Annotated in this window: 49 protein-coding genes and 1 pseudogene; 32 read left to right on the forward strand and 18 right to left on the reverse strand. The window is 73.1% G+C overall.

The features are described 5' to 3' along the window. Positions 1–472 (forward strand): MarR family winged helix-turn-helix transcriptional regulator (locus Dsi01nite_RS32350; protein ID WP_203850114.1); only part of this gene is annotated, 472 nt, incomplete at its 5' end. 6 nt (positions 473–478) lie between these two features. Here the strand turns inward: Dsi01nite_RS32350 and Dsi01nite_RS32355 are convergent. Then, on the reverse strand, positions 479–1,036 hold the full coding sequence (locus Dsi01nite_RS32355) for an alpha-ketoglutarate-dependent dioxygenase AlkB (RefSeq protein ID WP_203850115.1): 558 nt from the start codon (positions 1,034–1,036) through the stop codon (positions 479–481). Positions 1,037–1,235: 199 nt separating this feature from the next. Between Dsi01nite_RS32355 and Dsi01nite_RS32360 the strand changes: the two genes are divergently transcribed. From Dsi01nite_RS32360 to Dsi01nite_RS32380, 5 genes are all read left to right on the forward strand, one after another. Further along, a complete protein-coding gene (locus Dsi01nite_RS32360; protein WP_203850116.1) occupies positions 1,236–2,213 on the forward strand; it encodes a glycoside hydrolase family 5 protein in 978 nt (325 codons plus the stop codon). 63 nt (positions 2,214–2,276) lie between these two features. Beyond that, a complete protein-coding gene (locus Dsi01nite_RS32365) occupies positions 2,277–3,557 on the forward strand; it encodes an ABC transporter substrate-binding protein (RefSeq protein WP_239136336.1) in 1,281 nt (426 codons plus the stop codon). A gap of 55 nt (positions 3,558–3,612) precedes the next feature. Then, positions 3,613–4,542 (forward strand): carbohydrate ABC transporter permease, encoded by a 930-nt coding sequence (locus tag Dsi01nite_RS32370; protein WP_203850118.1) that lies wholly within the window; start codon positions 3,613–3,615, stop codon positions 4,540–4,542. Next, entirely contained in the window at positions 4,539–5,354 is an 816-nt protein-coding gene (locus Dsi01nite_RS32375; RefSeq protein WP_239136332.1) for a carbohydrate ABC transporter permease, read from the forward strand. The genes Dsi01nite_RS32370 and Dsi01nite_RS32375 overlap by 4 nt, the downstream gene beginning before the upstream one ends. After that, entirely contained in the window at positions 5,351–6,259 is a 909-nt protein-coding gene (locus tag Dsi01nite_RS32380) for an ROK family protein (protein ID WP_203850119.1), read from the forward strand. Before Dsi01nite_RS32375 ends, Dsi01nite_RS32380 begins: the two co-directional genes overlap by 4 nt. Here the strand turns inward: Dsi01nite_RS32380 and Dsi01nite_RS32385 are convergent. After that, positions 6,251–7,261, reverse strand: a complete 1,011-nt coding sequence (locus Dsi01nite_RS32385) for a LacI family DNA-binding transcriptional regulator (protein WP_203850120.1) — start codon at positions 7,259–7,261, stop codon at positions 6,251–6,253. The two genes, Dsi01nite_RS32380 and Dsi01nite_RS32385, sit on opposite strands and share 9 nt — an antisense overlap. A 138-nt stretch (positions 7,262–7,399) precedes the next feature. On the opposite strand from Dsi01nite_RS32385, the gene Dsi01nite_RS32390 reads away from it, so the two are divergent. After that, the gene (locus tag Dsi01nite_RS32390) at positions 7,400–9,364 is read left to right on the forward strand and encodes a cellulase family glycosylhydrolase (RefSeq protein ID WP_203850121.1); all 1,965 of its coding nucleotides are present in this window, start codon (positions 7,400–7,402) and stop codon (positions 9,362–9,364) included. Between the two features lie 19 nt (positions 9,365–9,383). Here Dsi01nite_RS32390 and Dsi01nite_RS32395 read toward each other — a convergent pair whose 3' ends face one another. Then, positions 9,384–10,391, reverse strand: coding sequence for a cellulase family glycosylhydrolase (locus Dsi01nite_RS32395; protein WP_203850122.1), 1,008 nt, complete (start codon positions 10,389–10,391; stop codon positions 9,384–9,386). Between the two features lie 119 nt (positions 10,392–10,510). Between Dsi01nite_RS32395 and Dsi01nite_RS32400 the strand changes: the two genes are divergently transcribed. After that, positions 10,511–10,966, forward strand: coding sequence for a hypothetical protein (locus Dsi01nite_RS32400; RefSeq protein ID WP_203850123.1), 456 nt, complete (start codon positions 10,511–10,513; stop codon positions 10,964–10,966). A 3-nt stretch (positions 10,967–10,969) separates the two neighbouring features. On the opposite strand, the gene Dsi01nite_RS32405 is transcribed toward Dsi01nite_RS32400, so the two are convergent. Continuing rightward, complete coding sequence (locus tag Dsi01nite_RS32405) at positions 10,970–11,797, reverse strand: poly(ethylene terephthalate) hydrolase family protein (RefSeq protein WP_203850124.1); 828 nt, start codon at positions 11,795–11,797, stop codon at positions 10,970–10,972. 100 nt (positions 11,798–11,897) lie between these two features. On the opposite strand from Dsi01nite_RS32405, the gene Dsi01nite_RS32410 reads away from it, so the two are divergent. After that, positions 11,898–12,284, forward strand: coding sequence for a RidA family protein (locus tag Dsi01nite_RS32410; RefSeq protein WP_203850125.1), 387 nt, complete (start codon positions 11,898–11,900; stop codon positions 12,282–12,284). Continuing rightward, complete coding sequence (locus Dsi01nite_RS32415; protein ID WP_203850126.1) at positions 12,281–12,631, forward strand: hypothetical protein; 351 nt, start codon at positions 12,281–12,283, stop codon at positions 12,629–12,631. The genes Dsi01nite_RS32410 and Dsi01nite_RS32415 overlap by 4 nt, the downstream gene beginning before the upstream one ends. A gap of 49 nt (positions 12,632–12,680) precedes the next feature. Here the strand turns inward: Dsi01nite_RS32415 and Dsi01nite_RS32420 are convergent, their stop codons facing one another. Continuing rightward, on the reverse strand, positions 12,681–13,046 hold the full coding sequence (locus tag Dsi01nite_RS32420) for a nuclear transport factor 2 family protein (protein ID WP_203850127.1): 366 nt from the start codon (positions 13,044–13,046) through the stop codon (positions 12,681–12,683). Positions 13,047–13,100: 54 nt separating this feature from the next. Here Dsi01nite_RS32420 and Dsi01nite_RS32425 point away from each other — a divergent pair, with 54 nt between their 5' ends. Both Dsi01nite_RS32425 and Dsi01nite_RS32430 read left to right on the forward strand, forming a co-directional pair. Further along, positions 13,101–13,733, forward strand: a complete 633-nt coding sequence (locus Dsi01nite_RS32425) for a CGNR zinc finger domain-containing protein (protein WP_203850128.1) — start codon at positions 13,101–13,103, stop codon at positions 13,731–13,733. 2 nt (positions 13,734–13,735) lie between these two features. Then, positions 13,736–14,260 (forward strand): DinB family protein, encoded by a 525-nt coding sequence (locus tag Dsi01nite_RS32430; protein ID WP_203850159.1) that lies wholly within the window; start codon positions 13,736–13,738, stop codon positions 14,258–14,260. 65 nt (positions 14,261–14,325) lie between these two features. On the opposite strand, the gene Dsi01nite_RS32435 is transcribed toward Dsi01nite_RS32430, so the two are convergent. Next, positions 14,326–15,441: a winged helix DNA-binding domain-containing protein gene (locus Dsi01nite_RS32435; protein WP_203850129.1), complete on the reverse strand. Its 1,116-nt coding sequence runs from the start codon at positions 15,439–15,441 to the stop codon at positions 14,326–14,328. An 87-nt stretch (positions 15,442–15,528) separates the two neighbouring features. Here Dsi01nite_RS32435 and Dsi01nite_RS32440 point away from each other — a divergent pair, with 87 nt between their 5' ends. The 6 genes from Dsi01nite_RS32440 (at position 15,529) to Dsi01nite_RS32465 (ending at position 22,145) form a co-directional block, all read left to right on the forward strand. After that, positions 15,529–16,110 (forward strand): TetR/AcrR family transcriptional regulator, encoded by a 582-nt coding sequence (locus Dsi01nite_RS32440; RefSeq protein ID WP_203850130.1) that lies wholly within the window; start codon positions 15,529–15,531, stop codon positions 16,108–16,110. A gap of 124 nt (positions 16,111–16,234) precedes the next feature. Then, the gene (locus Dsi01nite_RS32445; RefSeq protein ID WP_203850131.1) at positions 16,235–17,092 is read left to right on the forward strand and encodes an alpha/beta fold hydrolase; all 858 of its coding nucleotides are present in this window, start codon (positions 16,235–16,237) and stop codon (positions 17,090–17,092) included. A 217-nt stretch (positions 17,093–17,309) separates the two neighbouring features. Next, entirely contained in the window at positions 17,310–18,575 is a 1,266-nt protein-coding gene (locus tag Dsi01nite_RS32450) for a YqgE/AlgH family protein (protein ID WP_203850132.1), read from the forward strand. 75 nt (positions 18,576–18,650) lie between these two features. After that, positions 18,651–20,705 carry a hypothetical protein gene (locus Dsi01nite_RS32455; protein WP_203850133.1) on the forward strand — a complete coding sequence of 685 codons (2,055 nt, stop codon included), beginning with the start codon at positions 18,651–18,653 and terminating at the stop codon, positions 20,703–20,705. 60 nt (positions 20,706–20,765) lie between these two features. After that, a complete protein-coding gene (locus Dsi01nite_RS32460) occupies positions 20,766–21,137 on the forward strand; it encodes a hypothetical protein (RefSeq protein ID WP_203850134.1) in 372 nt (123 codons plus the stop codon). A gap of 45 nt (positions 21,138–21,182) precedes the next feature. Beyond that, positions 21,183–22,145 carry a radical SAM protein gene (locus Dsi01nite_RS32465; protein WP_203850135.1) on the forward strand — a complete coding sequence of 321 codons (963 nt, stop codon included), beginning with the start codon at positions 21,183–21,185 and terminating at the stop codon, positions 22,143–22,145. 66 nt (positions 22,146–22,211) lie between these two features. Here Dsi01nite_RS32465 and Dsi01nite_RS32470 read toward each other — a convergent pair whose 3' ends face one another. Next, complete coding sequence (locus Dsi01nite_RS32470) at positions 22,212–22,769, reverse strand: class IV adenylate cyclase (protein WP_203850136.1); 558 nt, start codon at positions 22,767–22,769, stop codon at positions 22,212–22,214. A 237-nt stretch (positions 22,770–23,006) separates the two neighbouring features. Between Dsi01nite_RS32470 and Dsi01nite_RS32475 the strand changes: the two genes are divergently transcribed. Continuing rightward, positions 23,007–23,147 carry a helix-turn-helix transcriptional regulator gene (locus tag Dsi01nite_RS32475; RefSeq protein ID WP_203850137.1) on the forward strand — a complete coding sequence of 47 codons (141 nt, stop codon included), beginning with the start codon at positions 23,007–23,009 and terminating at the stop codon, positions 23,145–23,147. Here Dsi01nite_RS32475 and Dsi01nite_RS32480 read toward each other — a convergent pair. Both Dsi01nite_RS32480 and Dsi01nite_RS32485 read right to left on the reverse strand, forming a co-directional pair. Then, a complete protein-coding gene (locus Dsi01nite_RS32480) occupies positions 23,144–24,055 on the reverse strand; it encodes a helix-turn-helix domain-containing protein (protein WP_203850138.1) in 912 nt (303 codons plus the stop codon). The genes Dsi01nite_RS32475 and Dsi01nite_RS32480 overlap by 4 nt on opposite strands. 59 nt (positions 24,056–24,114) lie before the next feature. Further along, positions 24,115–24,804 carry a helix-turn-helix domain-containing protein gene (locus tag Dsi01nite_RS32485; RefSeq protein WP_203850139.1) on the reverse strand — a complete coding sequence of 230 codons (690 nt, stop codon included), beginning with the start codon at positions 24,802–24,804 and terminating at the stop codon, positions 24,115–24,117. A 54-nt stretch (positions 24,805–24,858) separates the two neighbouring features. On the opposite strand from Dsi01nite_RS32485, the gene Dsi01nite_RS32490 reads away from it, so the two are divergent. Continuing rightward, positions 24,859–25,023, forward strand: coding sequence for a hypothetical protein (locus tag Dsi01nite_RS32490; RefSeq protein WP_203850140.1), 165 nt, complete (start codon positions 24,859–24,861; stop codon positions 25,021–25,023). A gap of 13 nt (positions 25,024–25,036) precedes the next feature. On the opposite strand, the gene Dsi01nite_RS32495 is transcribed toward Dsi01nite_RS32490, so the two are convergent. Both Dsi01nite_RS32495 and Dsi01nite_RS32500 read right to left on the reverse strand, forming a co-directional pair. Continuing rightward, complete coding sequence (locus tag Dsi01nite_RS32495; RefSeq protein WP_239136333.1) at positions 25,037–25,750, reverse strand: hypothetical protein; 714 nt, start codon at positions 25,748–25,750, stop codon at positions 25,037–25,039. A gap of 10 nt (positions 25,751–25,760) precedes the next feature. Next, on the reverse strand, positions 25,761–26,789 hold the full coding sequence (locus tag Dsi01nite_RS32500) for a glycoside hydrolase family 113 protein (protein ID WP_203850141.1): 1,029 nt from the start codon (positions 26,787–26,789) through the stop codon (positions 25,761–25,763). Between the two features lie 81 nt (positions 26,790–26,870). Here Dsi01nite_RS32500 and Dsi01nite_RS32505 point away from each other — a divergent pair, with 81 nt between their 5' ends. Further along, entirely contained in the window at positions 26,871–27,476 is a 606-nt protein-coding gene (locus Dsi01nite_RS32505) for a TetR/AcrR family transcriptional regulator (protein WP_239136334.1), read from the forward strand. 129 nt (positions 27,477–27,605) lie between these two features. Here Dsi01nite_RS32505 and Dsi01nite_RS32510 read toward each other — a convergent pair whose 3' ends face one another. Then, entirely contained in the window at positions 27,606–28,535 is a 930-nt protein-coding gene (locus tag Dsi01nite_RS32510) for a TetR/AcrR family transcriptional regulator C-terminal domain-containing protein (RefSeq protein WP_239136335.1), read from the reverse strand. A 133-nt stretch (positions 28,536–28,668) separates the two neighbouring features. Here Dsi01nite_RS32510 and Dsi01nite_RS32515 point away from each other — a divergent pair, with 133 nt between their 5' ends. Then, positions 28,669–29,874 carry an FAD-dependent monooxygenase gene (locus tag Dsi01nite_RS32515; protein ID WP_203850143.1) on the forward strand — a complete coding sequence of 402 codons (1,206 nt, stop codon included), beginning with the start codon at positions 28,669–28,671 and terminating at the stop codon, positions 29,872–29,874. A 137-nt stretch (positions 29,875–30,011) separates the two neighbouring features. Then, positions 30,012–30,902 (forward strand): SDR family oxidoreductase, encoded by an 891-nt coding sequence (locus tag Dsi01nite_RS32520; RefSeq protein WP_203850144.1) that lies wholly within the window; start codon positions 30,012–30,014, stop codon positions 30,900–30,902. On the opposite strand, the gene Dsi01nite_RS32525 is transcribed toward Dsi01nite_RS32520, so the two are convergent. Further along, complete coding sequence (locus Dsi01nite_RS32525; protein ID WP_203850145.1) at positions 30,868–31,848, reverse strand: DUF1152 domain-containing protein; 981 nt, start codon at positions 31,846–31,848, stop codon at positions 30,868–30,870. The two genes, Dsi01nite_RS32520 and Dsi01nite_RS32525, sit on opposite strands and share 35 nt — an antisense overlap. Before the next feature lie 107 nt (positions 31,849–31,955). Beyond that, positions 31,956–33,170, reverse strand: coding sequence for a serine hydrolase domain-containing protein (locus Dsi01nite_RS32530; RefSeq protein ID WP_203850146.1), 1,215 nt, complete (start codon positions 33,168–33,170; stop codon positions 31,956–31,958). Positions 33,171–33,292: 122 nt separating this feature from the next. Here Dsi01nite_RS32530 and Dsi01nite_RS32535 point away from each other — a divergent pair, with 122 nt between their 5' ends. The 3 genes from Dsi01nite_RS32535 to Dsi01nite_RS32545 are packed head-to-tail and all read left to right on the forward strand — an operon-like array spanning position 33,293 to position 36,061. Continuing rightward, a complete protein-coding gene (locus tag Dsi01nite_RS32535; RefSeq protein WP_203850147.1) occupies positions 33,293–34,525 on the forward strand; it encodes a sensor histidine kinase in 1,233 nt (410 codons plus the stop codon). After that, a complete protein-coding gene (locus Dsi01nite_RS32540; protein WP_275423434.1) occupies positions 34,522–35,172 on the forward strand; it encodes a response regulator in 651 nt (216 codons plus the stop codon). Before Dsi01nite_RS32535 ends, Dsi01nite_RS32540 begins: the two co-directional genes overlap by 4 nt. A 22-nt stretch (positions 35,173–35,194) precedes the next feature. Next, the gene (locus Dsi01nite_RS32545) at positions 35,195–36,061 is read left to right on the forward strand and encodes a hypothetical protein (protein ID WP_203850148.1); all 867 of its coding nucleotides are present in this window, start codon (positions 35,195–35,197) and stop codon (positions 36,059–36,061) included. A gap of 7 nt (positions 36,062–36,068) precedes the next feature. On the opposite strand, the gene Dsi01nite_RS32550 is transcribed toward Dsi01nite_RS32545, so the two are convergent. After that, complete coding sequence (locus tag Dsi01nite_RS32550) at positions 36,069–37,775, reverse strand: helix-turn-helix domain-containing protein (RefSeq protein ID WP_203850149.1); 1,707 nt, start codon at positions 37,773–37,775, stop codon at positions 36,069–36,071. A 310-nt stretch (positions 37,776–38,085) separates the two neighbouring features. After that, positions 38,086–39,264, reverse strand: coding sequence for an MFS transporter (locus Dsi01nite_RS32555; protein ID WP_203850150.1), 1,179 nt, complete (start codon positions 39,262–39,264; stop codon positions 38,086–38,088). Positions 39,265–39,442: 178 nt separating this feature from the next. Between Dsi01nite_RS32555 and Dsi01nite_RS32560 the strand changes: the two genes are divergently transcribed. Together Dsi01nite_RS32560 and Dsi01nite_RS32565 are read left to right on the forward strand one after the other, a co-directional pair. After that, entirely contained in the window at positions 39,443–39,622 is a 180-nt protein-coding gene (locus Dsi01nite_RS32560; protein ID WP_203850151.1) for a hypothetical protein, read from the forward strand. Positions 39,623–39,625: 3 nt separating this feature from the next. Then, positions 39,626–40,705 carry a tetratricopeptide repeat protein gene (locus Dsi01nite_RS32565; protein ID WP_203850152.1) on the forward strand — a complete coding sequence of 360 codons (1,080 nt, stop codon included), beginning with the start codon at positions 39,626–39,628 and terminating at the stop codon, positions 40,703–40,705. On the opposite strand, the gene Dsi01nite_RS32570 is transcribed toward Dsi01nite_RS32565, so the two are convergent. Then, the gene (locus Dsi01nite_RS32570; protein WP_203850153.1) at positions 40,690–41,364 is read right to left on the reverse strand and encodes a DUF4253 domain-containing protein; all 675 of its coding nucleotides are present in this window, start codon (positions 41,362–41,364) and stop codon (positions 40,690–40,692) included. The genes Dsi01nite_RS32565 and Dsi01nite_RS32570 overlap by 16 nt on opposite strands. 62 nt (positions 41,365–41,426) lie before the next feature. Here Dsi01nite_RS32570 and Dsi01nite_RS32575 point away from each other — a divergent pair, with 62 nt between their 5' ends. From Dsi01nite_RS32575 to Dsi01nite_RS32590, 4 genes are all read left to right on the forward strand, one after another. Then, the gene (locus tag Dsi01nite_RS32575) at positions 41,427–42,431 is read left to right on the forward strand and encodes an aldo/keto reductase (RefSeq protein WP_203850154.1); all 1,005 of its coding nucleotides are present in this window, start codon (positions 41,427–41,429) and stop codon (positions 42,429–42,431) included. Positions 42,432–42,563: 132 nt separating this feature from the next. Beyond that, positions 42,564–43,955, forward strand: coding sequence for an amino acid adenylation domain-containing protein (locus Dsi01nite_RS32580; protein WP_203850155.1), 1,392 nt, complete (start codon positions 42,564–42,566; stop codon positions 43,953–43,955). Positions 43,956–44,008: 53 nt separating this feature from the next. Next, a complete protein-coding gene (locus Dsi01nite_RS32585; protein ID WP_203850156.1) occupies positions 44,009–45,223 on the forward strand; it encodes an AAA family ATPase in 1,215 nt (404 codons plus the stop codon). Further along, positions 45,223–46,572: a vWA domain-containing protein gene (locus tag Dsi01nite_RS32590; protein WP_203850157.1), complete on the forward strand. Its 1,350-nt coding sequence runs from the start codon at positions 45,223–45,225 to the stop codon at positions 46,570–46,572. Before Dsi01nite_RS32585 ends, Dsi01nite_RS32590 begins: the two co-directional genes overlap by 1 nt. Positions 46,573–46,581: 9 nt before the next feature. Here the strand turns inward: Dsi01nite_RS32590 and Dsi01nite_RS32595 are convergent. Then, positions 46,582–47,410: pseudogene (locus Dsi01nite_RS32595) on the reverse strand (hypothetical protein); the annotation flags it as partial.

The raw sequence follows: 47,410 nt of genomic DNA on the forward strand, positions 1-47,410 counted from the left end.
GTCCGTGCCGGTGCCGCCGGTGCCGTTGGCGCGGCTGTTCGCGATGGCCGGCCGGTACCTCGTCGAGCGGCTGCACCAGCGTCTCGCCGACCGCGGCTGGCCCGACATCCCTCCGGCCACCGGCTACGTCCTGCTGGCCGCCCGGACCGGACCGACCACGGGCGGCGAGATCGCCCAGCTGATGCGCACCTCGAAGCAGGCGGCCTCGAAACTGCTGGAGGCCATGGAGCGGCGCGGGTTCGTCGAGCGCGGCGCCGCGGGTGCGGACGGCGCGGACGGCCGGATGAAGTCGGTCGTCCTCACCGACCAGGGGCGCGAGTTGCTCACCGCCGTCGAGGACATCTACGTGGAGCTCGAGTCCGACTGGGCCGCGCTCATGGGCCGCGACACCCTCGAACTGATCCGCACCTCGCTGACCGGAGCGCTCATCGACGCGTACGGCGGCGCCCTGCCCGCGATCGGCCCCAGCTGACACCGCTCAGGTGATCAGTACGGTCCGGAAGGTCAGCGACACGCGCCGCCCGCGGGGGATGACGCAGTCCTGCCACCGGTCGGACTTCCGCGCGGCGATGCCGTGGCGCCAGTCGTACCGTGCCGGACCGCGCATCACCAGCAGGCTGCCGGGATCCATCAGCACGTCGACCCGCCGCTGCGCCTTCGGCAGGCTGAACGTCATCACGCACGCGGAGCCGAGGCTCACCGACAGCACGGTGTCCGCGAAGCACGGCACGCAGTCGACGTGCGCGGCGATGCCCTGACCCGGCTGGTACTCGTTGACGATGACCTGGTCGAGCGGGCGGGGTGCGTGACCGTCGCGGTGCAGCCGCTCGGCGAGCCCGCCGGCCCACGCCGGCAGCGGCCCGAGGAACTCGTCCGCGTCGACCTTCTTGCGGCTGTAGTCGTAGCGGTAACCGTAGTGCTGGACGCGTCGGCGCAGGTCCTCGCGCCACGGCAGCGCGTCGACGGTGGCGAGCAGGTCCCGCTGGCCGTCCGCGTCGAGATAGCCGGGCAGGTTGGTGAGCCCGTCGATGTCCACGAGCGTGAACCTTACCGCCGCGGCGGGTGTTGTTATGCGCTTCAGTCGGGCTGCACGAGGTGGCAGCGTGGGCGGAGCGCCACCCGGGCCCGGTGCTGAAACTGTTGTGAAACGTGGGATTGACAGCTTCAGAGAGCGGGCCTAGGTTGATGGAACTTATCCGGTTCAGTCCCCGCCGCGCCGCCTGAAGGGTCCCGCGATGTCCCACCACGGGTTCAACGTCCAGTGGATGTTCAACGCCAACGCCGGCGCCTCGGGCCCCGACGAGCGCGTCCTGGACGCCGTCGCGGCGTGGGGGTTCAACTTCATCCGGCTGCCGACGGACTACCGGCTGTGGAGCATCGGCGGCGACCCCTACCGGGCGGACGAGTCGGTGCTCGCCCTGGTGGACAAGACCCTCGCCGCCTGCCGGCAGCGGGGGCTGCATCTTTCACTGAACCTGCACCGCGCGCCGGGCTACATCATCACCGGCTGGGAGACCGAGCCCTACAACCTGTGGGCGGACCGGCCCGCCCGCGACGCGTTCGTCGCCACCTGGGAACGGTTCGCGGCGCGCTACGCGGACGTCCCGCCGCAGGACCTGAGCTTCGACCTCGTCAACGAACCGCCGGCGCTGGGCCTGCGCGGCTTCACCCGGGCCGCCCACGAGGCCGTCATCCGGCACGCGGTCGGCGCCGTGCGGGCCATCTCGCCGGACCGGCCGCTGGTCGTCGACGGGCTCGACGGTGGCAACCTCGCCATGCCGGAGCTCGCGGACCTGGGCCTCACCCAGAGCGTCCGCGGCTACCAGCCGATGAGCGTGTCGCACTACCGGGCCGAGTGGTGGCCGGAGCACCGCGGGCTGCCGGCACCCGGTTACCCGTGCGACTACGCCGGCCGGTGGTGGGACGGCGCGGCCCTGCGCGAGTTCTACGCGCCGTGGCGCGACCTGGAAGCCGCGGGCGTGCCCGTGCACGTCGGCGAGTTCGGCTGTTACGAGCACACCCCCGACGAGGTCGCCCGCGCCTGGTTCGCCGACCTGTTCGACGTGTTCGGCCAGTTCGGCTGGGGCTATGCCCTGTGGGAGTTCGAAGGCCCGTTCGGCATCGTCGGGCACCACCGGCCCGGCGCGGTCTTCGAGCGGCGCGACGGCTTCGACGTCGACGTCCATCTCCTGGATCTCATGCGTTCGTTCTGACCATGGCACCTGTGCAGCACAACCGATAACACCCCCTCACATCGGAAGGTGGTACCCGTGCATATGAAGCAACGCCTCATCGCCGTGCTCGCCGCGACCTCCCTCGTCCTCACCGCCTGCGGGGACGACGCCGGCAGTGGCAGCGACGGCAAGATCGCCGGTGACATCACGGTCCTGACGCAGCGGACCGACCTCGTCGACACCGTGCTGCCGGAGTACAAGAAGAAGTTCGAGGCCAAGTATCCCGGCACGAACGTCAAGTTCGAGGCGATCACCGACTACGAGGGGGAGGTGCGCGTCCGGATGAACACGAAGAACTACGGCGACGTGTTGCCGATCCCCAACTCGGTCACCGCCGACCAGCTGCCGTCGTTCTTCGAGCCGCTGGGCACCGTGGACGAGCTCAAGGACAAGTATCGCTTCGTACGCTCGGAGCAGACGTTCGGCGGCAAGGTGTACGGCCTGGCCATCACCGGCAACGCCCAGGGCTACGTGTTCAACAAGAAGGTGTGGACCGCCGCCGGCATCACCACGCCGCCGACGACGCCGGAGGAGTTCCTGTCGGCGCTGAAGGCCATCAAGGACAAGACCGGCGTGGTCCCGCTGTACACCAACTACAAGGACGGCTGGCCGCTCGGGCAGTGGGAGGGCGTGCGCGGCGCGGTCAGCGGCGACCCGGAGGCGGTGACGAAGCTGGCCAAGGACGACGCGCCGTGGAGCCCGGGCAAGGAGCAGTACATCATCGACTCGCTGCTGTTCGACGCGGTGAAGGGCGGCTACACCGAGGCCGACCCGACGACCACGAACTGGGAGCAGTCGAAGGGCATGCTCGGCACCGGGAAGATCGCCACGATGGTCCTCGGTTCGTGGTCGGTGGTGCAGATGCAGGCGGCCGCCACGAGCAAGGACGACATCGGCTACTGGCCGTTCCCGAACCAGGTCAACGGCAAGTTCCACACGGTCGTCGGCGGCGACTACAAGAACGGCATCAACGTCAACTCCAAGAACAAGGCGACCGCCCGGGCCTGGGTCGACTGGTTCGCCGACGAGTCGAACTACGCCATCGACCAGGGCGGCGTCTCGGTGGTGACCAGCGCGCAGCTGCCGGCGTCCCTGGCGGACCTGCAGGCGGCCAAGACGGAGTTCATCGAGATCAACCCGGCGCCCAAGGGCGAGGAGGGGCTCGCGGACAAGATCGGCAACACGGCCGAGATCGCGCTGTTCGACGGCAAGTACCGCCAGCGGCTCGTCGACGCGGCCCGCGGCGCGAAGAAGGAGACGAAGGAGCAGATCTTCGCCGACCTGAACAAGAAGTGGGCCGACACCCGGGCCAAGCTCAAGTAACGCTGTTCGGCGTGCGGCCCGAACGGCCGCACGCCGCTCCCTGAAGGTGAGCCCGATGGCCATTGACACCAAACCGGCGTCCGAGCTGCGCCGGGCGGGCCGGCCGGCCCGCCCGCACAACGTCGCCCGCACGCTGACGCCGTACCTGTTCCTCGCCGCGCCGCTGGCGTTCCTGATCGTGTTCACCTACATCCCGGTGGTGAACATGTTCGGCTACAGCGTCACGTCCTGGGACGGGCTGAGCCCGAGCCGCGAGTTCGTCGGGCTCGACAACTACGTCGAGATCGCCACCCGGCCGGAGCTGTTCGGGGTGCTGAAGGTCAGCCTGTACTACATCGGCGCCTCGGTGGTGCAGATCGGGCTCGCGCTGTACTTCGCCACGATCCTGAGTTTCAACACCCGCTTCCGGAACCTGTTCAAGGGCGTGCTGTTCTTCCCGTACCTCATCAACGGCGTCGCCATCGGCATGATCTTCCTGTTCTTCTTCCAGCCCGGTGGCACCCTGGACTCGGCGATGTCGGCGCTCGGCCTCGGCGGCGCGACCCAGCAGTGGCTCGGCGACCCGTCAGTGGTCAACTGGTCCCTCGCGGGCACGTCGATCTGGCGGTACCTCGGACTGAACTTCGTGTTGTTCCTCGGTGCGATCCAGTCGATCCCGGCGCACCTCTACGAGGCGGCGGAGATCGACGGCGCGAGCCGCTGGGACCAGTTCCGGCACATCATCCTGCCGGGCATCCGGCCGATCGTCGGGCTGTCGTTCATCCTCGCGATCTCCGGCTCGCTGTCGGTCTTCGAGATCCCGTTCATCATGACCGGCGGCGCGAACGACAGCGAGACCTTCGTCATCCAGACCGTCAACATGGCCTTCAAGTACTACAAGCTCGGCCTCGCTTCGGCGATGGCGGTGGTACTGCTGCTGATCATCCTGCTGGTCACGTGGCTGCAGCGGCGCGTCGCGCCCGACGAGAAGGTGGACCTGTCGTGATCGCCCGCGTGCTCAAGTACCTCTCGCTGACCGGCGCGAGCCTGGTGGTGCTGCTGCCGCCCGTCGTGCTGGTGCTCGCGTCGCTGAAGACCAACAACGAGTACCTCAACAGCGGCCCGTTCGACCCGCCCGGCGACTGGCTCAACTTCGACAACTACGTCACGGCGTTCACCAAGGGGCACATGCTCCGCGGCTTCATCAACACGTCGGTCATCATGGCCGTCTCCCTCACCGGCACCGTCCTCATCGGCTCGATGGCCGCCTACGCCATCGACCGCTTCCGGTTCCGCCTCCGCAAGCTGGTCGTGGCGCTCTTCATGCTCGCCACGCTGGTGCCGGGCGTCACCACGCAGGTCGCCACGTTCAAGGTCGTCGACGCCCTCGACCTCTACGACAGCCGCTGGTCGGCGATCGCGCTCTTCCTCGGCACCGACATCATCTCCATCTACATCTTCCGGCAGTTCCTGCGCGGCGTGCCCCGCGAGCTCGACGAGGCCGCCGCGATGGAGGGCGCCGGCCCGTTCGGCATCTTCTGGAGAATCATCCTGCCGCTGCTGAAACCCGCGATCGCGACGGTCGTCATCATCAAGGGCATCGCCATGTACAACGAGTTCTACATCCCGTTCCTGTACATGCCGTCGCAGGAGCTGGGCGTCATCTCCACGTCGCTGTATCGCTTCAAGGGCCCGTTCGGGGCGCAGTGGGAGGTCATCTCCGCCGGCGTCATCCTCGTCATCATCCCCACCCTGATCGCGTTCCTCGCCCTGCAACGGTTCATCTACAACGGTTTCACCGCCGGAGCGGGCAAATGAGCGTCGGCCTGAACGGGCCTGTCTTCGGGGGTGTCGAGGCCGGCGGGACGAAGGTCGTGTGCGCGGTCGGGGTCGGGCCCGACGCGGTCCTGGACCGCACGACGATCCCGACCACCTCGCCGGCGGAGACCCTTGAGCGGATCATCGCCTACTTCCGGGCGCAGCGCGCCGCCGGCCACGACATCGCCGCGCTCGGGGTCGCCTCGTTCGGCCCACTCGACCTCGTCTCCGGCCACATCACCACCACGCCGAAGCCCGGCTGGGGCGGCACCGACCTGGTGGGTGCGCTGCGCCGTGGGCTCGGCGTGCCGGTGGCGCTGGACACCGACGTCAACGGCGCCGCCTACGGCGAGCACCGCTGGGGCGCGGGCCGCGGGCAGGGCACCGTCGTCTACGTGACGGTCGGCACCGGCATCGGCGGCGGTGCCATCGTCAACGGGCAGCCCCTGCACGGCCTGCTGCACCCCGAGATGGGCCACCTGCACGTGCGGCGGCACCCGGCCGACGACTTCGCCGGCACCTGCCCGTTTCACGGTGACTGCATCGAGGGCCTCGCCAGCGGGCCCGCCATCGAACGCCGGGCCGGCCGGTCCGCCCGCGACCTCGGCCCGCTGCGCGCGCGGACGGTGGAACTCGAGGCGCACTACCTCGCCCAGCTGATGACGTCGATCATCTACCTGCTGATGCCGCACCGCATCGTCGTCGGCGGCGGGGTGCTGAACATCCCCGGCCTCCTCGACGCGGTCCGGTCGGCGACCGCGGACCGCCTCGGCAAGGCCCTTGACGCGGTGCCGGCGACGGCCCGGATGGACGAGTACATCGTGCCGCCGGACCTCGGCACCTTCTCCGGCGTCCTGGGCGCGCTCGGCCTCGCCGAACACGAGTATCAGCGATCTTTACGTTGACTGCCGCACGTGCAGCGTCCCGGGCGGCACCGTGGCGTGGGTGACCTCGCCGGTGTGGAGGGTCCTCAGCAGTGCCTGGGCCGTCAGCTCCGCCTGGTGCGCGGGGGCCTGCTCCACCGCGGTGATCGTCGGCACGGTGAGCTGGCACAGGTCCGAGTCGTCCCAGGCGACCACCGAGACGTCGCCGGGCACCGCCATCCCCATGTCGTGCACCACTTTCAGCGCGGCGGCCGCCATCACGTCGTTGTCGAAGACCACGGCGGTCGGCGGTTCGCTGCCGCTCATCAGCCGCAGCATGGCGCTCATGCCGTCCATGGCGCTGTAGTTGGTGTACAGCACCAGATAGCGGTCGATCCCGGCCCGCTCCAGCGCGTCGAGGTAGGCCAGGTCGCGCTGCCGGGTGTGCAGCAGCTCGGCGGTGCCGGCGACCCGGGCGACGGACCGGTGCCCCCGCGCCCGCAGGTGCTCCACGACCCGGCCGGCCGTGCCGGCGGCGTCGCCGTCGACGGTGCTGATCGGGTCGAGGCCGCCGTGCCCGCCGATGACCGCGGCGGGCAGGCCGAGCTCGACGAGCGCGTCGATGCGCGGGTCGTCCTCGCGCACGTCGGTGACGATCACGCCGTCGACGTGCCGGCCGGCCCACCACCTGCGGTACACCTCGACGGTGTCGTCGACCTCGGCGACGAGGTGCAGCAGGAGGCTCATGCCGTCGCGGTTGAGCGCGGCCTCGACCCCGCTGAGCATCTGGGTGAGGTACGAGTCGACGATCAGCTCCCGCGGCGGCCGCACGAGCACCAGCCCGATCGCGTTGGCACGGGACAGCCCGAGCGATCGCGCGGCGATGTTCGGTGCCCAGCCGAGCTCCCCGGCGGCCGCGAGGACCTTCGCGCGGGTCTGCTCGGACACGCCGGGCCGGCCGTTGAGCGCATACGACACCGCCGCCTCGGAAACCCCGGCGTGGGTGGCGACCTGTCGGATCGTGACCCGAGAGCTGAAGCGCATAAGAGCGACCGTATTGCGATCATCCCCAGGTGTCAAAGACATCGTTGACATCCATTGATGGACACTCGTACGCTCCGACCTGAGTCGGTTAAGTCACCTCGCAGCCACGTGCTGCCTCCACCGCCAGGAAGGCGACCGATGATCAGACGCCTCCTCGCCGGGTTCGCCGGCCTCGCCCTCGCGGCGAGCGCCGGCGTGGCCTCCGCGAGCCCCAGCCACGACGGCTTCGTCGTGCGCCACGGCGACGACCTGCAGCTCAACGGGAAGGACTTCCGGTTCGCCGGGTCCAACAACTACTACCTGATGTACCGGTCACCGGCCATGGTCGACGACGTCTTCGCCGACGCGGCCGCGGCCGGCTTCACCGTGCTGCGCACCTGGGGGTTCCTGGACATCGGCGCCCAGGACGACACCGGATCCGTGCACCACAAGGAGAACGGCGTCTACTTCCAGTACTGGGACGGGACGCGACCCGCCTACAACGACGGGCCCGACGGCCTGCAGCACCTCGACCAGGTCGTCAAGTCGGCCCGGGACAAGGGCATCAAGCTGGTCATCCCGCTGACGAACAACTGGAGCGCGTTCGGCGGCATGGACCAGTACGTGCGCTGGCGCGGCGGCACCCACCACGACCAGTTCTACACCGACCCCGTCATCCGCGGCTGGTACAAGGACTGGATCAGCCACGTGCTCAACCGCACGAACAGCCTCACCGGCGTCAAGTACAAGGACGACCCCACCATCATGGCGTGGGAGCTGGCCAACGAGCCCCGCTGCGGCGGGTCCGGGGTCTACCCGCGCTCGGCGACCTGCACCGACGCCACGGTCACCGCCTGGGCCGCCGACATCAGCGGGCACATCGACGGCGTCGACGGCAGGCACCTCATCGGCTCCGGCGACGAGGGATTCCTGTGCACGGACCGGGCCGGCACCGACTTCACCACCAACTGCGCCGACGGGGTGAACTCCGCGGCCCTGGCCGCCCTGCCGGCGGTCGACCTGCTGTCCTTCCACCTCTACCCCGACCACTGGAACAAGGATCCGGCCTGGGGCACGGGCTGGATCACCAGCCATGTCCGCCTCGCCGACCGGCTGCGCAAACCCGTGCTGCTGGGCGAGTTCGGGCTGTTGGACAAGGCGACCCGCAACGTCGTGTACAAGGAGTGGACCGACGCCGCCGTGCGCGCGGGCATCGACGGGTTCCTCTACTGGATCCTGTCCGGCGTCCAGGACGACGGCACCGACTACCCGGACTACGACGGCTTCACCGTCTACTGCCCGAGCCCCGTCTGCACCACCGTCGCCAACGCCGGCGACGAGCTGCGCCGCGGCCAGCGGTCCCGCCCGCCGGTCGCCGACCACGACACCGCCCAGACCCTGCGGGAGGAGCCGGTGACGGTGGCGCCCGCGGCCAACGACATCGCCTACCGCACCAAGGTGCAGCCGTCCACCATCGACCTGGACCCCGCCGCCGCGGGCCAGCAGGCGACGGTGACGGTGCCCGGCGGCGGGTTCCGTCTGGACCGGGGCCTTGTCACCTTCACGCCGGCCGCCGGGTTCACCGGCCGGGTCGTCGCCCCGTACACCATCCGCGACCAGGCCGGCCGCACGTCCAACGTGGCGGAGCTGCGCATCACGGTGAAGAACCGCCCCGGCGACCCGCTCGTGCTGGCGTCGTTCGAGTCCGGCACCGAGGGCTGGGCGCCGGCGAGCTGGCAGTCCAACGCCGGCACCGTGGCGCAGACGACCGAGTTCCACCCCGAGGGAGCGGCCGGGCTGCGGGTCACCACCGCGGACGGCGGCTGGTTCGGCGTCGCCGGCCTGCCCGAGCGCGTCGACCTGTCCGGCAGGGCGGTGCTGCGCTACGAGCTGCGCACCGGCGCGACCGGCACCTCCTACAGCATCGCGCTGCAGACCGGCGACGCGTACACCTGGTGCCAGTCGACCTGGGGCTACGCGGGCGCGGGCGGCACCACCACGGTCGAGGCCGACCTGGGCACCGCGATGTCCTGCGACGCGGCGGCCCTGGCCGACGTGCGCGCCGTCTACGTCTGGTTCGACGGAAACGGCGTGCACGACATCGACCACCTGCGCGCCCAGTAGCGCGGAGCGGGCCACCGTCTCAGCTGTAGACGGTGGCCTGCTTCGAGGTCTGCTTCCAGCCGTTGGTGCCCCAGATGATGCGGTCGCCCCACCAGGCGCGGTTGTTGACGTTGAAGCCGTAGACCATGTCGAGGTACTCCACGCCGCCGCCGTTGCCGGACCACGACCAGGCGAGCCAGCCGATGCCGCGGTAGTTGGCGTGGTTGATGATGGCGTCCTCGTCCACCGGGCCGTCGGAGTGCCAGTGCCCGAACTCGCCGACGATGAGCGGCAGCCCGGCGTTGAAGTACGAGTCGAGGTATGTGTAGACCTCCTGCGCGGTGTCGTACACGCCGTACATGTGCACCGAGAACACGGTGTTGTGCAACGGGTCTGCCGCCAGTACCCCGGCCGCGTTGTTCCGCATGATCCACTGGTGGTCCTGGCCCCAGTTGGGCGCGTCCACGATGAGCGTGTGCTGCAGGCCGCCGTTGCGCAGCTTCTGCACCGCGTTCTTCGTGGCGCCCGCCCACTGCCCGGCGCTGTTGTTGCCGAGCGGCTCGTTGCCGATGTTGATGATCGCGTATGCCTCCTGGCCCTGCAGCGCGCTCTTCACGGCGAGCCAGTAGTCGGCGGCGGCGTCGAGGGCGTACGCGCCGCCCTGGTCGCCGTAGCCGGTGGTGTCGTGGTTCTCCAGGACGCAGACGAGCTTGGCGGACCGGCACCGGGAGATGACGGCGGAGACGTCGGCGGCGCTGCTGTAGCCGTAGCGCCCGCCGGTGAGCACGACGCGGATGGTGTTGGCGCCGGAGTTCTTCATGTCGGCCCAGACCTGGGTCTGGCCGGTGTACCAGGCGTGGCCGTGGTTCGCGCCACGCATGATGAACTGGTTGCCCTTGGCGTCGAGCAGCCGGGTGCCGGACACCCGGAAGCCGGTCGCGGCGGAGGCCGGTGCCGGCGTCCCGGCGACGACGAGTCCGGTGGCGGCTCCGGCGGCGGCGAGGAGCCCGGCGGCGAGGCCGGCGAGCCTGCGGCGGGGATGGGTCATGGGAGCTCCGATCTGCACGATGCGGCCCGGATGGCGGTCAGGGCCGCTTCGACACTCGTCGATTGCCTCAGTACAGCACTTAACGGGTTAAGTAGCAAGGCGGCACTACAGTGAGCACAATGGACGGTCAGCTCGTCACCGCGATCACTTCCCTGGGCGGCGTCGTGCTCGGCGGCGGGCTCTCCTACCTGGTGCAGCACCACGCGCAACGCATGAGCGCGCACGCCGAGCAGCGGCGGCAGGACGATGCCCGGCGGGCCGAGCGCCTCGTCCATCTCGAGCGGTTCGTCACCGTCGCCGCCGAGGCGGAGCGGGTCGCCATCGACCGCCCTGACAGCTGGAGCGCCGGCGAGCCCTGGCACACCACCGCCCGGGAGACGATGCGGCGGTTCTGGGTCGCCCAGCACATGCTCCGGGTGCTGTTCCCCAACAGCGTGAACGCCGTGGCCCGCGCCTACTTCCGCCGCCTCAACCGGGCGGTGTGGGACGGCGTGCCGTCGCTGGACGACCTCTACACCGAGCTCGACGACCTGCGCGACGCATTCCTCGCCGCCGCCCGCACCACCCTGGACTGACGGTTACAGCCGGTCCTCCAGCCTGCCGCGGGTGCCCGCGGTCATCCGGGTGCGGGCCGCCTGGTCGCCCCGCAGCGACCAGTGCAGGAACTCGACCGTCACGGCGGCGACGGTGTCGAAGTCGGTGCCGGGGCCGAGGTACGGGTCGAGATGATCGCCGTTCGCCAGGTCCAGCAGGGCCTTGGGCCAGGGGAGCGGGTCGTACGCCTCGGTGCAGCCCTCGAACCTGACCACGGTGTCCTGGCGGCCGTGGACGAACAGGATCGGAGCCGGATCGCCGCTGTAGCCCACCCCGAACGGCCACTGACCACCGGCGAGGACGATGCCTGCCGTGAGCCGGTCGTCGCGGTGCTTCGTGAACATGCCGACGGTCGTCATGCCGCCCAGTGAGTGCCCCGCGGCGGCGACGGCGGCCCGGTCGACGCGCCGGGCGAGGGGGTCGCCGGCGGTGCCGTCGAGCGCTAGCACCGCGGTCAGGACGGCGGCGGCGTCGCCGGGCTGGTTGACGATGTCCTTGTCGTCGAGGCGCCGCGACCCGCGGGCCGAGTGCGGGAAGGTGGGCGCCGCGACGATGAACCCGGCCGCCGCCCAGATCCGCAACAGGCGCCGGTAGTCCTCCGGGCGGCGGGTGTACCCGTGGCTGAACACGACGACGGGGAAGCGGCCGCCGGTCACGGGGTGGACGAGCAGCGTGGGCAGCGGCCGGTCGGCGCCGTTGGTGACCTGCAGGGTCCGCTCCATGACCGCGTCGGTTGCCGGCGGCTGTCTGTCGCATCCGGCGAGCAGACCGGCCAGGGCGGCACAGGCGAGCAACAGATGGACGGGACGCACGGCGCAACCTCCAGGGGCCGCACCGATCGTGGCATATCCCGCCGCGATGGGCGGTCTGCGGGGCACGCACCGGTCCCGCGGGTCTGGCAGCATGGCGGGAATGCAGCTGCAGCCGCACGCCCCCGCCGTGGGCGTCTATCCGGCCACCGACGACTACGTCCACGCGATGGAGGTCCGTGGCGCCGAGCGGCTGCTGTTCGTGGCGGGGACGATGGGGCTGCGGCAGGACGGCACCGCCGGCGAGACTCTGGCGGAGCAGCTGGACCTGATCTGGTCCAACATCCGCGCCATTCTCGCCGCGGCCGGCATGACCGTCGACAACATCGTGCGGCTCACGAGCTACCTGACCGACGCCGGCCAGGCCGACGCCAACGCCGCGGCGCGGGTGGCCGCGCTCGGTGGGCGCGCCGTCCCCACCACGGCGATCGTCGTGCAGACCCTCGTCAGCAGCTGGCTGGTCGAGATCGAGGTGGTCGCGGCGGCATGACCGGGCGACTGGGGGAGGACGAGTTCTGGGCGCGACTGGAGCGGCGGATCTGCGCCGAGTTCCAGGGCTTCGCCGACGAGCGGCTGCGTCGGAACTGGTGCGACGGGCTCGTCGCCGAGGAGTTCGAGCCGGTGCCGCGGCCGTGTGTCCGCGGGCGGGCGTGGTGTGGGCCGGACGGGCAGGAGCCGTGGGCGTTCACCCTGCTGCTGGCCCCGGGCACCCGCTCCCGCGCCGCCGTCGACTGGGCGGCGTTGCTGCCGGGCGAGCGGCTGACCGGATGGCTGTCGCCCGACCCTCTGCGCAGGACGATGACCATTGACCCGTTGGACGGATACCCGGACCGGTGAACGGGACCGGCCCCGGTCCTACCGGGGACCAGGGCCGGTCGCCCGTGTCTCAGACCTCGGTCTGCTGGTGGAACACGCTGCGCCACCCGTCGCCGGTGCGGCCGTAGACGCTGGTGGCGAGCACCTGGAACGTCCGCTCGGCACCGCTGATCAGCGCGGTCACCGTCGCCTTGTAGGTGACCAGTGCGCTGTCGTCGCTGATCCGCAGGACCTTGAGGTCGGCCAGCGTCGTCTTCAGGAACGGGTTCTCGTTCTTGGTGATGGTCGGGACGATCTCGGCCTTGCCCGCGACGCCGTACTTGCTCACGACCAGGGCGTCATCGCGGACGACCTGGTCGTAGAACGAGCCGTCACCCTCGCGGTTGGCGCGCCACATCTCCTCCTCGAGCTGCCGCAGCTCGGTTTCGACGCTCATGTTGCCCCCTTCCGGTTCGTGGAATACCCACACGCTACCGGTTAAACTGGTTACATGCATCCCGGCATCCACGTGCTGACCAGCGGGGGCGGCCAGCGGTTCTCGTTCGATCCCGGCAGTCTCAGCATCGAGCTGCTGTCCACCGGCGGTCCGGGCGACTACCGGCACTGGGAGATCCTGCACCGCCCGGCCGACCTGGCGGACTGGCTGCCGCGCACCCGGCTCGCGGCGGCCGCGCCGCTCGCTCCAGCCGACCTGCGGATCCGGGCCGCCGACCTGGAGCGGATCCGGCACCTGCGGGACACGCTCTGGGCGGTCGCGCCGGCCCTGGCGCACGGGCGGGACGTGCTCCCCGCCGACCTCGAGGTCATCAACGGCTTCGTGCAGGAGCCGCCGAGGCTGCGGGTCGAGGCGGCGGATCTGGGCCGCCGATGGGTCGTCCCGATCACCGGGGCGCAGGTGCTCGGCGTGTTCGCTCGCGACGCGCTGGACGTGATCGGCACGCCGGCGCTGCGGGAGCGGGTCCGGGAGTGCGCCGGCGACCACTGCCGCCTGATCTTCCTCGACACGTCCCGGCCGGGGAACCGCCGCTGGTGCTCGATGGAGCGCTGCGGCAACCGCAACAAGGTGCGCACCCACCGCACCCGCCGGGCCGCCGTCGCAGCGCACACCGAAGGGAGCCGCTGATGATGTGGCGTGCCGAGGTGGTCGACCAGCTCGACCTGTACTGGGACCTGCACCTGGCGCCCAGGCTGGCCGGTCTCACCGACGAGGAGTATTTCTGGGAGCCGGTGCGGGACTGCTGGTCGGTGCGGATCGGCGGGGACGGCCACGCGACGCTGGACGGCTCGCCATCGGCCCCGGATCCGCCGCCGGTGACCACGATCGCGTGGCGGATGGCCCACGTCGCCTTCCACGTGCTCGGCTTCCGCACCAGCACGCACTTCGGCGACGGCTCGCTGACCGCGGCCACGGCACGGCTGCCGGTCACCGCGGACGAGGCCGTCGCGACGCTGGAGCGGCACTACCGCGGCTGGCGTGAAGCCGTGGTCGGGCTCGACGGTGCGGCCCTCGCGCGGGCGATCGGCGCGGCCGAGGGACCGTGGTCGAAGCGGCCGATGGCGACCCTGATGTTGCACGTCAACCGCGAGGTCATGCACCACGGTGCGGAGATCTGCCTGCTGCGCGACCTGCACCGGGCCCGCTTCGCGTGACGCTCAGGCCCAATTCGCGGCGCCCAGGCCCGTTTCGCGACGCTCAGGCCCGCTTCGTGTGACGGTCAGGCGACGCGGACCGTCAGCCCGGTCACGCCGTTGGCCTTGCTCACGTGCGTGGCCTCCCGCTCGAGATCCTTCATCGGCAACCTGACGCCGTCGAAGGGAGTGACCACGAGCTCCTTGCCGTCGATTGCCCACACCGCCTCGACCCGGCCGTCGACCACGACGATGGGGGAGATCCAGCCCGCCGTGCGGCTCACCGCGGCGCGGTGCCTGGCGTCCAGCAGCGCGTCGTCCTTCGTGCCGGGGCCGAGGATGTACTGGTCGAAGTGGCCGAGCAACTTGACCCCCTGGCACGCGGCGGCGCCCGCGAGGTCGTCGAGGTGCTCGGTCAGCATCAGCGCCTTGCGGCCCTCGACGTCGACCTCGGTCAGCTTGCCGGCCAGGGCGGCGAACCACTTGCGGAGCTTCGGCCGGCTGGTGCTGCCGAGCGTGAGCCAGCGGTCGAAGGTCTCGGGCGCGGCGGGCCCGTAGGCGCCCAGGTATCGCTCGATCGCCAGCGGCGCGGCGTCGTCGGGCCCGGGGATGCCCTTCCAGGCGGACCCGAACTTCTTCGCCGGCGACGTGAACGTGACCTTGTTGCCCTGGTTGGGACCGTGGCACAGGGCGCCGCGCCACGCGAGGGGCTTGAGCACGGAACCCCACCCCGACCGCAGCCGCTCCTCCATGCTCGCGAACCGCTTGTCGGCGACGAGCCGGGTCACCAGCTGGTCGCGGGTGAGCTCCGCACCCCCGTCGAGGATGCCGGCCACCTCTTCGGTCAGCTCGTCGATCTGCTGCGGGGTGACACCGGAGGCCTTGGTCCAGGACGGTTTGCGCCAGCTGCCCAGGTCCGCCATCAGCGACAGGTAGGCGCCGGCGTCGTCCGGGCGCAGCAGGTGCAGCGTGCCGCGCATCGCCCAGGTCTTCATCAGCGTCAGGTCGGCGACGTCCCGGTCGACCGCGTCGCCGTCGGGGGTCGTCTGCCGCAACGCGACGGCCAGCTCGGCGGCGCTCCACACCTGCGCCTGGACGCCGCACAGCCGGCCGACGATCTCGCTGGCGCTGCGCTTCGTGCGCGGATGCACGTACTGGCGCCGCATGCGCCAGGTCGCGACCTGTTTCCAGGTGACTTTCACGGCATCACCCTATCCGCGGGCCGCAGGCGGTGGGGGCCCGCCGCGCCCGCGCTTGCCAGATGCGAACGTTCGTGCTTTTCTTAGGCCATGGGGAAGGGCGAGGAGACCCGGCTCGCGGTGCTGGACGAGGCGGCGAGGGTGGCCCGCGGGGTCGGGCTCGGTGGGCTGACCATCGGCACCCTCGCTGAGCGCACGGCGCTGTCCAAGAGCGGGCTCTTCGGGCACTTCAAGTCCAAGGAGTCACTGCAGCTGCAGGTGCTCCAGCACGCCCGGGCGCGGTTCGTGGACCAGGTGGTCCGGCCGGCGCTGGGGGCGCCACGCGGGGAGCCGCGGCTGCGGGTGCTCTTCGACGGGTGGCTGCGGTGGGAGGCGGTGCCCGGCGGGTGCCTGTTCGTGACCGCGGCGGCCGAGTTCCACCACCAGCCGGGCGCCGTGCGGGACGAGGTCGTCCGGGGCGAGCGCGACATGACTGACATGATCATGACGATGTTCCGGGCCGGGATCGCCGACGGGGCGTTCCGCGGGGACGTCGACCCGGAGCAGTGCGCCTACGAGTTCAACGGCGTCCTGCTGGCCTTCCATCAGGGCTTCCACCTGCTCGAGGACGAGCGCTCCGAGCGGCGGGCGCGGCAGGCCCTCGACGCCCTGCTGGACCGCGTCCGGAGCTGATCGACGCAGGCGCACTTCATCGATCCACCCACTTTCACGGAGGAGTTCCATGGTCGCCGAGGCCGCAGTGGCGTTGCAAAAAAGCACGAACGATCGGTTTTTTCGAGCACCGCGACCGCTGCGGATGGCGTTCGGACTGCTGGAACGGACGGCGCCGGCGGTGGGGGCGCGGTGGGCCGAGCGGATCTGGTTCCGGTTGCCCAGGCGGACCGTGCGGGCCGCACACGCCGCGGGGCAGGTGCGGGCCGCGACGGCGGGCGACCCGGGGCGGCCGTTCACCGTGCGCGTCGGTGCGACGGACGTCGTCGGCGCCTCCTGGGGTGAGGGGCCGGCGGTGTACCTGCTGCACGGCTGGGCCGGGCACCGCGGGCAGCTGGAGCCGTTCGTGCCGGGGCTCGTCGGGCGCGGGTTCCGGGTGGTCGCGTTCGACGCGCCGAGCCACGGCGGGTCGGGCCCCGGCGCGTTCGGGCCGCGGTCCACGTCCATCCCGGAGTTCGCCGCCGCGCTGGAGGCAGTGGTCGCCGAGCACGGGCCGGCCGAGGCGATCGTCGCGCACTCACTCGGCTCGGTCGCGGCGGCGGTCGCCCTCTGCGACGGGTTGCGGGCCGGTCGGGTCGTCATGATCGCGCCGATGGCGAGTCCCGCGTCCTACGCCCGCTATTTCGCCCGGGTGCTCGGGTTCGGACCGCGGACCCTCCAGCGGCTCACCCGGCGGGTCGAGCGGCGGGTCGGGGCGCCGATGCGGCACTTCGACGTGCCGGAGATCGGGCGGGCCGTGCAGATGCCGCCGACGCTGATCGTGCACGACCGGGCCGACCGGTCCATCCCCGTCGCGGACGGCATCGCGATCGCCGAGGCGTGGCCTTCCGCACGGCTGCGCGTCACGTCGGGGCTCGGGCACCGCCGGCTGCTGCGCGAGCCCGAGGTCGTCGGCGCCGTCGTGGACTTCATCGACGGCAAGGAGCCGGCGCTCGGCGGGTAAAGGGCCGGCGCTCGGTGGTTGAGGTGGTTGAGGCGGTTGAGGTGCCGCGGCTCGGCGGCTCAGAGCCGAGTCGTGGCGTGCCGTGCACCGACCGGCGTCGACCGTATACCCTCGGTGCCGACGACGAGGGTCGATGGCCGAGGCCGGGAGAAGGTGGCGTGGTGCGTGCCTGGGTGGGGGACGAGTCCGGGGACCGGCGGCTCGACGAGCCCGCGTCTTGACGGGACTGTCCGACGCGCGTCGGTCGCGGGTGGTGCTCGTCGGGTCCAGCACGTATGACAACTTCCCGGCCATCCCCGCGGTCACCGGCAACCTCACCGCCCTGCGGGACGTCCTGGTGGACCCGGCCAGGTGGGGGCTGGACCCCGACGCGTGCCGCGTGGTGCACAACCCGGAGACGCCCCGCGACGTCCACACGGTGATGCGCCGCGCCGCGGCCGAGGTCGACGTGTCGGGCCTGCTGCTGCTGTACTTCGCGGGCCACGGCGTCATCGACCCCGACACGGGCGTGCTGCACCTCGCGGTCGGCCAGACCATGCCCGACTCGGCCTACTCCAGTGCCGTGCCGTTCGACTGGGTGCGCCGCCTCGTGCAGGGCAGCCGCAGCGCGCACCGCGTCGTCATCCTCGACTGCTGCTACGCCGGTCGGGCGATCCCCGGCCTCGGGGCGGGCGACGACGCCGCCCTCGCCACCCAGGTCGAGATCGACCGCAGCTGCGTCCTGGTGGCCGCGTCCGGCAACCGGATCGCCCTCGCCCCGCCGGACGAGCCGCTCACCGCGTTCACCGGCGTGCTCGTCGAGCTGCTGCGCGACGGCGTCGAGGGCGGGCCGGCGCTGCTGGACCTGGGCACGCTGCACGAGGAGATCCGGCGGGTGCAGTGGGCCCGTGGCCGGCCGATCCCGGAGCTGCGCGCCCGCAACGGCGGCGACCGGATCCCGATCGTCGTCAACGCCCGCCGGGCGGTGCGGCCCCCGGAGCGGCCGCCGCCGGAAACGCCGCGCCTCGACAGCTCCCTCGTCGGCCGGGTGCTGCGCGGCGCGGCCGACGCCGCCGATCCGGAGCTCGACGGGGTCGTCGCGATCCTCGCCCACTCGCCGATCGAGGGCGCGATCGGGGTGCGCCTGGACCGCCCCGCGACCCGTTCGCCCGCGCACGTGCTCGGCGACGACCTCGCCGCGTCGCTGCACGTGCCGGCGGTCCTGGACGGCGGGCCGGTCCGCGACGTGGTGGTGCTGCTCGCCGTGCTGCGGGCCGGCGCCGTGCCGCCGGACGGGTGGCGGGTGCTCGGCCCGGGGCTCGTCGTCGTGCCGCTGGACGCCGACCCGGCGCGGGCGGAGGCCGTGGTGGCGGCCGCGTACCTGTTCGTCGGGTACCTCGGCTGGCGGCCGCACCAGCTGGAGACCGAGCTGGCCGCCGGTGACCTCGTCGACGCGGGCACCGACCTCGCCACCTGGCTCGCCGACCCGCAGCAGGCGTGGTGAGCGCATGACCGGGCCGGAGCGCAGCGGCCGTGCAGCCTTGTCAGTCCGGCGCCGGAGCGCAGCGGAGGTGACGGCATGACCGGAACCGAGCAGAGCCTCGTGCACCGCCTGGTCACCACGATCCGGCAGGGGCGCGACGTCACCCTGGTCCTCGGCTCGGGCCTGACCGCCGGGGTGGTGCCGGGCGTCGAGCGGATGGTCGAGCTCGCCGACGAGTTCGTCGGGCAGGCGCTGCAGAACACCGACCTGCAGGCGGCCCTCGCCGGGCTGCGCGCCACCCGGCGTGGCGGTGCCCTGTACGCCGCCTACCGCCAGGCGTTCACCGAGTGGCTGTCGCCGGTCGAGTTCGACATCGTCGTGCAGCGGGCCACCCTGGAGGCGTACCGGCCGGACCGCGCCACCGCCGCCGGCTGGGAACGCGTCGGCTACCACCGCGGCGTGCAGCTGGAGGAGGACCGCGACGCGTGGTCGCTGACCCCGGGCGTCGAGGCGCTGGGAGCGCTCCTCGCCGGCCTGCCCGACCGCTTCGAGCGGCGGGTCGTCACGACCAACTTCGACCCGCTCATCGAGATCGCGGTGCGCCGGGCCGGCGGCACCGCGCGCAGCCTCACCCTGCGGCGCGACGGCACGTTCGCCGGGCCGCTCGGTCCCACCGACGGCATCGACGTGCTGCATCTGCACGGGTACTGGCGGCCGACGTCGGAGACCGACGAGCGCTCGCTGCTGCACGACCCCGTGCCGCCGCGGGCCGACGACACCGTCATCGTCGCCGCACTGGCCGCGGCGCTGCGCGGTGACACGATCTGCGTGGCCGGCTACCCGCCGGGCCGCAACGACGCGCTGACCCGGGCGGTCCAGGAGCAGTCCGACGTGCTGTGGGCCCGGCACGACGACGACGCGTCGCCGGCCGGCGCTGCGCTGATCTACACCGGTGTCGACGTCGACCGGCTGTTCCCGGCGGTCCGGCGCGGCCTGGCCGCCCTGCCCGTCTCACTGACCAGAGCCCAGCCGGGAGCCCAGCCCGGCCCGCTGACGAGCGCACCGGCCGAGCCCGTCGCCCCAGTGGCGGTGCCGCCGGCGGGGACCGCGCTGCACCGCGTCCACCTGCCGACGCTGGAGGCGATCCTCGGCACCCGCCCGTCGGCGGTGGAGCTGCTGCGGCAGCTGGACTACGAGTTCCGGTGGCGGCGCGTCGACGACACCCCGGACACACCCCTCGAACTGGTCTTCTGGCCGGTGCGGCTGCGCCAGCCCACGCTCATCTACGCGGTGCAGGCGACCGTCGCGGCGGCGCTGTCCGCGCGGGGCGTCCGGGTGGTGCTGTGCTTCGACGACCTCGCCGGCGACCAGCACACCCGCAGCTGGCGGGTCCGGTTCACCGACGAGGTCGAGCGCTGGTTCGCCCTCGTCGAGGGTGCCCGGCCGCCGGAGGTCGACTCGCTGATGGCGTTCTGCTCGCCGGGCCGCGTCGCCGAGCGGTTGCAGGACCCGGAGCTGCTGCGCCGCCCGACGCACCCGTGGGCGGTGCAGCTGGAGTACTACCGCGGCGACCGGATGATCCTCGACGTGGCGCGCGCGGCGAAGGCGTTCCCCGGCGTCGGCGACCTGGAGATCGACGACGCCATGGTCGGCGCGCAGATCCGCACCACCCGCGCCGAGCGGCTGATGAGCACCCCGGCGATCTGGGCGTACCTGCAGTTCCTGCTGCGCGACACCCGCCCCGAGGCGGTCATGACCCTCGGCGGCGAGGACGAGGCGGTCATGTGGGACCAGTGGCACGACACGTTTCCCGACTCCGTCGGCCACCTGTTCCACCCGGTCATGGCCAACGTCCGGCAGGACGCGCGGATGCTCGGCGCCCGCAGCTTCCGCGAGGTCGAGGATCACCTGCGCAAGGCGATGCGGCTGGACAGCTGGGACCGCGAGGACCACTACCTGCACTGGACCGTGCAGCATGCGGTCGTGCTGCACCGGTACCTGCGCAACCGGCCGGCGCTGTCCTACGACGGGAGGCTGCTCGACTCGTGGGACGCCGTCCGCGCGGCGCTGCTGGACGCCCGGCTGCGCCCGGGCACCGTGCGGGTGATCGCCCGCGAGGTGGCGGCGCTGCTGATGCACGAGTCGGTGTGACCCTCAGCGCGGGATGATCGGCCCATGCGCGGCACGGCGCCCACGGGTACCGTCAAGAGCATGGGCGCTTCCCCCGCCACAGCCGAGGCTGACCTCGAGCCGGCCGTCGACGACCTCGTGCTGCTCGACACCGCGGAGCAGGTCTGGGGTCCGGACCTGCTGGCCTACCTGCTCGGCGCCGGGCTCGACGCGCCGCTGGCCGGCTGGTCCGCGGAGGTCGCGCTCCGGGACCCCGGCGTCCGCACCAGGCTGGACTGCGCGCTGGAGGTGCAGCGGCTCTTCGACCTCGGCAGCGTCGCCCGCGCCTGGGCCCGCGACCTGCACCCGGCGCTCGGCTTCCGCAGCCCGGCGAGCGTGATCCGCACCGGCGAGGAGGACGAGCGCCGTATGGTGCTCGAGCTCGCCGAGCGCGACTCGCTCAAGCCGCGCTGACCGGTTCGGCCACGGACCGGCCCTGGCGATGGCATGATTCGCCGCGTGACCCGGCTCGCCGCCTCGGACTTCAAGCTCGAGAGCATCGATCTCTACATCACGTCGCGGTGCAACCGCCGCTGCTCGTACTGCTTCCTGCCCGACGCCTACTTCGACCGGACGCAGCACATGACGCCGGCGACGGTCGCCGCGATCGCCGCCTGGGCGTCCGGAGCCGCGACCGAGATCACCGTCCTGGGCGGTGAACCGGCCCTGCACCCCGAGTTCACGGCGATCGTCCGCGACACCGCGGCCACGCCGATCCGGGTCCGGACCGTCACGAACGGGAGCCGGCAGTTCAGGGCGGCCCTGCCGGCCGTACACCAGGCGCTGAGCCGGGTCGCGGTCAGCCTGGACGCACCATCGGCCACCGTCGTGGATCGCCTGCGCGGCCGCGGTGCGTTCGCCGACGCCGTCGCCACCGTCGAGGAACTGCGCGCCGCCGGGGTGCCGTTCGACCTCAACTGCACCGTCCTCGCCGACACGGTCCATCTGGTGCCGGAGATGCTGGTGTACGCCGAAGCCAGCGGGGCGGGCCGGCTCAACATGCACTGGTTCTCGCCCGTGGGCCGGGGCGCGCTGCACGCCGCGGACCAGTCGGTGCCGGCCGCGGCCTGGCGCAGCGACGTGCTCGACGTCGTCGCCGACTACCGCCCGTCGCGCCAGTCGTTCACCGTCGACTGCCAGGTCGCGTTCGACTTCCCGGTGCCCGGCGCCGACCGTGGCGTCTGCGCCGTGCGGGACCGCACCAACCTGCAGTTCCTGCCCAGCGGCGCGGTCTTCGCGTGCGGGATGCTGCTGGAGGATGAGGCCCTCGCGGCGTACCGCTGGCAGGACGGCGCACTGCTGCGTCGCGCCGGCGACACCGAGCTGGCCCGCACGACGTCGCCGTGCGGCGCGTGCCCGCTGCGGCCGGAGGACGGCGGGCATCGCCCGATCTGCATCTACAACCGCCTCGCGACCGTCTAGTTCTCGTTCCCGTGATCCGGAAGACTTTGTGCACCACCGGGTGCCCAAGGTCTTCCGGATCACGGCTCAGAACAGCAGCTCGCGGGCGTCGGGGCGGCCGTGGTCGCGCAGCCATTCGGCGGCCAGCTCGGCGTAGTTGCGCGGCTCGGGCGGGCCGATCAGGCCCTCCACCTGCTGGCGGGCGGCCGCGATGCCGGCCGGGTCGCCCTCGAACTCCGCGTAGCCGCCCAGCTCCGGCAGCTCGTCGACGGCGATCACCAGCTCGGTGCCGCGCCGGAACTCGCGGCGCCGTTTCGCCAGCCGCCAGACCAGGATCAGGCCCTGCCGGGCGAACGCGTCCCGGACCTCGCCGGTGGCGGGGAACTCCACCTCGACCCGCCGGTAGGTGCCGTCGTCGGCGCCGGTGCGGGGCCCCTTGAACCCGGCGGTCGCGACGCCGTCGACCACTCGCAGGCGCGCCACCAGGTCCTGCCCGCGCAGGCGGCCGTCGGGGGTGTCGTAGTACTCGTCGAGCTGCTCCTGCTCCGGTGTGCCCCGGAACCCGAGCGCCTCGAGCCGGTCGACGAGGGCGGCCGGGTCCGGCACGCGGTGCTTGCTCTCGACCTCGTGCACCCCGCCGGCCACGCACCCATCGTAGTGCCGGGAAGCTCCGACAGGCTCCCGCGATGGCCGTGCTGGTCGACACCCGGGGCTCTCGCCCGCCGACTCGGCCGGGGCCATCCTCACCGCGCTCAGCACCGCCTCGTCACCCACTGCCGTCAAGGTCGCCGCTGGGACGGGCCGAACGCGGCGATCGGGTTCAACGCCGACCACGCGGATCACCCGCGGGCCCGGGCCGGGCGTGCCGGGTCGCTGCGCACGGTGATCCGCGCGTCGATCGACGCCGGCCTCGGCGACCCGGCGCTCACCCCTGAGTCGCTCGCCCCGCGGCACTTCTCCCGCCGCTTCCGTGCGGCCTACGGCATGACACCCGCCGAGTGGTGCCGCCGCCACCCTGCCTAGGTTGATCCGCCGGGATGCCGGTGTGCGCGCATCGCCGCGAGCAGCCACGTGAAGGCCGGCACGGCCGGTGGTCCGGCGTCGGTGCCGTTGAGTGCGGCGAGAAGCTGCCAGTACCGCTCGACGCGGGGATCGGCGACCAGCTCCAGCCAGGTGACGAGCGCGGCGGCCTCCCCGGCCGGCAGGTCCGCCGGGACGATCCGGTCGAGGGCGGCCCGCCCCTCGACGGAGTCGGGGGTGACGCCGCGCTCGACGGCGCCGCCGGCGTGGGTGAGCACCAGCGGCCGGATGGTCAACCCGAAGTTCAGGTCGTCGCCGGTGCCGCTGCGCACCATCGTGCGGATCCTGCCCTGGAAGCCCTGGTCGGCGACCAGCTCGGCGAGGTCCAGCCAGGCGTCGAGCTGCTCGGCGGTCGGCTCCGCGGGCAGCTCCCGCATCCACCCGGCCACGACCGCGGCGTCCGGGTCCGTGGCACCGTCGAACGCGGTGCCGACGAAGTCGTCGATGATGCGCTGGCGCTGCTGCGCGGACAGCTTGGCAAGCCGGTTCATCAGGGTCATCTCCTCGGTGCTGCTGCCCCGGCGGGCGACGGTGTCCAGGACGGCCCGGCGCACCCGCAGCGTGCGCAGCTGCGCGTCCAGGGCCTTGACGTGGGTGGCGGCGAGCTCGGCGAGGGTGACCTGCCGGTCCAGCAGGGCCCGCACGGCCTCGAGGCCGAGGCCGAGGTCGCGCAGGGTGAGGATCAGCTCCAGCCGGGCGACGGCCGTCGCGTCATAGCGCCGGTATCCGCCGCCGGACCGGTCGACCGGCGGCAGCACGCCGCTGTCCGACCAGAACCGCACGGTCCGCGCCGGCACCCCGGCGCGCCGCGCGAGCTGTCCGATCGTGTAGAGCCCCGCCTCGCTGTCCACGGACCGAGTCTGCGGGTTCCACCGGGTGGAACCTCAAGCGGCCCAGCTGCAACAGCCGCTCATGTTCCGTCGGTGCGGGTCGCCTTCGCGTGCTCGGCGACCTGCCGGAGCTGCTCGGGCGGCAGCGGTGCGAGGTCCTTCATCAGCCGCCCGCGCTGGCTCGGGGGCTTGGTCCGGTCCGCTTCGCGCAGCGCCGGCGTGATCTCGTCCACGCGGCCGACGATCGCCAGGAAGTCGCCGTGCCGCAGGCTCAGCGCGTCGGCGACGCGCAGGACGAACCGGGTCTCGATGATGTCCGCGGCCGGCCTGCCGTCGATGCCGTCGTTGGTGAGGCGGCTGATGGTGGTCGCGGCCAGCCCGGAATCCTCCGCGACCCACCGTCTCGACATGTTGCGCACGTGCATCAGCCGGCCGACCACCCCGCCGACCGTCACCGGGTCCAGCGCCGGCCACGGGGGCGTTCCGGCCCGGTCCGGGGCCGCGGGCAGGGACCGCACGAACCCTCCCAACGCGGCCAGGGTCTCCTCGCTGGCATCCCAGGTGGCTGACCTGATCCGGGCGAGTTCGGTGGTGGCGTCGGCGGTCGTGGCCGGCAGGTAGGCGCCGGGGATCTCGGCGCCGCCGATGGCGAGCAGGTCGGCCGGATGCAGGTCGAGGACCGGCGCGAGGGCGACCAGCGTGGCCGGGCTCACCGCAGGGGTGGGGACACCGTGGTGGGCGCACAGCCGCTCCAACGGTGTTCCGTCCATGCGTGCAAAACTACCCGCGCCGCCGGGATTCGCCTTCTGACGTATGTCGCGGGGGTGGGTGCCGGGCCGGCCGACGACCGGGCCGCCGAGTTGGTGCGGATGCAGGTGGCCGCGCTGGTCGGCGGCACGGTCATCGCCGCCCGCCTGCGCCGCCGCCAGATCGCGGCCCGACCCGGCGGCGGCCTCATCGACCTGAGCGCCGACGTCCGCCCGGCGTGAGGCCGCCGTTTGCTCAGACGCAGTCCCAGAAGAAGCGTCCCTCCCGCTGGTCCTCGCTCAGCAGCGCGTATCCGGTGCCACCGCCGAAGTTGAGGGCGTAGGCGTCCTCATCGCAGCCCTCGGCGCCGTCCAGCTGGAAGAAGAACTGCCAGGCCGGGTCGATGACGGTGGTCCAGGGTTGCCAGAACAGCGGTTTCCCGCCGGCGTAGCTGCGCCGCAGCAACCCGTTTCCGGAGCCGTCGTCGGCGGTGTCGCCGCGCAGTGCGGCTTCCTGGGTGTCGATTTCGCGGTGGTACAGCGAAAGCGAAGCCCCCGTGAACGGCCGGGCGTCCACGTGCAGCTCGACGGGAACCCGGTCGGTCCACGTCGCCCCGCGGCGCCACAGCGACGGGCCGGTCGGCTGGCGGAGGCCGGTGACGAACGCCGGCACGCGGCCGCCGGGCTGCACCAGCAACGCGTTCTCGCCGGCCTCCGGTTCGAACGTCGGCGCCATGGACGCGTCGTCCTGCGTGATGAACAGGTAGCTCATTCGCGGCGCGGGACCCGGGAGCGGGAACTGCCCGACGAACGTCATCGGCAGCCCCGACTCGGCGGAGACCGGCCAGAGCGGCTCGTCCAGCCAGAAGGGCCGGCCGCCGAGCTTGGCCACCGGCGCGTCGATCGGCGCGGTGGCCGGGCGGAACGTCAGCTCGAGCGGGGTGTCCGGGCGGTGCGGGGACTGCCACATCCGCGGAAGGCTACCGGCCGTAGTAGCCGGCGATGGCGGCGAAGGCGGCCTTCGGTTCCCAGGGCATGTCGGGGTACGTGGTGCCGTGCCGGTCCTCGTACACCTTGACGATGCCGTAGCTGGCGAGGTCCAGGTCGTCGCGCGCGGGGGCGTCGGGGCGGTGCGGGTGGTCGTACAGCGCGAACAGGAACACGAAGGCGGTGTCGACGCCCGCCGCGTCGAAGACCTCCAGCAGCTCGCGGATGTAGGCGGCCTGGCCGGCCTCGTCGCGCACGTGGTCGCCGTCGAGCCGGACCGGGCCGTGTTCGTCGTGCTCGACGATGTCGAGGCCGTGCGCGCCGCGGTCGCCGGCGCCGCGGTAGGTGGCGGCGCCGAACTCGGTGATGGCGACCGGCTTGCCCTGCAGCGCCGGGTCGCGCATGCCCTGGGCGACCATCCCGGCGAAGTTGTCGGCGATCGCGGCGGAACGGTAGACGTCCATGGAAACGATGTCGAACGGGGTCCAGTCGACCCGGTCGATGGGCACGGAGGCGTAGGTGATCCGGCCGCCGAACCGTTCCCGGACCGTGGTCACGGCGCGCGCGAGGAAGTCGTTGACGCGGGTGCCGACCTCGCCGATGATCTCGCGGAGCCGGTCGGGCCGGGTCAGCACCGCGAGCCGCTGTTCGAGGGTGTCGCCGGGCAGGAAGCCCTGGTTCATGATGCTGAGCTCGGCGCCGGTCACGAAAACGATGTCGCCGCCGCGGTGCCGGAGCCGCTCCGCCCGTTCCGCGCAATCGGCGAAGAGCGCCAGCGTCGCCTCCGGCGTCATCTCCAGTGGGTACGGCGAGTACCACACCTCTAGGCCCAGCGCGACGGCGAGCGACGCGGCGAGGTCGATCCGGTCCGGGTCGCCGCCGGTCACGCGGACCGCGGTGCAGCGCAGGTCGTCGCGGATGATCTGCAACTCCCGCCCGACCAGGTCAGGGTCGAACCGGCGGCGCGAGTTCACGCCGTACCGGACGAAACCGGTGTCGTAGGTGATGCCGTTGCCTCGCACGCGTCTGCCTTCCTGCAAAATTGGGTACTTGACGTACCGTATTTTGACGTAGGGCCGCGGTCAAGTCGATGCTGGGGAGGAATGGAGGACGAGATGCCGGACGGCCCGACGACACAGACCCGGCGGCGGGGCGCGACCCTGGAGGCCGCGATCCTCGACGCCGCCGCCGGCGAGCTCACCGAAAACGGTTACGCGGGCCTGACCATGGACCGGGTCGCCAAGCGGGCGGGCACCAACAAGAACGCCATCTACCGCCGCTGGCCCGACCGGCTGGCGCTCGGCGTCGCCGCGTACCGGCAGCTCGCCACCACGATCGAGCCGCCCGACACCGGGGCGCTGCGCGAGGACGCCCTGGAGCTGCTGCGCCGGGCGAACCGGCACTGGAGCTCGCCGCTCGGCGCGATCCTGCGCGAGCTGCTGACCGCCGCCGGGGGAGCGCAGCACCTGCTGGCGCAGCTGCCCGGGCAGTCCACCGACGCGATGACCGCGATGTGGCTGACCGTCCTCGGCCGCGCCGTCGCCCGCGGCGAGGCCGGCCCGGCGGCGCTGCACCCCCGCGTCGCCACCGTCGCGGTCGTCCTGCTGCGCAACGAGTTCGTCACCCGTGGGGTGCCCACCGCGCCCGACGACGTGCTCGTCGACATCGTCGATGAGGTGTACCTGCCGCTGGTGCGTGCCCGCAATTAGGGACGGACACCCGGGGCGGCGTCGTCGCGATCGCCCTGGCGATCGGGCTGCGGTCGTGGCCGCTGGTGATCGCGGCCGCCGGGCTCGGCGGCATGTTCCGGCGCGGCCGGCATTGCCCCCGCCGGCGTCCTACCCGGCGGTGGCGGTCCGGGTGTCGAGGTAGACGGCCAGGCCGTCGAGGAGGCGGTCCAGGCCGAACCCGAACAGCCGGTCCAGGTCCAGGTCGAAGTTGTCGAGCTCGACCAGCTGCTCGAAGAACGGCACGTCGGGCGGCAGCTCCGCGCCGCCGAAGCCGCGGTCCATCCACTCGTTGCCGGTGATCCCGGTCTCCCGCTGGGCGTCCGCCTCGGCCTCGAGACCCGTGGCGAGGCCGCGCACGTAGCTGAACAGCAGCAGGTGCACGTGGAGCCGGTCGGACATCGACAGCGGCGTGCCGTCGAGGGCGGCCAGGACCCACTCGGTGAACCTGAGCCCGTTCATCGCCGGCTGGGGGCGGGTCAGCGACATCGTCGGCGCGAGCCACGGATGCCGCCGGCACACCCGCCACAGCAGCCGCGCGGCCAGCTCGAGCCGGTTCCGCCAGCCCGGTGGCGGCGGGACCGGCAGCGGCATCGTGCCGACCGCGAAGTCGATCATGAACAGGGTGAGGTCGTCCTTGCTCGGCACGTGGCTGTACAGCGACATGGTCGCCACCCCGAGCTCGGCGGCGATCCGGCGCATCGACACCTCCGCGATGCCCTCGGTGTCGGCGATGCCGATCGCGGTGGCCACGATCCGGGCCCGGGTCAGCTCGGCGACGTCCCGGCGCTCCGGCCCGCTCCGGCGGCGGGCAACGGGTCCGGCGCCGGTGACGACGGTGCCGATGCCCGGCCGGACCGTCGTGAGGCCGTCGCGCCGCAGGACCGCCAGGGCCTTGGTCGCGGTGGCGATCGCGACGCCCCACTGGCGGGTGATCTGCCGGGCGGACGGCACCAGGTCACCGGGCGCGAGGTCCCCGGTCTCGATGCGCCGGCGGATGTCCGCGGCGACCTGGCGGTAGGGCGGTTCGGGGTCGGTCACGGTACTAGTACACCAGACCGCCCGACCTGGCGTTCTACCCAGGTGTACTAGTAACGATTGCCAGCATTTCCAGGGCGTGGATAGCCTGCTGATGGTGCTTCGTACGCAGTACACAACGATCGGGGGAGACGACATGCGGGTGCTCATTTCCGGCGCTGGGATCGCGGGGCCGGCGCTGGCGTTCTGGCTGCACCGGCACGGGATCGCCGCGACCGTCGTGGAACGCTCCCCGGCCCCGCGCCCCGGCGGGCAGGCCGTCGACATCCGCGGCGCCGCCCGCGCCGTCGTCGACCGGATGGGCCTGATGCCGGCGGTGCGGGCGGCCCGCGTCGACGAGCGCGGCATCGCCACGGTCGACGCCCAGGGCCGGCGGACGTCCGAGATGCCGGCCGACGCGTTCGGCGGTGAAGGCTTCATCGCCGAGATCGAGCTGCCGCGCGGCGACCTGGCCGCGATCCTGCACGAGGCGACCCGCGACGACGTCGAATACCGGTTCGGCGACCGGATCACGGCACTGCGGCAACCGTCGCAGGGCGGCGTCGCCGTCGACTTCGCCGGCGGCGGCACGGAACACTTCGACCTCGTGGTCGGCGCGGACGGCGTGCGCTCGGGGGTGCGCGGGCTCGCGTTCGGCCCGGAGGAGTCCTACGTGCGGCCGCTCGGCGGCTACATCGCCTACTTCAGCGTCCCGGACCCCGGCGACCTGGAGCACTGGGTGCTGATGCACAACGCGCCCGGCGGCGTGACCGCCGGCATCCGCCCGGAGCGCGGTGGCACCGCGAAGGCGTACCTGGGCTTCACCTGCGCCGAGCCCGGCGTCGAACGGCGCCCGGCGCACGAGCAGCGGCGGCTGCTGACCGAGCGCTTCGCCGGGGTCGGCTGGCGGGTGCCAGCGCTGCTCGAGGCGATGCCGGCGGCCACCGACTTCGTCTTCGACGCCCTGTGCCAGGTGCGGGTGGAGCGCTGGACCCGGGGACGGGTCGTGCTGCTCGGCGACGCCGGCTACTGCGGTTCGCCGCTCGCGGGCCTGGGCACCAGCATGGCGCTCGTGGGCGCGTACGTGCTCGCCGGCGAACTGGCCGGGACCGCCGACGTCGCGGCCGCGTGCGACGCCTACCAGGACCGGCTGGCGGCCTATGTGGCCGCGGGCACGCAGCTGCCGCCGGGCGGCATGCGCGGGTACGCGCCGCGGAGCGCGACGATGATCCGGCTCCGGTCGCTGTCGATGCGGATGATGCTGCGCTGGCCGATGCGGCAGCTCCTCGCGGGGCAGTTCGCCAAGGCCGGCGCCATCGACCTGCCCGACTACACCCCACCCCTGCGGGCGGTGGAGTTCTAGCCGCGACGCCGCGTGGTCCGGCTGAATTTCTTCTCCGCCGATCCCACCCCGGAATCGGTATTTCCGCAGGTGGGCGGCACCATGTGAACATGCTGTTCGCGTTTGCCTGGGCCCGGCCGGAGGGCTAGGCAGGAACGATGCGCATCTTGGTGACCGGTGGAACCGGGAACGTCGGAAGACTTGTGGTCGAGCGGCTCGTCCGGGCCGGTGCCATCGTGCGGGTGGTCAGCCGCCGCCCGGGCGCCGCGCTGCCCGGCGGCGTAGAGGTGGTCCGGGGAGACCTGGCGGAGCCGGAAACCCTGCGGCCGGCGCTGCGGCAGGTGGATCGGATGTATCTGTTCCCGGCTCCCGCGACGGCGTCCGACGTCGTCCGGCTGGCGGAGCGCGCGGGCGTCCGGCGGATCGTGACGCTCTCCTCGGGGGCGGTGACCACCGGGCACGACACAGACTTCCACCTCCCCGTGGAGCAGGCGGTGCAGGCGTCCGGCCTGGAGTGGACCCATGTCCGGCCCGGCGAGTTCATGCTGAACAACCTGTGGCTCTGGGGCCCCTCGATCCGCGCCGAACGCGTGGTGCGTGAGCCGTTCCCGGACCGTGCCGGGCGACCCGTCCACGAACGGGACATCGCCGACGTCGCCGCAGTCGCGCTCCTGGAGGACGGGCACCAGGGCAAGGCGTACACGCTGAACGGGCCCGAACTGCTCAGCCGGCGCGATCAGGTGCGGACGATCGCCGACGCCGTCGGGCAGGACATCCGGCTGGAGGTGGTGACCCCGACCGAGGCCCGCGACCTGTATCTGGCGCAGGGCGGCTTCGCGGCGGCCTCCGCCGAGTTTCTCAGCGGACTGCAGGCCTACTCCGGCCCGGCGGCTGGCTCCGGCCCGGCCACCGACTCCGCGGCGGTCCACCGGTCCGAACCCGGAACGCTGCACGACGTCATCGGCGCACCCGCCCGGACGTTCGCCGCGTGGGCGCGCGAGCACGGCCCGGACTTCAATGCGGGAAGGGCATCCGGGGTCGCGGGGTGATCTCGTCGCGGAAGCGTTCGATGAGGTGGCTGACCTGCAGCATGTCGTCGGTGCCGCGGATGCGGTCCAGATACAGCGACTGCGCCGCCAGGCCGGCGAGCTCGAACGTGAAGTACATCGCCATCAGCGGGTTGACGAACAGGGGTTCCGTGAAGGTGCGGCCGTTGACGGGGACGTCGCCGACGGCGCCGGTGAGGGCCGCGGCGATCTGCCCGTTGACGATGCTGGCCCGCTTCGGCGTGGCGGCCCGGGCGTGGGCGACGGCGTCGCGGTAGAGCGCCGCCTCCCGGCCGTGGGACGGGACCGTGAACGCGCCGAGGTACGCGCCGGCCCGGTCGAGCGCGGCGATGTTCTCCAGGACCTGGACGTGGTTGACGCCGTGGTACGCGTCGACGCCGAAGCCGATCGCGGCGACCAGCTTCGTCGGCACCGGCGTGGCGTTGACGGCGGCGAGGCTGGTCGCGTCCTCGACCGGGGTGCCCAGGGCCGCCTCGTCGCCGCGCATCAGGATGTCGGTGCCGCCGTCGACCAGGACGATCGCGTCGAGCCGGAGCCGTTTCGCCAGCCGGCGGTACGCGGACCGCAGCGGCCGGACCCCGGTGCGCGGGAACGCGTAGACGGTCGGCGGCAACTGGTGCAGGTGGCCACCGCCGTCGGACCACCTTGTGGAGGCCAGCCACCGGGCAAGGGTCCGCTCCGGGAAGTAGTCGCTGAAGCCGGCGGTGTCCGGGGTCACGGCCGCGATGCCGGGCTCCAGCCAGTCGTCCCTGGCCAGCTCGTACAGGTTGACGATGGACAGGTTCGCCAGGTGGACCGTGCGGCCCTCGTCCCGCAGCGACAGGGCGAGCGGCAGCCCGGCGTACACGTCGAATCCGCCGCCGGCACCGGCGATGAGGATCCGCTCGGCGCCGTCGAGGGCCTCGAAGAACGGCAGCCGCCACGTCATGTGGTCAACCGTTCGGCGAGCGCGCCGCCGAGCGGGTGTCGAGCCCGCCGGCGACCGCCACCATCGTGAAGTTCATCCCCATCGACTGGGCACACTACCCGCCGTCGCTACGGCCGGATGATGAGTTTCTGCGCGAGCGCTTTGACCGGCGCGACGGCGCTGCGCATCCCGAGGTCGTAGTTGCTCAGCAGCACCGTCACCCAGTCGGAGTCGGGGTACCACGCCAGGTCGGTGGAGACGCCGGGGGCGCCGCCGTTGTGCCCGACCGCCCACTTGCCGCCGGTGAGGACGGCGAGCGGCGCGTAGGTCTCGAAGGCGACCTGCGGCGGCAGGCCCGGCGGGGGCGGCGGCGGTGAGATCGGCACCTTCGGGCCGAGCACCAGCCGGGTGTACACGGGGCTGAGCAGCTGGTCGCCGAGCAGGGCCGCGGTGAAGCGGGCCAGGTCCCCGGCGGTGGAGAAGGAGTTCCCGGCCGGCGAGCCGACGAAGATGTGCCGGTCGAGCGCGTCGACGCGGGCCGCGGACTGCTGTGAGCTGTACGGGCGGGCGATGCGCCGGTCGTCGCGCCACTGCGGTGCGGTGAAGAAGTCCGAGCCGGTCATGCCGGCCGGCCGGAAGATGTGCTCGCGGACGTAGTCGTAGTAGGACCGGCCGGAGACTTTCGCGACGATCGCGCCGAGGACCTGATAGGCGGAGTTGCTGTAGGCGTGACCGGCGCCGGGCGGGAAGCTCAGCGCACCCGCGCGCACGAACGCCATGGTGCCGTCCCACGCCTGCTGCACGCTTCCCCACGTGGCCGCCTGCGCCCAGAACCCGGGGCTCTGCAGGTAGTCGCCCATCCCGGAGGTGTGGGTGAGCAGGTGGTGGACGGTGACCGTCCCGGCGATCCCGGTCGGGAACCCGTCGAGGTACGTGCCGAGCGTGCCGTGGAACGACACCGTGCCCCGCTGGACGAGCTGGGCGACGGCGACGGCGGTGAAGAGCTTGGTGATCGAGCCGAGCGCGAAGGCGGTGTCCGGCCCGTTGGCGATGGACCGCTCCTGGTTCGCCATGCCGTAGGACCGGGCCAGGACCCGGCGTCCCCGGTGCAGCAGCAGGACGGTTCCGGAGAAGGCGTCCTCGGCCGCCAGCTGCGCGACGAACCGGTCGAAGGCACCGCCGGGACGCAGGTCGGCCGGCGGACCGGCCGGCGAGGCGGCCGGCGCTGCGCCGGCGGGCGAGGCGGCCAGCGCCCCACTGGCGGCGAGGGGCGCGGCGCCCAGCAGGCCGAGCGTGGCGCGCCGGCTCACCGGGCGGCCGGTCAGGGATGCACGTTGTGTCATGGGCCCACCCTCCGGCGCGCGGCGCGCTACCCGCATCTGTCGCAGGAGGTATCCGCGGCGCCCGCGGATCTGTCGTGCGAGGGACGTGCCGGCCGCGGTCCGGCCCGTACCCTCGAACAATCATGAGGCAGCTGGGGCAGGACTCGGCACTCGCCGGCGGGATGCTGGCGGCCTGTGTCGTGGTGAACAATCCACAGCAGATGGTGGCCGCGGTCGGCCCCGGCGCGGTCGTGCTGTGGTGGATCGCCACGGCGCTCGCCCTGCTGGCCGTCTCGCTGCGGCGCTGCTGGTCGCTGCCGATGCTGGGCGTCGCTGCCCTGGCGGCGGCGGTCCATGTGGGGCAGGCGGTCCCGCCGATGGTGGTGGACCTGGCTGTGCTGGTCCTGCTGTACACCGTCGCCGCCCGCCACCCCCGGGCCGTCTCGGCCGCCGGACTGGCCGGCCTGCTGCTGCTCGTCACGGGCTGGAGCGGCTATCACGCGGTCAACGGCCGGCCGGTGCCCGGGCTGCCGACGCTGGACTTCCACGTCAGCCACCTGCCGGAGCCGGGCGCCGGGCCGGACAGGAGGGCCGGAGGCGGGTCGAACCCGTGGGGCGGCGTGTCCGTGATCGCCTCCGCGCTCGTCGCGTCCTGGGCGGTCGGCTCGGCCGCGCGCAGCCGCCGGGCGTATCTCGACCAGCTGCACGCCCGGGCCCAGGATCTGGAACGGGAGCGGGACCAGCAGGCGGCGCTCGCGGTGGCGGCCGAACGCGGCCGGATCAGCCGGGAGATGCACGACGTCGTCGCCCACGGCCTGTCCGTGATCGTGATCCAGGCGCAGGGCGGCGCCGCCGCGCTGGACCGGCGACCCGCGGACACCCGCGCGGCGCTGGACGCGATTGTCAGGACCGGCCGCGACTGCATCGCCGACATGCGCCGGGTCCTGGCCGCGGTGGGCGAGGTGGACGACGCGTGGCACCCGCAGCCGGGGCTGGCCCAGCTGCCGGCCCTGCTGGCCCAGGTGCGCACGGCGGGCACGCCGGTGCGGCTGCGCGTCGAGGGCGAGCCGGCGCCGCTGCCGTCGTCGACCGACCTGTCGGCGTACCGCATCGTGCAGGAGGCGTTGACCAACACCATGCGGCACGCGGCGACCGGCGCCACCGCCACGGTGGTCCTCTCCTACGGCGGCGCCGAGGTCGGCATCGAGGTCAGCGACGACGGTCCCGGCCCGACCGGCCACGACGTCGGCGGCAACGGGCTGCGGGGCATGCGCGAGCGGGTCCAGCTGCTCGGCGGACGGCTCACCGCGGCGCCCGGGCCGGGCGGCGGCTTCACGGTCCGCGCGACCCTGCCCGTCGCGGGGTGGGGCGGGTGATCCGGGTGCTCGTCGCCGACGACCAGGCGCTGGTGCGCACCGGCTTCCGCATGATCCTGGAGAACACCGACGACATGCAGGTCGTCGGCGAGGCCGGCGACGGCGCGCGGGCTGCGGCGATGGCCCTCGACCTGCGCCCGGACGTGGTGCTGATGGACATCCGGATGCCCGGTGTCGACGGCGTCGAGGCGACCCGCCGCATCTGCGCCGCCGGCCTCCAGACCCGCGTGATGGTCCTGACGACCTTCGACCTCGACGAGTATGTCTACGCCGCGCTGCGCGCCGGGGCCAGCGGGTTCCTGCTCAAGGACACCCTCGCCGGCGACCTGCTCTCCGCCGTGCGCGTGGTTGCCCGCGGCGACGCGGTGGTGGCGCCCAGCGTGACGCGCCGCCTCCTGGAGCGGCACATCGGCACCGGCCCGGCCCCGGCGCCCACGGCCCTCGACACCCTCACCGACCGCGAGCGCGAGGTGCTGTCGCTCATCGCCCGCGGCCTGTCCAACCTCGAGATCGCCGCCCGCCTCCACCTGACCGAGGGCACCGTCAAGACCCACGTCAGCCGCGTGCTGGCCAAGCTCGACCTGCGCGATCGCGTGCAGGCCGTTGTCCACGCGTATGAATCCGGCCTGATCCGACCCGGGGTGTAGGCCCAGGACGCGGAGGTGAATCATGGGGAAGGTGAGCCGACGACTGGCGCTGCGACGGGCGGACCTCGCCGGTGGTCTCTGCCCGGTGCCGGAGGAGTGCGTCGAGGTGCTGCGGCACCGTGGGACCGTCCCCGTCGCGCTGGAACACCGGGTCCAGGGCGTCACCGCCGAGCGGCACGTGTTTGAGGCCGCGCTGCGCCAGGACGTCGAGTGGCAGTTCCACGGCGTCGAATGGCCGGCGGACCTGCGCCCCGGCGTGCTGCTCACCATCGCGTGGCGGCCCGCGAAGGACGAGGTCGTGGTGCGCACCGCGCCCCTCGTCGAGCCGTTGCGGGTCGACGGGGCCGCCTACTTCCACGAGTACGACCCGAAGGTCGTCACCCGCGAATACGCCCCGGGCCAGGCGAACTGGTCGAAGGTGCTGCACACGGTGCGGCACCTGGGTCGCGTCTTCGACGACGGCAGCGCCGTGTTCGCCGAGGCGGACCTGCTCAAGCGCAGCCGGCTCGGCCGGGGCGACCGCGGCGCGTTCCTGCTCCGCAACGCCGTCGCGCAGCTGCTCCGCGAGGGTCACGTCACCCGCGTCGTCGGCAGCGTCGACCCGACCGGGCACCCGTCCTACCCGGGTGTCGACGGCGAGGAGGCGGCGGAGATGCTGCTCTACGCCCCGCTGGTCGAACCCGGCCCGCACCCGGACGAGCCCGCCGGGGAGGGCTCCGACCGCCGCGAGCACTGGGTCAACGGCTTCCTGCGCAAGCTCCCGCCCGGCGCCCAGCCGTCGGAGCGGCAGCTGTCGCTGCACCAGCGGACCGTCGAGCAGGAGGAGCTCGACGACGCCGAGCTCCCACCCGGCTACACGTTCGTGAAGAAGCACCACCGCAACGGCTGAAGCCCGCTCACAGGCGGTAGCGGATCAGCACCGGCGACCCGGTGAGCGTGATCTCGGCGCCCGCGCTGACCTGCTCCGTGGTGCCGTCCAGCCGCAGCACCGACTCCGCGCCGGCCTCGGCCCGCAGCGTGATCGGCCCCGCGTGGGTCCAGCGGATCAGGGCCCGGCGGTTGCCCTCCGGGGTCGACACGACGAACTCGCACTGCCACACGTACTGCGGCAGCCCCACCGCCTGACCGGTCCCGCAGCCGGTGATCTGCGCGCCGGCCACCCACCGCTGCAACTGCTGCACCGCCAGGGCCGCCTCCGTCGGGTCGCCCTGGTCCGGCTGCAGCACGATCGGGATCTTCGTGCCGCCCCAGTTGTAGAAGTACATCCGTTGCAGGCCGGTCGCCCTGGCCAGCAGCCCGACCAGGTAGAACCGCACCGCGTAGTCCCGGGCCCGGTCGCCCTCCAGGTGCCCCTGCAGCGGGATCTCGTAGGTCGTGCCGGTGTTCCACAGCGGCGGGTGCACGCCGATCTCCTGGAAGAGCCGGCCGATCAGCGCGGTGAGCTCCAGCATCATCTCCGGCGGGTCCTCCGCCGAGCGCTGGTGCAGCTTGATGCCGGCGGCGTGGCAGTACTGATACCCGCCGAGCTCGGCGAACCGCCGCAGCACCTGCTGCCCCTCGGCGGTCCACAGGTTGCCCATCCCGGGGCACACCACGACCGCCTTCGGGTCGGCGGCGCGGATGACGGCGTTGGCCCGCCGGGTCATCTCCACCAGCGTCTCCATCGAGCCGGAGTACATCCTCGGATCGTTGGCGAACACCCACAGCTCATAGGCGGAGATGCGGCCTTTGTACCGGTCGACGAGCGCGCCGATGAACGCGTCCCACACCGCCAGGTCGTCCGGCGGGGCCGACCGCGCGCCGTCCGGGTAGACCGACAGCTTGCCGTCCGGCGCCGCCCACGCGGGCGTGCCGCCCACCACGAACAGCACCGGCAGGTCGTGGCTGCGGGCGCCGTCGACGAGCCGGTCGAGGACCGTCCAGTCGAACCGGTCCCGGGCCGGCTGGATCAGCGACCAGGTCGTCTCGCTGTCCCACAGCCGCACCGCCCCGGTCGTGAACCCCGGCATGTGCCCCGTCGCGCTGTTGATCGTCACGCCGAAGTATTCCGCCGGCACCGGCTGTGCGGGCATCGTCCAGGTCGGCCCGCTGATCCACTGCGGCGGCGGCGCGGCCGTGGTCGCCTTCTGCTCGGGTGCCGGGCCGGACTTGTCGATCATCCGCGTGACCACGGCCGTCCCGGCCACCAGGAGCACGGCGGCGAGCCCGGCGAGCACAGCGGTCCGCCATTTGCCGGTTTTCGCCGGTACGACCAGCGCCGGCGCTGCGGCTTCGCCGTTTTTCGTTGGTTCGCCTGATTCTGGCGCTTCGCGCTGTTCTGGCGATTCGCCAGGTTCGGCGGCTTCCGGTGCTTCGGCCGGTGCCTGCTTGAGGGCGGCCGTCCAGAGCGGGTACAGCCGGTCGAGCTCGGCCCGGTCCGCGCCGCACGCCCGGGCGATCCGCTCCACCGTGCCGAAGTCGTGCGGCACGGCGCGCCCGGCGATGAACCGGTGCACCGCCGACTTGCTCAGGTTGACCTTCTGCCCGATGACCGCATGGCTGAGGCCGCTGCGGTCCTTGAGCTCGGTCAGCACGGCGGCAAGGTCGCCGGGGTGGTGCGGCATCGCCGTCTTCTCTCCACAGGGGGCCGGGGGCAGCATCCTACCGACCGTCCCAGCGGCAGCACATCCCCGCAGGTCAGCACGAGGATGGCATCCCAGCGTCCCGAGTTTGTGCCGCACCCTGGCGCCCCGTTCGCGGACCTGGGCAAACTGCCGCGACGGCGGTGACCGGGGGAACGTCATCGGGGGCGTCCGGTCACCGGTTGCTTGGGGCGGACACAGTCAGCCGGCCAGGCAGGCCCGGGGGTGGGCTCGCCTGGCCGGTGGGGGGCGGGAGGAGTCAGGCGCAGTTGACCGACACGTCGTCGCCCGGTCAGGACACGGGTTGGGGGATCGGCGTCGGGCGGCGTACCAGCGCGATGACGACGAGCAACACCGCGACCGCCACGGCGAACAGCAGCGAGACCCGGCCGAGCGCCGTGGCAGCCGCCGCGAGCAGTGGGCCGGCCCACATGCCCGACGTCATCGCGAGGGTCAGGGCGGCGTTGTACCGTCCGCGCAGCTCCGGAGGGGCGAGGGCGTTGACCGTCGCCGGGAGCGCACCCGCCAGGAGCAGCTCCCCGGCGCCCATGAGCACGGCCGCGAGCGGCAGGGTCACCCGGGCGCCCAGATCAACTCGACCGAGGGCCAGGCACAGCAGCCAGGCGACCGACCACACCGCGGCGGCCGCGGCGATCAGGTGCGGTGGGCGCAGGCGGGCACCGACGCGCAGCGCCAGGGGGAGGCCGGCGACGATGGTGAGGCAGTTGGCGACGCTCGCCCACGACATGGCGCGCGGGTCGGCGCCGGTCACGGCGAGCAGCGGCAGCCCCGCGTTGTAGACGCCGTAGCCGGCGGCGGACGCCAGCAACGCGACCAGCAGCACCCGCAGCAGGGCACGGTCGGCCAGCAACGACCGGTAGCCACCCGCGGAAGGCACCGAAGCGCGTGGCGGCGCAGGCGGCGTTCTGGTGTACGACCACCGCACCGCACCGATCGCCACCACGCACGTGACGGCGGCGACCCACCACAGCGCGGTGAGGTCGACCAGGACGCCGGCCGCGGAGCCGGCGCCCATGCCCGCGTTGAACAGGGCGAACTGCAGCGTGAACGCCCGCCCCTGGGCCGCCTCGGGGACCAGGCCGGCGATGAGGGTCGCATACGCGGGCAGCGTCACCGACCAGCCGAACCCGACCGCGGCGACGGCGCACCCGAGCAGCAGCGGGTGCTCGCCGGTGGCGACGAGGACCAGCCCGCACCCGGTCGTGACGAGACCGCCGGTCATGACGCGGTGGCCGTGGTACCGGTCGGCGAGGACGCCGCTGAGCCAGTTGCCGGGAAAGCTCGCCAGCGCGAGCAGCGACGTCATGGCGGTGGCGGTGGCGAGGGGGACGCCCTTCGCCGAGTGCAGCAGGATCAGCAGGTACGGCTGGGTCAGCCCGATCCCGGCCGCCGACACGACGTCGCCGAACAGCAGCAGCCGCAGCGCCGCCGGTAGCCGGGTGTTGGGCATCGTCCGCTCCTGACCGTCGGGTGGTGTCGGTGGAGTGTGGGTCCGGCCTCTTGCCGGACGCTTGGCGCCGGGCTCCAAGTCCGTCGCAAGTTCGGGCCAAGCCGCGCCGGGCACGCTCATGGAGCCCGGTCGGGAAGCACCCGGCGGGCCTCACGAATCGACATCAAGGAGACCTTCGATGGACCGCTCGACCACCGCCCCGACCGTCCGCACCCAGGTGCGGGCCGACGGCCTCGCCACCAACCACAGCCAGGCCGTCACCGCGGTGCGGGGCCTGACCCAGAACCACAGCCAGGCCGTGGGGTCGCTGCGCGGGCTGACCTGGAACCACAGCCAGGCCGTCGTCCGGCTGGTCTGACCGATGACCCGGGTGGCGGAGCAGACCGTGGATCCCGTCGGCGCGGCGGTCGCCCTGCACGACCTGGCCCTGGCGGCCTGGGACGGTCACCGCTACCCGCGGGTCGTCGACCTGTGCCGGCGTGCGCTCGAGGTGCTCGAGGCGCACGCCGGTGCCGGCAGTCCCGACGTGGCCAACGTGCTGACCCTGTTGGGCAGCGCACTGGACGAGCTCGGCGAGCACCGGTCGGCCGAGGCCCAGCACCGGCGGGCCGCCGGCATCATGGGCGCGTTGCCGTCGCAGCCGGACGTGCTGCTGCGGCTGCGCGTCCAGGCGGCCGTCGGCCTCGGCGGCAACCTGCGCCGGCAGGGCCGCTACGCCGAGGCCGAGGCGGTGTTCCGCGGCGCCTGCGACGAGGCCGCACCGCATCGCACGGACCTGGAGATGGTGCCGCTGCACAACGAGCTCGGGGTGCTGTACAAGTTCGCCGGCCGGCTCGACGACGCGCGGGACCGGTACGCCACGGTGCGGGCCGTGCTGGAGGCGGCGTACGGGCCCGACGATCCGGTGCTCGCGCCGGTGTGGCACAACCTGGCCGGGCTCGCGCACAGCCGCGGCGACCTGGCCGAGGGTGAGGCGTACGCGCGCCGTTCCCTCGCCCTGCACCGCGCCGCGTTCCCGGCGGACCACCCGGCGGTGGTCGCCGACGAGGCGCACCTCGCGGCGCTGCTGCTGGCCCGGGGCAACCACGCGGAGGCGGAGCCGTTGCTGCGCCGGGCGATCGCGTACTTCACCGACCGGCACGGACCGGATCACGTGGAGGTGCTCACCAACCAGCACAACCTGGCCGCCGTCCTGGCCGGCTCCGGTGACCCGGTGGGCGCCGAGGCGCTGTACCGCCGCGTCCTGGACGGCAAGCGCCGCACCTTCGGATCCGAACATCCCGAGGTTGCGCTGACGCTCAACAACCTGGCCGCGCTGGCCGCCGACCGCGGGCACGCCCGGGCCCTCGCGGCGGAGGCGCACCGGATCCTCGCGCCGCGGGTCGCCGCCGACCACCCGGCGCTGGTCTCAGTGAAGGGGTTTCTTCAGGGGCGGCTGTAGAGCGTCCAGTGGTCCAGTTCGGTCAGGGCCTTCGCGTACGCGCGGATGGTCGTCCCCGCGGTCAGCCCGGCCAGGCAGACGTGCTCGGCGGCGAGCCGTTCGGCGTCCACCAGCAGGGCCGGCGGGTGGGCCACCGTGAACCCGGTGGCGAGCCCGATCACCGTCGGTTCGGCGCCGTGCCGCTCGTGCCACCGGCGGGCCGCCACGACCATGAGCTCCGGTGGGAGGGCGAGCCCGCCGTACGCGTCGACGTAGGCGAACGCGGCCCACGGCTCAGGCCGGGGCAGGATCGCCAGGAACTGCGGCGCGCCGTACGCGGTCACGTCGTAGGCGTCGAGGAAATAGCCCTCCTCGCCGGTGCCGAGCTCCTCCTGCCCCGCCGGCCACCGGGCCAGATAGGCGTCCAGGTCGGCGGTCTCCGCCCGGCGCAGCACGTCGGCGGGGGTGCTCAGCTGGCCGTCGACGCGGAAGAAGTCCCGGTCCAGGTGCATCATGTCGACCATCAGCACCGGATAGTGCGCCGTCGACAGGGCACGGACGCGTTGCCGGACCGGTTCGGCCGAGCCGGAGAGCCGCACGACGGGGAACCGCTCACCGTCGACCTCGTGCCAGCGCGTCGGCGCGTCCGCCAGGCCGGCGGCGCGCAGCAGCTCGTCCATCGCCGAATGCTAATCGACCGGCCTGGTTGGCGGGGGGTGGACGGGCCGGATATGGATTGGGTATGGAATATCGGTACGTCGGCGGCAGTGGACTGCGGGTCAGCGAGCTGTGCCTGGGCACGATGACATTCGGCAACGACGCGGACGAGCCGGCGTCGCACCGGCTGCTGGACCGGTTCGTCGAGGCCGGCGGCAACTTCATCGACACGGCGGACGTGTACGTGGGCGGCGCCTCCGAGGAGATCATCGGGCGGTGGCTGGCCGGGCGGTCCCGCGACGACCTGGTCCTCGCGACGAAGGTCTTCTGGGCGACCGGTGACGGGCCCAACGACCACGGCGCCGGTCGCAAGCACATCCTCGCGTCGGTGCGGGCGAGCCTGCGGCGGCTCGGCACCGACTCCATCGACCTGTACCAGATCCACGCCTTCGACGAGGCGACCCCGATCGAGGAGACACTGTCCACATTGGACGGTCTGGTGCGGTCGGGAGCGGTGCGGCACCTCGGGGTGAGCAACTACGCCGCCTGGCAGCTGCAGAAGTCTCTGGACGTGGCCCGGCACCGTGGGTGGGAGCCGTTCGTGGCCTTGCAGCCGCTGTACAACCTGCTCGATCGGGACGTGGAGCACGAGCTGCTGCCGGTGTGCCGCAACGAAGGCGTCGGCGTCATCCCATGGGCGCCGCTGCGCGGCGGGTGGCTCACCGGCAAGTACCGGCGTGGCATGGCGTCGGCGCCGCAGGGCACCCGCTGGGACGGCGACAAGCAGCCGTGGCTCGGCGACTGGGAGCGCAGCGTCGACGAGCGCACCTGGTCGGTCACCGACGAGGTCCTTGCGGTCGCCGAGGAAGCCGGCCGCACCCCGTCCCAGGTGGCGCTGCGGTGGCTGCTGCAGCAGCCGGGCGTGGTCGCGCCGATCGTTGGGGCCCGCACGACCGCGCAGCTGGAGGAGAACCTCGGCGCCTCCGGGTGGCTGCTGGACGACAAACAGCTGGCCCGCCTCACCGCGGCCGGCGACCAGCCGGCGCCGTACCCGCACGGTTACCTGGCCGGCTCGCCCCGCCGCCGGTAGCGGCGACGGTCGCGGGGCCGGCGGCGACCGACCCCGCGACCACCTTCCGCGCCCCGCCGATGGTGCTATGCTCCCGCCGATGACTACCTCATGTCACAGATTGGGGGTCCCATCCGCTCGAAGTGAGTGCTGATGCACTCTCACGACGCGAATGGGGAATCCCGCCACACCTTCTGGCTGCGCGTGCGCGAGTTCGCCGTGCCGCCCTCCATGATCGAGTCAGCGACCGCCCGCCGGCACGCCGGTGACTGGGCCGGGGCGTGCGCCGCGGCACGGGTCGACGTCGATCTCGACCTGCGGGCCGTGGCCCGGACCCGCGGCGCGGACCTGTCCGCACGGATCCGCGCCGACCTGCGGCACCTGGCGCCGGACCTGCTGCGCTGGCACTGGCCGCGGATCGCACCGGACGGGCTGCTGCGGCCCGGCCTGACGGTGTCCCTGGCCCGCTACGACCCCGATGGCGTGCACCTCGTCGCCCGGACGCCGCCGGCCTGGGCGGATGCCGGCCAGAGGATCAGCCTGTCGCTCTGGGACGGTTCGGTGCGGGGTGGCGTCCCGCATCCGCATCCCCATCCCGATCAGCGGTTCCGGCTCGATCTGCACCGGCACCTCTGGGACGCGCGCCGGTCCGGCGAACTGCGGGCCAGGGCCGGTCGTGGTGGCACGCTGTCCGGCGCGCCGCCGGGACCCGGGTATGCCGTGGACCGGTGGGCCGCGGAGGCCGCGCTCCTGCTGCACGCCGACGGGCTGCCCGCGGGCCCGGTGACCGTGCGGCTCGGTGCCCGCCGTCGGGTGGCCGTCGACCCTGACGGCGTCGTCAGCGGCGCGCCGGTGCGCGGGCCGGTGCTGCCGGACGCGGCGACGTGGGTGCTGCCGGACGTGGAGCTGCTCCGCGGCGGGCTGCTCGGCGTGGACCGGCTGCATCCCCTTGTCGCTGCGGCGTTGGTACCGGAAACGCCACCGACAGGCGCGGCACCTCCGGAAACGCCACCGACAGGCGCGGCACCTCCGGAAACGCCACCGACAGGAGCGACACCTCCGGACGTGGCACGGCTGGACCCGGTCCGGCCGGGTGCGCCGCAGCCGGGCGAGCCGGGTGCGCCGCGGGTGGTCGCGTGCCGGGGCGACCGGCACCGCATCGGCCTGGTGGGCGGCGTGCTCGTCGCGCTGGACCACGACCCGGCCGAGGTCCGCCGCGAGGAGCTGCTCACGGCGCTCGGCGGCACCCCGCTGCCGTGCCTGCAGGCGATCGACGAGGCACACCGCTGGCCGGAGTGCCTTCCCGACGTGCGGGCCCTCCTCGACCACGGCGACGCCGCCGGTGCCCTCGCCGTCGTGGAGGCGCTGCTCGGCCCGGACGCGTTACTGCGCCACGGCGCGCTGCGCGACGAGCTGGAGACCGCGGCGCAGCGCCAGGTCGCGCACGGGCTCTACCGCGCCGGGCTGGCCGGCGGTCCACGACCGAAATACCACGACGGCCACCGCGGCTCCCGGTCGCGCCGGCACCGCGCGTCCTCCCGCTGACGTCTCCCTTCGCTTCGACTCCTCTCGCTTCGACTTTTCAAAGGTGATGCCTCATGCCCACGTTCGCCGACCAGCTCGACGTCGCCGCCGACCTCCTCGCCCTGCTGCACGACACCGACACCGAACCGCGCGCCGACGCGCAACTGGAGGCGCTGACCCTCGCGGTCGCCGCCGACCTGCCGGTCCTGCTGTGGGGCGAGCCCGGCATCGGCAAGACCGCCGCCCTGACCCAGCTCGCCGAGGCGCTCGACCTGCCGCTCACCACCGTCATCGCCAGCGTCCACGAGCCGTCGGACTTCTCCGGGCTGCCCGTCGTCGGCGACGACCCGGCGGTGCAGGGCGTGCCGATGGCCCCGCCGGACTGGGCCGTGCGCCTGGTCCGCGCCGGTCGCGGCCTGCTGTTCCTCGACGAGTTGTCCACCGCGCCGCCGGCGGTCCAGGCGGCGCTGCTGCGGCTGGTCCTGGAACGGCGGGTCGGCGCGCTGCGGCTGCCGCCGGGCGTGCGGATCGTGGCGGCCGCGAACCCCCGGTCGTCCGCGGCGGACGGCTGGGAGCTCAGCGCGCCGCTCGCCAACCGGTTCGTGCACCTCCAGTGGGCGCACGACCACGACGTGGTGGTCCGTGGCCTCGGCGGGACCTGGCCCCGCGCCTCGCTGCCGCGGCTGGACCCGCAGCGGCTGGGCGCGGCGGTCGCGTTCGCCCGCCGGGCCGTGTGCGGGCTGCTGGCCGCCCGGCCCCGGCTGGTGCACCAGCTGCCGGGCAGCGAGGCGCGCCGGGGCGGTCCGTGGCCGTCGCCGCGCAGCTGGGACATGGCGCTGCGGCTGACCGCGTTCGCCACCGCCGCCGGCACCTCCCGCGACGTGCTGTCCATGCTGGTGCGCGGCACGGTCGGCGACGGGCCGGGCCTGGAACTGCTGGCGAGCCTGGACCGGATGGACCTGCCGGACCCGGAGACGCTCCTCGCGGACCCGGCGGCGGCGAGCCTGCCCGACCGCGGGGACCTGCGCCAGGCGGTCCTGGACGGGGTCGTGGAGGCGGTCCGCAAGCGCCCGGAGAAGGCCCGGTGGGACGCGGCCTGGGCGATCCTGGCCCGCGCGCTGGACACCGGTGCGCCGGACCTCGTGGTGGTCCCCGCGAGCACCCTGGCGGCGCTGCGCCGCGTCGACTGGGATGTGCCGGACCTGATCGAACGGCTGGCAGGCGCGGTGGCGCTGTCCCAGCGCGCCGACCGGGCGTCGGCCAGGGTCGCTGCGGCGGTGACCGGCTGATGGCAGCGAAGACGGCCGCGCCGGGGCCGGACCTCGACAAGCTGTTCGTGGCACCCGAAGCGGCGGCGTCGGAAGCGGCCGGGTCGGAAGCGGCCGGCGCGGAGACGCCCGCGCTGGAGACGGTCGCGCCGGGGCTCGACTTCGACAAGCTGTTCGCGGCCCGGCTGCAGGCCGCCCGGGCCCGCCCGTACCTCGCGACCGCACTGTTCGCACTGCACGTCGTGGAGTCGCGGCGGGTGCCGACGATGGCCGTCGACCGGCACTGGCGGTGCTACGCGTCGCCGGTGTTCGTGGCGCGGACCCCGGTCGAGGAACTCGCCGGTGTGTGGGTCCACGAGGTCTCGCACCTGCTGCGCGACCACCACGGCCGCGGCGACCGGGTGGCGCTGGACCGCGACCTGACCGGACCGGGGGAGCGGCTGCGGATGAACATCGCCGCCGACTTCGAGATCAACGACGACGTGTACGGCGACGGCCTGGCCCGCCCCGAGGGTGCGATCTCCGCCCGGGACCTCGGGCTGGACGAGGGGCTGCTGATGGAGGACTACCTGCGCCAGTTCCACCTCGGCCCGCGCACGTCCGGCATGGTCTGGCTGGACTGCGGCAGCGGCGCCGACGGCCTCGAACGGCCCTGGGACCTCGGCGAGGACGGCGCCCACGGGTTGAGCGGCCACGAGCTGGACGCGGTCCGTTTCCGGGTCGCCCAGGGCATCAACGCCCGCCCCGGCGACGTCCCGAAAGGGTGGCGGCGCTGGGCGGAGGAGGCGTTCCACCCGCCGCAGGCGTGGCGGGACCTGCTGGGCGCCGCCGTCCGTTCGGCGGCGAGCGCAGCCGGGGCGGACGACTACACGTACGGGCGGCCGGCGCGGCGCGCAGCGGGCCTGCCCGGGGTGGTGCTGCCGAGCCTGCGCCGCCGCCCGCCGCAGGTCTGCGTCATCATCGACACGTCCGGGTCGGTGAGCGACGCCGAGCTGGGCGGCGCGTTGCTCGAGGTCGCCGCGATCGGCCGGGCCGTCGGCGGCCGGCGGGACCTGGTGCGGGTGATGTCGTGCGACGCTGCGGCCGGGGTGGCGCACCCACTGTGCCGGGCCGAGGGCATCCCGCTGATCGGTGGTGGCGGCACGGATCTGCGCGCCGGGTTCGAGCGGGCGCTGCGCACCACGCCCCGGCCCGACGTCGTCGTGGTCCTGACCGACGGGCAGACGCCGTGGCCGTCGGCCCGCCCGCCGTGCCGCACGGTCGTCGGCCTCTTCCCCCGCCCTCGCTCCTGGAACGAGGACGACGACGACTACGTTCCGGACCAGCCGCCGGACTGGGCGCACGTCGTCACCATCGGCTGGCGCCCGTGACCGTCCACATCAGACGGTCGTGGCGTAGACCCGCAGGGTCACCTCGTTGCTCAGGTGGGTCTCCCCGCCGACGGTCAGGACCGCCTGCATGGTCCAGACCGTCGGTGGGGTCGCCTGCCCGCCGTCGGTCACCGTCACCCTGGCGTGGTTGCCCCGGCCGCGGAACTCCACCGGCCCGAGCACGGTCTGCGCCCGCACCGTCCACTGGAGACTGTCGGCCAGCCGCGCCTCGTCGAACCCCGCCGGGACCAGCACCGACAGCGGCAGCGTGAACGGCTGCACCGAGTAGCACGAGCCGCCGAACGTCTGCCCGGGACACCCCGGCACCTGCACCAGCAGTGGCAGCACCTCACGGAGCCGGTCACCGGCCGGGACGATCGGCGCGGCGCCTCCCACCGACGGCGACCCGACCGGCGCCGACGGGCTGGTCGAGAGCTTCGCGCGTCCCGATGCGGCAGGTGTACGACCAGCGCCCGCCGACCCGGACCCCACCATGCCCGGCGCCGGCAACACGGGCCGCGGCCCCCCGGCCGCCGCCACGGCCGTCGAGGAGACCGCCGTGGCACCGGCGGGACGCTCCGGCGACCCGCTGCGCACGCCGAGGAAACCGGCGCCGGCGGCCAGGATCAGCAGCACGACGAGGATCGTCAGCAGCACCGGCGGCCGCCGCAGCAGGGGCAGCCGGACCGTGGCGACGGCGGGCACCGGGTAGTAGACCGTCGCCGGTGGACGGTCGTCGTCGAGCGGCGGCGCCGGCACGAGCAGCAGTTCGGCCGTGACATCGGAGTCCGCATCCGCCGCCGGGAAGCCCGCTCCCGCCTTCGGGGAGCCCGCACCT

Source organism: Dactylosporangium siamense, from assembly GCF_016862795.1.
In the GTDB taxonomy this organism is placed as follows: Bacteria; Actinomycetota; Actinomycetes; order Mycobacteriales; family Micromonosporaceae; genus Dactylosporangium; species Dactylosporangium siamense.

Excerpts from the sequence above, each read along its gene's own strand:
- Dsi01nite_RS32360 (WP_203850116.1), top strand. The coding sequence starts at position 1,236 with ATGTCCCACCACGGGTTCAACGTCCAGTGGATGTTCAACGCCAACGCC.
- Dsi01nite_RS32365 (WP_239136336.1), top strand. The coding sequence starts at position 2,277 with ATGAAGCAACGCCTCATCGCCGTGCTCGCCGCGACCTCCCTCGTCCTC.
- Dsi01nite_RS32370 (WP_203850118.1), top strand. The coding sequence starts at position 3,613 with ATGGCCATTGACACCAAACCGGCGTCCGAGCTGCGCCGGGCGGGCCGG.
- Dsi01nite_RS32380 (WP_203850119.1), top strand. The coding sequence starts at position 5,351 with ATGAGCGTCGGCCTGAACGGGCCTGTCTTCGGGGGTGTCGAGGCCGGC.
- Dsi01nite_RS32385 (WP_203850120.1), bottom strand. The coding sequence starts at position 7,261 with ATGCGCTTCAGCTCTCGGGTCACGATCCGACAGGTCGCCACCCACGCC.
- Dsi01nite_RS32390 (WP_203850121.1), top strand. The coding sequence starts at position 7,400 with ATGATCAGACGCCTCCTCGCCGGGTTCGCCGGCCTCGCCCTCGCGGCG.
- Dsi01nite_RS32395 (WP_203850122.1), bottom strand. The coding sequence starts at position 10,391 with ATGACCCATCCCCGCCGCAGGCTCGCCGGCCTCGCCGCCGGGCTCCTC.
- Dsi01nite_RS32400 (WP_203850123.1), top strand. The coding sequence starts at position 10,511 with ATGGACGGTCAGCTCGTCACCGCGATCACTTCCCTGGGCGGCGTCGTG.
- Dsi01nite_RS32410 (WP_203850125.1), top strand. The coding sequence starts at position 11,898 with ATGCAGCTGCAGCCGCACGCCCCCGCCGTGGGCGTCTATCCGGCCACC.
- Dsi01nite_RS32415 (WP_203850126.1), top strand. The coding sequence starts at position 12,281 with ATGACCGGGCGACTGGGGGAGGACGAGTTCTGGGCGCGACTGGAGCGG.
- Dsi01nite_RS32420 (WP_203850127.1), bottom strand. The coding sequence starts at position 13,046 with ATGAGCGTCGAAACCGAGCTGCGGCAGCTCGAGGAGGAGATGTGGCGC.
- Dsi01nite_RS32425 (WP_203850128.1), top strand. The coding sequence starts at position 13,101 with ATGCATCCCGGCATCCACGTGCTGACCAGCGGGGGCGGCCAGCGGTTC.
- Dsi01nite_RS32430 (WP_203850159.1), top strand. The coding sequence starts at position 13,736 with ATGTGGCGTGCCGAGGTGGTCGACCAGCTCGACCTGTACTGGGACCTG.
- Dsi01nite_RS32440 (WP_203850130.1), top strand. The coding sequence starts at position 15,529 with ATGGGGAAGGGCGAGGAGACCCGGCTCGCGGTGCTGGACGAGGCGGCG.
- Dsi01nite_RS32445 (WP_203850131.1), top strand. The coding sequence starts at position 16,235 with ATGGCGTTCGGACTGCTGGAACGGACGGCGCCGGCGGTGGGGGCGCGG.
- Dsi01nite_RS32455 (WP_203850133.1), top strand. The coding sequence starts at position 18,651 with ATGACCGGAACCGAGCAGAGCCTCGTGCACCGCCTGGTCACCACGATC.
- Dsi01nite_RS32460 (WP_203850134.1), top strand. The coding sequence starts at position 20,766 with ATGGGCGCTTCCCCCGCCACAGCCGAGGCTGACCTCGAGCCGGCCGTC.
- Dsi01nite_RS32485 (WP_203850139.1), bottom strand. The coding sequence starts at position 24,804 with ATGGACGGAACACCGTTGGAGCGGCTGTGCGCCCACCACGGTGTCCCC.
- Dsi01nite_RS32495 (WP_239136333.1), bottom strand. The coding sequence starts at position 25,750 with ATGTGGCAGTCCCCGCACCGCCCGGACACCCCGCTCGAGCTGACGTTC.
- Dsi01nite_RS32505 (WP_239136334.1), top strand. The coding sequence starts at position 26,871 with ATGGAGGACGAGATGCCGGACGGCCCGACGACACAGACCCGGCGGCGG.
- Dsi01nite_RS32515 (WP_203850143.1), top strand. The coding sequence starts at position 28,669 with ATGCGGGTGCTCATTTCCGGCGCTGGGATCGCGGGGCCGGCGCTGGCG.
- Dsi01nite_RS32520 (WP_203850144.1), top strand. The coding sequence starts at position 30,012 with ATGCGCATCTTGGTGACCGGTGGAACCGGGAACGTCGGAAGACTTGTG.
- Dsi01nite_RS32525 (WP_203850145.1), bottom strand. The coding sequence starts at position 31,848 with ATGACGTGGCGGCTGCCGTTCTTCGAGGCCCTCGACGGCGCCGAGCGG.
- Dsi01nite_RS32530 (WP_203850146.1), bottom strand. The coding sequence starts at position 33,170 with ATGACACAACGTGCATCCCTGACCGGCCGCCCGGTGAGCCGGCGCGCC.
- Dsi01nite_RS32535 (WP_203850147.1), top strand. The coding sequence starts at position 33,293 with ATGAGGCAGCTGGGGCAGGACTCGGCACTCGCCGGCGGGATGCTGGCG.
- Dsi01nite_RS32545 (WP_203850148.1), top strand. The coding sequence starts at position 35,195 with ATGGGGAAGGTGAGCCGACGACTGGCGCTGCGACGGGCGGACCTCGCC.
- Dsi01nite_RS32550 (WP_203850149.1), bottom strand. The coding sequence starts at position 37,775 with ATGCCGCACCACCCCGGCGACCTTGCCGCCGTGCTGACCGAGCTCAAG.
- Dsi01nite_RS32555 (WP_203850150.1), bottom strand. The coding sequence starts at position 39,264 with ATGCCCAACACCCGGCTACCGGCGGCGCTGCGGCTGCTGCTGTTCGGC.
- Dsi01nite_RS32560 (WP_203850151.1), top strand. The coding sequence starts at position 39,443 with ATGGACCGCTCGACCACCGCCCCGACCGTCCGCACCCAGGTGCGGGCC.
- Dsi01nite_RS32565 (WP_203850152.1), top strand. The coding sequence starts at position 39,626 with ATGACCCGGGTGGCGGAGCAGACCGTGGATCCCGTCGGCGCGGCGGTC.
- Dsi01nite_RS32570 (WP_203850153.1), bottom strand. The coding sequence starts at position 41,364 with ATGGACGAGCTGCTGCGCGCCGCCGGCCTGGCGGACGCGCCGACGCGC.
- Dsi01nite_RS32575 (WP_203850154.1), top strand. The coding sequence starts at position 41,427 with ATGGAATATCGGTACGTCGGCGGCAGTGGACTGCGGGTCAGCGAGCTG.
- Dsi01nite_RS32580 (WP_203850155.1), top strand. The coding sequence starts at position 42,564 with ATGCACTCTCACGACGCGAATGGGGAATCCCGCCACACCTTCTGGCTG.
- Dsi01nite_RS32585 (WP_203850156.1), top strand. The coding sequence starts at position 44,009 with ATGCCCACGTTCGCCGACCAGCTCGACGTCGCCGCCGACCTCCTCGCC.
- Dsi01nite_RS32590 (WP_203850157.1), top strand. The coding sequence starts at position 45,223 with ATGGCAGCGAAGACGGCCGCGCCGGGGCCGGACCTCGACAAGCTGTTC.